38 protein-coding genes and 1 pseudogene (1 of these 39 running past the window's edge) are annotated in these 56,732 nt (G+C 63.8%); 16 read left to right on the top strand and 23 right to left on the bottom strand.

Annotated features, from left to right (window positions below):
• The first annotated feature begins 153 nt into the window (after window positions 1–153).
• The 4 genes from AADX97_RS07425 to AADX97_RS07410 all read left to right on the top strand — a co-directional run bounded on the left by AADX97_RS07425 (window position 154) and on the right by AADX97_RS07410 (window position 4,640).
• Complete coding sequence (locus tag AADX97_RS07425) at window positions 154–1,410, top strand: ABC transporter permease (RefSeq protein ID WP_374233069.1); 1,257 nt, start codon at window positions 154–156, stop codon at window positions 1,408–1,410.
• 220 nt (window positions 1,411–1,630) lie between these two features.
• Window positions 1,631–3,247 (top strand): SUMF1/EgtB/PvdO family nonheme iron enzyme, encoded by a 1,617-nt coding sequence (locus AADX97_RS07420; protein ID WP_374233071.1) that lies wholly within the window; start codon window positions 1,631–1,633, stop codon window positions 3,245–3,247.
• A gap of 115 nt (window positions 3,248–3,362) precedes the next feature.
• On the top strand, window positions 3,363–4,097 hold the full coding sequence (locus tag AADX97_RS07415; RefSeq protein WP_374233073.1) for a YMGG-like glycine zipper-containing protein: 735 nt from the start codon (window positions 3,363–3,365) through the stop codon (window positions 4,095–4,097).
• 6 nt (window positions 4,098–4,103) lie between these two features.
• Complete coding sequence (locus AADX97_RS07410) at window positions 4,104–4,640, top strand: hypothetical protein (protein ID WP_374239282.1); 537 nt, start codon at window positions 4,104–4,106, stop codon at window positions 4,638–4,640.
• A 154-nt stretch (window positions 4,641–4,794) separates the two neighbouring features.
• Here the strand turns inward: AADX97_RS07410 and AADX97_RS07405 are convergent, their stop codons facing one another.
• Both AADX97_RS07405 and AADX97_RS07400 read right to left on the bottom strand, forming a co-directional pair.
• Window positions 4,795–5,202, bottom strand: a complete 408-nt coding sequence (locus AADX97_RS07405) for a DUF1622 domain-containing protein (RefSeq protein WP_374233077.1) — start codon at window positions 5,200–5,202, stop codon at window positions 4,795–4,797.
• Between the two features lie 182 nt (window positions 5,203–5,384).
• Window positions 5,385–6,422: a folate-binding protein YgfZ gene (locus AADX97_RS07400; protein ID WP_374233079.1), complete on the bottom strand. Its 1,038-nt coding sequence runs from the start codon at window positions 6,420–6,422 to the stop codon at window positions 5,385–5,387.
• A gap of 145 nt (window positions 6,423–6,567) precedes the next feature.
• Here AADX97_RS07400 and AADX97_RS07395 point away from each other — a divergent pair, with 145 nt between their 5' ends.
• On the top strand, window positions 6,568–8,391 hold the full coding sequence (locus tag AADX97_RS07395) for an RNB domain-containing ribonuclease (protein WP_374233081.1): 1,824 nt from the start codon (window positions 6,568–6,570) through the stop codon (window positions 8,389–8,391).
• Window positions 8,392–8,484: 93 nt separating this feature from the next.
• Here AADX97_RS07395 and AADX97_RS07390 read toward each other — a convergent pair whose 3' ends face one another.
• Window positions 8,485–9,012 (bottom strand): YcbK family protein, encoded by a 528-nt coding sequence (locus AADX97_RS07390; protein ID WP_374233083.1) that lies wholly within the window; start codon window positions 9,010–9,012, stop codon window positions 8,485–8,487.
• A gap of 474 nt (window positions 9,013–9,486) precedes the next feature.
• Between AADX97_RS07390 and AADX97_RS07385 the strand changes: the two genes are divergently transcribed.
• Window positions 9,487–10,182 (top strand): transglycosylase SLT domain-containing protein, encoded by a 696-nt coding sequence (locus AADX97_RS07385; RefSeq protein ID WP_374233085.1) that lies wholly within the window; start codon window positions 9,487–9,489, stop codon window positions 10,180–10,182.
• A 168-nt stretch (window positions 10,183–10,350) separates the two neighbouring features.
• Here AADX97_RS07385 and AADX97_RS07380 read toward each other — a convergent pair whose 3' ends face one another.
• Entirely contained in the window at window positions 10,351–10,569 is a 219-nt protein-coding gene (locus AADX97_RS07380) for a hypothetical protein (protein ID WP_374233087.1), read from the bottom strand.
• 452 nt (window positions 10,570–11,021) lie between these two features.
• On the opposite strand from AADX97_RS07380, the gene sat reads away from it, so the two are divergent.
• Window positions 11,022–12,209, top strand: coding sequence for a sulfate adenylyltransferase (gene sat / locus AADX97_RS07375; RefSeq protein ID WP_374233089.1), 1,188 nt, complete (start codon window positions 11,022–11,024; stop codon window positions 12,207–12,209).
• Window positions 12,210–12,368: 159 nt separating this feature from the next.
• Window positions 12,369–14,093, top strand: a complete 1,725-nt coding sequence (locus AADX97_RS07370) for a hypothetical protein (RefSeq protein ID WP_374233091.1) — start codon at window positions 12,369–12,371, stop codon at window positions 14,091–14,093.
• A gap of 189 nt (window positions 14,094–14,282) precedes the next feature.
• On the opposite strand, the gene AADX97_RS07365 is transcribed toward AADX97_RS07370, so the two are convergent.
• The 3 genes from AADX97_RS07365 to AADX97_RS07355 are packed head-to-tail and all read right to left on the bottom strand — an operon-like array spanning window position 14,283 to window position 17,461.
• Window positions 14,283–15,290 (bottom strand): lysylphosphatidylglycerol synthase transmembrane domain-containing protein, encoded by a 1,008-nt coding sequence (locus tag AADX97_RS07365; RefSeq protein ID WP_374233093.1) that lies wholly within the window; start codon window positions 15,288–15,290, stop codon window positions 14,283–14,285.
• Window positions 15,287–16,603 carry an FAD-dependent oxidoreductase gene (locus AADX97_RS07360; RefSeq protein WP_374233095.1) on the bottom strand — a complete coding sequence of 439 codons (1,317 nt, stop codon included), beginning with the start codon at window positions 16,601–16,603 and terminating at the stop codon, window positions 15,287–15,289. Before AADX97_RS07360 ends, AADX97_RS07365 begins: the two co-directional genes overlap by 4 nt.
• A gap of 3 nt (window positions 16,604–16,606) precedes the next feature.
• Entirely contained in the window at window positions 16,607–17,461 is an 855-nt protein-coding gene (locus tag AADX97_RS07355; RefSeq protein ID WP_374233098.1) for a pentapeptide repeat-containing protein, read from the bottom strand.
• 905 nt (window positions 17,462–18,366) lie between these two features.
• On the opposite strand from AADX97_RS07355, the gene AADX97_RS07350 reads away from it, so the two are divergent.
• From AADX97_RS07350 to AADX97_RS07325, 6 genes are all read left to right on the top strand, one after another.
• On the top strand, window positions 18,367–19,644 hold the full coding sequence (locus AADX97_RS07350; protein WP_374233099.1) for an O-acetylhomoserine aminocarboxypropyltransferase/cysteine synthase family protein: 1,278 nt from the start codon (window positions 18,367–18,369) through the stop codon (window positions 19,642–19,644).
• 536 nt (window positions 19,645–20,180) lie between these two features.
• Entirely contained in the window at window positions 20,181–21,140 is a 960-nt protein-coding gene (gene msrP / locus AADX97_RS07345) for a protein-methionine-sulfoxide reductase catalytic subunit MsrP (protein ID WP_374233102.1), read from the top strand.
• A 201-nt stretch (window positions 21,141–21,341) separates the two neighbouring features.
• A complete protein-coding gene (locus AADX97_RS07340; protein WP_374233105.1) occupies window positions 21,342–21,986 on the top strand; it encodes a sulfite oxidase heme-binding subunit YedZ in 645 nt (214 codons plus the stop codon).
• A gap of 275 nt (window positions 21,987–22,261) precedes the next feature.
• Window positions 22,262–23,434 (top strand): two-component system response regulator, encoded by a 1,173-nt coding sequence (locus AADX97_RS07335; RefSeq protein WP_374233107.1) that lies wholly within the window; start codon window positions 22,262–22,264, stop codon window positions 23,432–23,434.
• A 29-nt stretch (window positions 23,435–23,463) separates the two neighbouring features.
• A complete protein-coding gene (locus AADX97_RS07330; RefSeq protein ID WP_374233109.1) occupies window positions 23,464–28,392 on the top strand; it encodes a PAS domain S-box protein in 4,929 nt (1,642 codons plus the stop codon).
• Window positions 28,385–32,269, top strand: a complete 3,885-nt coding sequence (locus AADX97_RS07325) for a CHASE domain-containing protein (RefSeq protein ID WP_374233111.1) — start codon at window positions 28,385–28,387, stop codon at window positions 32,267–32,269. The genes AADX97_RS07330 and AADX97_RS07325 overlap by 8 nt, the downstream gene beginning before the upstream one ends.
• 453 nt (window positions 32,270–32,722) lie before the next feature.
• Here the strand turns inward: AADX97_RS07325 and AADX97_RS07320 are convergent, their stop codons facing one another.
• The 13 genes and pseudogenes from AADX97_RS07320 to AADX97_RS07260 form a co-directional block, all read right to left on the bottom strand.
• Entirely contained in the window at window positions 32,723–36,160 is a 3,438-nt protein-coding gene (locus tag AADX97_RS07320; protein WP_374233113.1) for a response regulator, read from the bottom strand.
• Window positions 36,161–36,199: 39 nt separating this feature from the next.
• Window positions 36,200–37,339, bottom strand: coding sequence for an FIST signal transduction protein (locus AADX97_RS07315; protein ID WP_374233115.1), 1,140 nt, complete (start codon window positions 37,337–37,339; stop codon window positions 36,200–36,202).
• A 155-nt stretch (window positions 37,340–37,494) separates the two neighbouring features.
• Entirely contained in the window at window positions 37,495–38,724 is a 1,230-nt protein-coding gene (locus AADX97_RS07310) for a hypothetical protein (protein WP_374233117.1), read from the bottom strand.
• Window positions 38,725–38,739: 15 nt separating this feature from the next.
• Window positions 38,740–38,886, bottom strand: a complete 147-nt coding sequence (locus AADX97_RS07305; RefSeq protein ID WP_374233118.1) for a hypothetical protein — start codon at window positions 38,884–38,886, stop codon at window positions 38,740–38,742.
• A gap of 3 nt (window positions 38,887–38,889) precedes the next feature.
• Window positions 38,890–39,312 (bottom strand): PIN domain-containing protein, encoded by a 423-nt coding sequence (locus tag AADX97_RS07300; protein WP_374233120.1) that lies wholly within the window; start codon window positions 39,310–39,312, stop codon window positions 38,890–38,892.
• On the bottom strand, window positions 39,309–39,545 hold the full coding sequence (locus AADX97_RS07295; RefSeq protein ID WP_374233121.1) for an AbrB/MazE/SpoVT family DNA-binding domain-containing protein: 237 nt from the start codon (window positions 39,543–39,545) through the stop codon (window positions 39,309–39,311). Before AADX97_RS07295 ends, AADX97_RS07300 begins: the two co-directional genes overlap by 4 nt.
• Window positions 39,546–40,020: 475 nt before the next feature.
• The gene (locus AADX97_RS07290) at window positions 40,021–40,563 is read right to left on the bottom strand and encodes a restriction endonuclease subunit S (RefSeq protein ID WP_374233272.1); all 543 of its coding nucleotides are present in this window, start codon (window positions 40,561–40,563) and stop codon (window positions 40,021–40,023) included.
• Entirely contained in the window at window positions 40,560–41,006 is a 447-nt protein-coding gene (locus AADX97_RS07285; RefSeq protein ID WP_374238595.1) for a helicase-related protein, read from the bottom strand. The genes AADX97_RS07290 and AADX97_RS07285 overlap by 4 nt, the downstream gene beginning before the upstream one ends.
• 124 nt (window positions 41,007–41,130) lie before the next feature.
• Window positions 41,131–41,538 (bottom strand): annotated as a pseudogene (locus tag AADX97_RS07280) (DEAD/DEAH box helicase family protein); the annotation flags it as partial.
• Between the two features lie 104 nt (window positions 41,539–41,642).
• A complete protein-coding gene (locus AADX97_RS07275) occupies window positions 41,643–41,969 on the bottom strand; it encodes a hypothetical protein (RefSeq protein WP_374233281.1) in 327 nt (108 codons plus the stop codon).
• A 206-nt stretch (window positions 41,970–42,175) separates the two neighbouring features.
• Window positions 42,176–44,518, bottom strand: a complete 2,343-nt coding sequence (locus AADX97_RS07270) for a M12 family metallo-peptidase (RefSeq protein WP_374233122.1) — start codon at window positions 44,516–44,518, stop codon at window positions 42,176–42,178.
• Between the two features lie 608 nt (window positions 44,519–45,126).
• Window positions 45,127–47,103, bottom strand: a complete 1,977-nt coding sequence (locus AADX97_RS07265) for a hypothetical protein (protein WP_374233124.1) — start codon at window positions 47,101–47,103, stop codon at window positions 45,127–45,129.
• A 438-nt stretch (window positions 47,104–47,541) separates the two neighbouring features.
• Window positions 47,542–49,119: an FIST signal transduction protein gene (locus AADX97_RS07260; protein WP_374233125.1), complete on the bottom strand. Its 1,578-nt coding sequence runs from the start codon at window positions 49,117–49,119 to the stop codon at window positions 47,542–47,544.
• 72 nt (window positions 49,120–49,191) lie between these two features.
• Here AADX97_RS07260 and AADX97_RS07255 point away from each other — a divergent pair, with 72 nt between their 5' ends.
• Window positions 49,192–49,560, top strand: a complete 369-nt coding sequence (locus AADX97_RS07255; RefSeq protein WP_374233127.1) for a hypothetical protein — start codon at window positions 49,192–49,194, stop codon at window positions 49,558–49,560.
• A 42-nt stretch (window positions 49,561–49,602) separates the two neighbouring features.
• On the opposite strand, the gene AADX97_RS07250 is transcribed toward AADX97_RS07255, so the two are convergent.
• The 3 genes from AADX97_RS07250 to cysZ all read right to left on the bottom strand — a co-directional run bounded on the left by AADX97_RS07250 (window position 49,603) and on the right by cysZ (window position 55,338).
• Window positions 49,603–52,686, bottom strand: a complete 3,084-nt coding sequence (locus AADX97_RS07250) for an efflux RND transporter permease subunit (protein WP_374233128.1) — start codon at window positions 52,684–52,686, stop codon at window positions 49,603–49,605.
• Complete coding sequence (locus tag AADX97_RS07245; protein ID WP_374233129.1) at window positions 52,683–53,846, bottom strand: efflux RND transporter periplasmic adaptor subunit; 1,164 nt, start codon at window positions 53,844–53,846, stop codon at window positions 52,683–52,685. The genes AADX97_RS07250 and AADX97_RS07245 overlap by 4 nt, the downstream gene beginning before the upstream one ends.
• 310 nt (window positions 53,847–54,156) lie before the next feature.
• On the bottom strand, window positions 54,157–55,338 hold the full coding sequence (gene cysZ, locus AADX97_RS07240; RefSeq protein WP_374233131.1) for a sulfate transporter CysZ: 1,182 nt from the start codon (window positions 55,336–55,338) through the stop codon (window positions 54,157–54,159).
• A 387-nt stretch (window positions 55,339–55,725) separates the two neighbouring features.
• Here cysZ and AADX97_RS07235 point away from each other — a divergent pair, with 387 nt between their 5' ends.
• Window positions 55,726–56,732 carry the 5' portion of a hypothetical protein gene (locus AADX97_RS07235; RefSeq protein ID WP_374233132.1) on the top strand. 226 nt of this gene lie beyond the right edge of the window, so only the first 1,007 of its 1,233 coding nucleotides appear in the window; the start codon lies at window positions 55,726–55,728; its stop codon lies off the right edge, out of view.

Below are 56,732 nucleotides of genomic sequence, written 5' to 3'. Positions count from 1 at the left end.
TTAGCCATTCCGGTTCAATCCCCCCCCTCTCCCCAACCCCTCTCCCGCGAGGGGAGAGGGGCTAAGATGGACCACTTGTTATTGAACGGTTGCATACTCAGTCGATCTGTCCCACGGTCGTCCTCCGGCCCCGTCGCCGCCGAGGTCTGGGCCTTGGCCTGGAAGGATCTGCGCCACGATCGGCACACCACACTGGTGTTCGTGCTGACCGTCGCGGCGATCCTGGCACCCTTGCTCCTGCTGCTCGGACTCAAGAATGGTGTCGTCGAGACCCTGCGCGAGACCCTGCTCCGCGACCCGCGCAACCTGGAGGTGGTCATCTACGGCAGCGCCCGGCTGGATCGCGACTGGCTCGCCGAGATCGCGGCTCGGCCGGACGTCGCCTTCCTGATCCCCAAGACCCGGACCATCAATGCCAGTGTCGATCTGCTGGACCCGGCGCGGCGCCTGCTGCCGGCGGTCGAGGTGATCCCGACCGCGCTCGGCGATCCGCTCCTGCCGCCGGGCACCGCGCTGCCGAGCCATCCCGGCGAGGTCCTGGTGACCGCGACCTTGGCGCGTCGGCTGGGCCTGATGTCCGCCGAGCCGGTCTCTGGGGAGCCTGTTTCCGGGGCGGGGGAGGGCGAGCCGATGCAGGCCGCCCCGGCGGCCCTGGTCGCCGTCGTGAAGCGTACCCGCGACGGCGTCTCCGAGCACCTGCGGTTGCCGCTCTCGGTGATCGGCATCGTGCCCGAGGCGCGGTTCGCGCGCGATGCGCTCTTCACCAGCCTGGACCTCTTGGTTGCCGCCGAGGACTACCGCGACGGCACACTGGATCTGCTGCCCGACGGCGTCGTTCCGATCGGTTATGCGGAGCGTCAGACGCGCTTCGCCAACGCCCGGCTCTACGCGACCGGACTGGATCAAGTCGGCCCGTTGGCCGCCGCGGTCAGCGCCGAGGGGATCGAGGTTCGCACCCAGGCCGAGCGGATCGCCTCGGTGCAGGCGGTGGATCGGACCCTGTCGTTCCTGTTTCGGGTCATCGCGCTGATCGGCGGGGCGGGCTGCGCGCTGGCCTTGGGCGGTGCGCTCTGGGTGGGTGTGGAGCGCAAGCGCCGTCAGTTGGCGCTGCTGCGGCTGTTCGGATTCGAACCCGGCGCGGTCGCGGCGCTGCCGGTGATCCAAGGGTCGCTCATCGCCGGGCTCGGGCTGCTCTTCGCCGGTGCCGGCTATCTGATCGGCGCACATGCGTTCGACGCTGTCATGGGCGAGAATCTGGCCGGCGGGGGTTATTTGACCCGACTCGGCATCGCGGATCTGGGTGTGGCTGCCGGGTTGGTCATGCTGGTGGCCTTGGTCGCGTCGACGGCCGGGGCGATACGGGCCGGGCGGGTGAGTCCGGCGGAGGGTTTGCGTGAATCTATACGATGAGGCGGGGCGAATGGGTCGGGTCGGACGCGTTGGACAGACGGGGCAGGGTCGATCGGAGCTTTCGGATCTCTCACGGAGACACGGAGATCACGGAGATTCGATACGCGACCGCCTTGTGGTCCTGCTCTTGCTGCTCCTCCGTGATCTCCGTGTCTCCGTGAGAGCCCTTCTTTGCCGGGGGCAACAAAGCTCCGGTCGACGTCGAGGCCGCACGTCCGGCATGGTCCTACCGGTCGCGGTTATGCTGTGCACCTTCGCCGCTCACGGCGTCGCCGAGGTCGCGGTGACCTGGCCCGAGGCACTCTACAACCCCAAGCCTGCCCCGGAGGACGTCATCGTGCCGCTGCCGTGCGGCGGCGCCATGGCCTTCCGCCCGGTCGGCACGGCGGGCACCGATCCGCTCGCCGATACCGAGGTCGAGCTCGGCAGCGAGACCGAGACCCGGGGCTATGCCGAGCATCGCTATCTCGACCATCTCGCCGGCAGCTTCGAGGCGCCCGAGGGCGAGCGGCGCCGCCTCCTGATCGGCAAGTACGAGGTGACCGCGCTGCAGTACGACGCGGTCCTCGCCGCTGCTTCAGGCGCGGCCTGTCCGGAGCCGGGCAAGGGCGCGACGGCGCGACTGCCCAAGGGCGGTGTCGGCTGGCACGATGCGCTCGACTTTGCACACCGCTACTCGCTTTGGCTGCGCGCCCGGGCCGAGGCGATCGTGGACTGCGACGCGACCGCGACGCCCTGTCTGCCGCGCGCCGACGGTGTGCCGGCCTTCGTGCGTCTGCCGACCGAGGCGGAGTGGGAATATGCGGCGCGCGGGGGCGATCGGGTCAGCCCGGCAGTGTTCCGCGAGATGCTCTACCCGATGCCGGACGGACCCGAACGCCATGCCTGGTTCAACCAGAACGCGCAGGGTCAGGTGCGCCCCATCGGCGTGCTCGAGCCGAACCCGCTCGGCCTTCACGATGTGATGGGCAATCTCGAGGAGTATGTCCTCGACCCCTTTCGGCTGCACCGTGTGGAGCGTCGCCACGGCCAGCCCGGCGCGGCGGTGGTGCGCGGCGGCAGTCTCCATTCCAGTGCCGAGGACCTGCGCAGCTCGCTGCGGCGCGAGGTCCCCTTCTACGACGATCGCGGCGCGGTCGGGACGGCCGACACGGGTTTTCGCGTCCTCCTCGCAGCACCCGTCTTGACGTCCAATCAGCGCATCGACGCCGTGCGCGACGCCTGGGAGCGGCTCGGCAGCGATGTCGCCCGGCCGCAAGAGACGCCGCCGCCGCGTCCGGTCCTGTCCGATCGTCCCTTCGAGGATCCGGTGCTCGAGCTGACCGCACTCGCCCGGGCGAGCGGCGAGCCGGAGATGAAGCAGCGCCTGGAGCGGTTGCGCAGCGTCGTCGCCGGGACCAACCAGCGGCTTTACGAGCAGCGCGCGCGCAGTGCCCGCGAGGCCCTGCGCTTCGGTGGACTGCTGTGCGAGAAGCTCTCGGTCGAAGGCTACAACATCGACCTGCTCCGCCAGCGCTACGACCTCTGCAAAGAGAACGAGGCCGCCGTGCATCCGCGCTGCCGCCGGCTGGCCGACGATCTGGCGCGCGACGATGCGGTGCTGGATGCGAACATCGGCGTCTATGCCGACTCGATCGTCCGCACGGCGCAGACCTATCCGGACGACCTGGCCGTTCTGGACACGGAGCTGGACGGACTGCGCTCCGAGCTGACCGCGCGTGGCTACGGGGATCTGGGGATCTATCCGGAGCGCTTCCATCGGCAGGTCTTGGACTATGCGCGAACGGGCGCTGTCGCACGCGACAATTGGTTCAAAGGGTGTCGCGAGCTGCGTTGAGCCGACATTTTTCGGCGCTCGACCGCAGCGCGATCGGCTAAACTCAGACAACGGACGTGCAGGGTTGCACACCCGCGGAACCATCCGAGCGGAACCATTCACAAGGAGCATACAGATGTCGATCGCGCGTCGAACGGGCAAGAGCATCATCATTTTCGGTCTGTCCTTGGCCCTCCTTCAGGTCGGCTGCGCCACCACCTCGACAAGCAGCGGCGGTTACGGTGGGAGCGCACCCTTGACGCCTGCCGAGCAGCGCATGCGCCAGCAATCCTCCCAGCTCGACGCCAAGACCTCGCTCCAAGGCTGCGCCGCCGGCGCCGTCGCGGGGGCCTTGCTCGGGATGTTGTCCGACGGCAAACGCAGTGACAACATGATGATCGGCGCGGCCGCGGGCTGTGCGGTCGGGCTGGCCGCCAACGCCTATGTGCAATCCAAGCGTCAGCAATATCAGAACGATGAGCAGCGTATCGCGGCCATGACTGCAGACGTGCGGGCGGAGAATGCGCGTATCTCGAGTCTGATCGCGACCAGCGAGGAGGTGATCGCCGCCGACCGCAAACGTCTTGCGCAGGTCAACGCGGCCTATCGCAGCAAGGCCATCTCAAGCGAGCAGGCAAGGCGCGACCTGGCCGGTGTGAAGGCCAATCGCGATCAGATGCAGAGCACGGTCAATTCGCTCAAGACCAAGCAACAGGACTGGGTGGATATCTCCAATCTCGAGCGACAGTCGGGGACCAATACCGCGCAGTTGGACCAGGAGATCGGCTCACTGAAGAAGCGCATTTCGGGTCTGGAGCAGGAGGTCGCGCTCATGGACCAACAGATCAATGCATCCCCTGTAGCCGGGTAAGCGATGATGGATATCGAGACGATTCGAATCAACGGCGTGTCGTTTGCGCGTCCCGCCCTCATCACCTGTGCGCTCGCCCTGGCCGCGGGCATCGCCGGCTGTGCCACGACGCCGGGCGAGTGCGACCCGACCGCGCGTGATTTCTTCAAGAACACCGGATGTCTGGCGTCCGGCGCCTATGGCGAACGTCAGCGCGAGATGCAGGCGACGTTGGACCAAGAGCAGCGACTGAACGCCTCGTTCCGCTCGGTGCTCTCCGAGCTTCAGGCCGAGCAGTCCAAGCTGAAGGGCGATCTGAGCAGCCGGCAAGCCGACTATGCCCGGCTCGACGCCGCGTGGGGCGATCTGAAGCGGAGTCTCGCCGCCGAGACCAAGGCCAATCGCGAGCTCGCCGCGCGGGTGTCCGCGATCGACAGCAGCGTTCAGTCCCGCAAGGCAGCCGACGCCGGCACCGACGTTGCCGCCAAACAGGCAGCCCGCGATGACCTCAAGCTCAAGGTTTCCATGCTTGAGAAGGAGTTGGCCGCGGGGGTTTACGAATAACCTTAGACGATTTCCAGAAACCGTAATGCCAAGCTGCGCACCGGAGCGCTCCACGCCAAGCGGGCGGTCGGTTGTGCCGAGCCGTGCGAGGCACAACCAACCGGCGGTGAGTGTTGTGCTTCCTGTCGTCAGCACAACCTACGAGGTTCGTTCACTAACGACCCCGATGCTCTTCCTGCATCTCGCGCATCAGGAAATAGTTCAGCGCCGTGCGGATGACCACGATAGCGCCGAGCTTGCCGATCTGATCCCAACTCGGGGCGACTGCGGTGGACAGGATGTCGGCACCGACCTGGAACTCGAGCGCCAATGCCAGGTAGCGCGCCAGCGTGAGCCGGATCGGGTTGTAGTCCCTGATGCCGGATGAGAACAAGGCGCGGATAAATTGGTAGCTCGCCACGAGCACCCCGATGCCGATGATCAGCGCCCCCATGGCCTCCACACCCAGCTTGAGCCACAAGACCGCCGTCAGCACCCACTCCTCGACGCCGAGCGCACCCGGATCGGGAAGCCGGATGCCTGGGGCGACCGCCTCCGAGAGTCTGTTGACGCCATCGCTCATAGCTCGACTTACTCCTCATTACGAGGTCGGTTCGAGGTAGGGGCGACTTCAGTCGCCCGCACCGCCACTAGGTCGTATGGGCGACTGAAGTCGCCCCTACAGTCGCCCCTACAGTCGCATCCACAGCATGTGGACATGGGCATTGGGGATGCCGAGTCCAGGAGATCACCCTAACTCGTCGCTCATTCCTCGACCGGGAACCCGTAGGGCGGCGCCTTGAGCCGCAACAGCGGCCCGCCTTCGCTCAGTCTGACCTCGCCGGATTCGGCCGCCTGGATCTCCGCGACCGCCAGCAGCGCGTAGCGCCCGGTGTCGATCGGGCTGGCCGCGACCACTGTCCCGCTGCCTTGCTGCGAGGTGCTGTCGGGCGAGAAGAGCGCATCGCCGGGTTGCGGCGGCGTCTCGCTCTCGACCTCGCCGATGTACATGCGGCGTTTGAGCTTGCCGAGATACTGCATCCGGGCCACGATCTCTTGGCCGGTGTAACACCCCTTGTGGAAGCTGACGCCGTCGATGAGCTGCATATTGACCATCTGGGGGACGAAGGTGTCCGCCGTCGCGTTGTAGACGCTCGGGATGCCGGCGCGGATGTCGAGCAGTGTCCATGCGTCGGTGTTGGCCGGTGCGGCGTGCGCTCGCAGAGTACCCCAGTGCGCGAGAAGCGGCTCGGGCGGGCCGATGATCTCGATTCGCGGCGTGGGACCCGGCAGGCGAACGACAGCGATTCCGGCGGCGACGGCGAGGCCGTTCTCTGAGTCGGGCGCCGGGAGGCCGCAGGCGCCTACTGCGGCCACGGCACAATCACCGGCAATCGCGATGCGGACTAGGTCGTCGCTTGCATCCTCGACGCTTACGCGACTGCGCAGCACGAACATCCGCAGCCGCTTTAGGAGATCCGGGATGCGTTCCGCCGGCAGTTGGAGATAAAAGGTGTCGTCGACCCGCATCACCAGGAAGGTGGCCAGCATGCGCCCCTTCTGGCTGCAATGACTGCTCCACTGCACATGGCTCTCCGAGAGCTCGCGGACGTCGTTGCTGAGCTGGCCTTGGAGGAAGCCGACGGCGTCCTCGCCGCGCACCGCGAGAAGTCCGAATTGGGAGAGATCGAAGAGGCGACAGTCGAGGCTCGCGCCGGGGGCGGGCTCGGGGAAGCGGGGGATCCCGTTCGCGTCGATCCGAGTGGAGGTCGCGGTGAGGTGGTCTCGCCAAACTGGATGCATGCTGTTTACCTCGGGCTGGAATCCGGGAGGCCGCACGATGCTGCGTCGAGAGGCGGCCGGTTCCGGTATCATAACCAACAGGTGCCGGGAAAACCGCGCTCGAGAGGGATCGATCGCGCAATGGTGCAGGGGAGATCACAGCAGCTTGTCGACATATCAATGCAGTCCGCCGGTCAATAGCCTGGTGCTTTACAAGGTTCGCCCCGCGCGCGTGGTCAGCGTGGGGGAGAAGATCGAGATCGAGCTCGACGGCGGACACAAACGCGTTCGAGCGAAGGATGTCGCGCTTCTTCATCCAGGTCCACTGCATCGTCTTGCCGATCTCGCGCCGCAAGAGGGCGAGCTGCTCGCGGCTTGGGAGTTGCTGGAGGGATCGGAGACCAACCTCAAGGATCTCGCCGAGCTGGCGTTCGATGCCTTCACGCCGGCGACGGCCTGGGCGGCCTGGCAGTTGGTTTCCGAGGGGCTGACCTTCAGCGGGACCCCCGAGCAGATCCAGGCGCGGCCCCGCGAGGCCGTCGAGCGGGATCGTGCGGAGCGCGAGGCGAAGGCGGCGGAGGAGCGCGATTGGCACGCGTTCCTCGAACGCATGGCCGCGGCGGCGCCGGCCCCCGAGGATCGGGATCGACTCGGCGAGATCGAGCGCCTGGCCCATGGGCAGTCCGAGCACAGCCGGATCCTTGCCGCGCTCGGCCATCAGCAGACCCCCGAGAACGCCCACCGCGCGCTGGTGCAGGTCGGGCACTGGCACGCCAGCCACAACCCCTATCCCGCGCGTTGCGGGGTGCCGACCCGGGATCCCGACCTGCCGGTCCCTGCACTGGTCGAGGAGGATCGGCTCGATCTGACGCACCTTGCCGCCTACGCCATCGACGATGAAGGCAATCAGGATCCGGACGACGCCATCAGTGTGGACGGCGATCGACTTTGGGTCCACGTGGCGGACGTCGCCGCGCTGATTGATGCCGAGTCCGAGATCGAGCGCGAGGCGAGGGCGCGCGGGGCGAACCTCTATCTTCCCGAGGGAGTGGTCAACATGCTGCCGGCGACGGTGACGGATGCGCTCGGGCTCGGGCTGCAGTCGATCTCCCCGGCACTCTCTTTCGGCATGCTCTGCAACGCTGCGGGCGAGATCGAGGACATTCAGGTCCACCGCACCTGGGTGCGAGTCGAGCGCCTGAGCTACGACAGGGTCGAGGAGCGCCTCGACGAAGGTCCCTTCGCGGCGATGCGGTCCTTGGTCGAGCCCTTTCGCATCCGCCGTCATGCCGACGGTGCGACCGGCTTGGATCTGCCCGAGGTGAGTATCAGGGTCGAGGACGGGAAGGTGCGGATCCGTCCGCTCCTGCGGCTCGGCAGCCGCGCCATGGTGACGGATGCCATGCTGATGGCCGGGGTGGCCGCGGGACGGTTTTGTCTGGGACGCGGGGTTCCGATCCCTTACGCGACTCAGGCGCTACCCGATGGACTGGATACCGCCACCGATCTCGCCGCCATGTATGCGCGGCGCCGCCGCTTCAAGCCGACCCGCCTGACGGGTACGCCGGAGCTGCACGCCGGGCTCGGACTCCCGATCTATACCCGGGCGACGAGCCCGCTTCGCCGTTACTCCGATCTTTTGGTGCATCAGCAAATCAGGGCCGAGTTGACCGGCCGACCCGGCCTCTCCGAAGAGGAGGTGACGGCGCGCGTGGCGCAGGCGGAGCTTGCGGCGGCGTCGGTTCGACGCGGTGAGCGGCTTTCCAACCAGCACTGGAAACACGTCTTTCTGCGCGAGAATCAGGAGTGGCGGGGCGACGGCGTCGTCGTGGATTGCGACGAGCGAAAGGTAACTGTTGTGATTCCGGATTTGGCGCTTGAGGCGCGGGTCCGCTCGCGCGATGCGGCCGGGCTGAACGAACGACTGCGACTGACGGTGACCGAGGTCGACGTGCCGACGCTCACATCCGGCTTTCGGATTCTCGGTTGACCGAGCCTAGCCGACGTGGCTCGGTATCGTCGAAGACGCCGATTCCGCGAGCGACGACCGGCCGCTCGCGGAATCGACGCGGATCGGCCCCGTTCAGGCGCCCCAGCGCCGGACAGCACCGGTGTCGAGGTGGACGAAGTCGGAACGACGATAGTAGCCGACACCGCCGCGCCCAAGGGCGATCGCCGCGTCTCGGATCTGCCGTGTCGGAAGGTCGGGGAAGCGTACATCGATTGCCTGTCCGGTGAGGTGCAGGCTATTTTTGGCGACGCCGCCGGAGGTTTCCCGGAGCATCTGATTGGTGCGCGGCGACCGGTATCCGCTCAGCACGTCGAAGCGGGCGTCGGGGTCGCCGAGGTGGATCTTGACGTCGTACAAGATGTCGAGCAGCTGCGGGTCCATCGAGACTTGGTCACCGGTCCGGAAGTCTCGGAAGAAGTGATTGATTTCCTGTAGGGCAGTACGTTGGTAGCGGTCGCCGACCCGATAGGTCACCGCAAGGCGTTCGTCGGTGTGGAGATGATTGAAGGCTAGGATACGCGGACGATCAACTGTTTTCTTCGCTAATGCAGGTGCGGCGACAGCCGACAAGGCCGCGCCTAAAAAGTAACGTCGATTCATGTTCCCCCCGGTACATTGGGACGTTTTAGCCTGTAGGCAGGCGGAGGATATAAGAAGTGATTGCCGAAAAGCAATCGAAAATTACTCATGTTGTCGATGCGGTGTCGAACTTAAAATGCTACACAAGAGAACAATGGTAAGACACTGCTGAAAAGATTAATTTTTTGATGATCTAGGAGATGACGTGATGGCTCATGATGGGCGTTTTTCAAACGGATCCGGCCTGACTTGGACGCTATTTCGACCACCTTCAGAGCACCGATTCGAAGATTTGTATGTGCGTAGAACAGTCGCGCGCGCCCGGCGATAATTCGTCTATGCTGGTGCTGTGGAGCCATTCGGTGGGCGGATGTATTGCGAATCGGCAGGCGACGCGCTTGCCGCCGACGCGAAGGGGCTGACGCCGCCGGCCGTCTTGCTTTAGCATGCACTGCGGGAATGCACCGGGTTCGGCACCGTTCGAGGGGGGATGAGATGCGAGGACTCCTGGCGACCTTCGTGGTCTTGGCGGCGTGCGGCGTCGTGGGCGCGGCTCAGGCGGACATCTACAAGTACGTCGATGCCGCGGGCAAGGTCTATTTTACGGACGCGCCGCTGAAAGGCAGCAAATATCGGCTCGAGTGGAAGCGCGAGACGAAGAAGCTGGTCCGGGAGAGCGAAACGCGCTCTGCCGGACTCAAACAGCCCAAGCTACTCACCGGGAAGCGGGCCAAGGCGGCTGCGCCGATCACGGGGTCATTGGCGACGCGCCGTGCCGCCTATGAGACGCTGATTGCCGCCAATGCCCGCCGCTACGGGCTGTCGCCCGCGCTGATCCATGCCGTCGTGCGCGCCGAGTCTGCTTACAACCCGAAGGCCGTGTCGCGTGCCGGGGCCGAGGGGCTGATGCAGTTGATGCCCGGAACGGCGGCCCGCTACGGGGTGACGGACAGCTTCAATCCGGTCGAGAATATCCGCGGCGGAACGGCCTATCTGCGGGATCTGATGGACATGTTCGATTGGGACCTCGAGCTTGCTCTTGCCGGCTACAACGCCGGCGAGGGGGCCGTGATCAAGCACGGGCGTAAGATTCCGCCCTATGCGGAGACTCAGGCTTACGTGCGCAAGGTCCGCCAGTTTCTCTGGGCCGAGAAGGACGCCGGCAGTGGCGTGGTGATGTCGGTGCGCTGACGTGCGGGCGGGATTCATCGTCGGGCCGCTCGAGATCCACCGGGCCTGCGGGCTATTGGAGCGGTGCAGCGATTCCGAGATTGTCCGAAGGAGCATTTTCGTTGTCGTTGTCGTAATCGACCCATCGACAACGACAACGGACGGTCTCGACACACTTGCCGTGCTGTACTAGTCCTCTCCGATGACGCGATCATCGCGCGGTGTCGAGAGCAGCTTCTCCGCCTCGCCTTGTTGACGTGCGAAGACGAGACGGTACTGGATGTCGCTCCCCGTGGCTTCCTCCTCGCGGCGGCGTCGCACGAGTGCGCGGGCGTCCTGATAGCGTTCGATGGTGTCCACGTATTCCAGTTGCAGTGGCGGTGAGATCTTGTAGACGAAGTAGGGCATGGTCGGTGTGTCCTTTGCGGTGTCTGTTTTCCGGGTTCCGATCGGTTGCTCGTGGCGGAAGATGGGCCCGCCCTTGCGGTGCGCAAGTCTAGCGCACTCGTCGCCCGACAGCGCCGATACGCGAGCGATCCCATGTCAACCGAGCTCATGCCAAATGAATTTGTTCGTTGCATAAAGAGCCTCTGGGCAAAAGCTTTCATGGTCCGTGGTATGGTTTTAAAGGGTGGGCCGAGCGGTTCCGTTGGTTCCGGCAAGTGCGCCGCGAGCGGGTCGGGGTTGCCGCGCTTCGACGGCCCGCCGAATCTCGGTCATGTCCGCTGCGGTGCATGCCGCCCGCGCACGAATCCCGATGACAATGCCCGACAAGAATGCGGTTCCCTCAGTCGTTTCGTCGTCCTCCTGGATCGAATATCGAACAGGCGCGCGACGTACCCCACCACGAGAGGCAGAAGATGATCAAACCCGTCGGTTCCGAAGCTTTGCAGCCCTTGTTCGTCTACGACCCGGATTCCCACCATGCCTTGATGCGCGAGGCCGAGACCCTGCCGTCGGTCATCATCAGCTCGCAGGCGGCAGCCAATGCCGTGATGATGGGTGGCGGGTACTTCACGCCGCTGCCGGGCTTTATGAACATTGCCGACGCCGTGGGCGTGGCGGAGGGAATGCGGACTACCGACGGGCTCTTTTTCCCGGTACCGGTCCTCTGCCTGCTCGAGAGTGCCAACGGGATCGCCGGGGCCGAGCGGATTGCCTTGCGCGACCCCAATGTCGAAGGCAATCCGGTACTCGCCGTCATGGATGTCGAGGCGATCGAGCAGGTGAGCGATGCGCAGATGGCGCTCATGACGGATAAGGTCTACCGCACCTCGGATCCGGAGCACCCGGGCGTCCAGACCTTCAACAGCCAGGGTCGGTTCGCGGTCTCGGGCCCCATCCAGGTCCTGCATTTCTCCTACTTCCAGGACGATTTCCCGGACACCTTCCGCACCGCGGTGGAGATCCGCAACGAGATCGCCGAGCGCGGTTGGAAGCGCGTCGTCGCCTTCCAGACCCGCAATCCCATGCACCTCGCCCACGAGGAGCTGTGTCACATGGCCATGAAGCGGCTCGACTGCGACGGCCTGGTGATTCACATGCTGCTCGGCAAGCTCAAGCCCGGCGATATCCCGGCCCCGGTGCGGGATGCGGCGATCCGCAAGATGGTCGAGCTCTATTTCGCGCCAAACAGCGCGATGGTGACCGGCTACGGCTTCGACATGCTCTATGCCGGCCCGCGCGAGGCGGTGCTGCATGCCTACTTCAGGCAGAACATGGGTGCGACCCACTTCATCATCGGCCGCGATCATGCCGGTGTCGGCGATTATTACGGCGCCTTCGATGCCCAGACGATCTTCGATGAAGAGGTTCCTGCAGATGCCCTGCAGATCGAAATCTTCAAGGCAGACCATACCGCTTACTCGAAAAAGCTCAACCGAGTTGTGATGATGAGCGAGGCACCGGATCACAGTAAGGAAGACTTCGTTCTGCTCTCCGGGACCAAGGTCCGAGAGATGCTCGGCAACGGGATCGCCCCGCCGCCCGAGTTCTCCCGACCCGAGGTCGCGCAGATCCTGATGGATTATTATCGCTCGCTCGGTTGAACCAGGTTCTCGGCGATCCGCGTTGCCCGCAGGGTGCCCGTGTTGTACCCGCGCGGACAACGCACGTCGGCGCCGAAAGGGTTCAGGCAGCGGAATCTTCAATGATGACGAGACGGTGTCGACGCAGGAGTGGTTGATTCCTGCGAGAACGAGAGATCAATGGCTACCTCCAACCTTCCGCATGAGACAGGACCTCGCGATGCGATGTCGGGGCGCGAGTCCATCCTGACACTTGTCCTGCTGACCCTCGCGGCGCTCGGGATCGGGCTGCTCTTCGCGCTCGATCCGCGCTGGGGCTACGACGAGGCTTGGCATCTCTACGTGAGCACGGTCTCGCCCTGGACTAAGGCACTGGAAGAGGGCCTGGTCGACGCCCATCCGCCGCTGCATCATCTCCTGCTCATGCCGATGGCCCGGTTCGGCCCGGATTCCTTCTGGTTCCGGCTGCCGTCGGTATTGGCCGCCGCCGCAACCGTTCCGCTCTGGTATCTACTACTGAGGCGTCTGCGTGTCGTCCCGGAGATGGCCTTGCTCGGGGTTGTGCTGCTGGTCACAAGCTTCGCTTTCCTGGAGCTTGCGGTCTCGGTGCGCTCCTATAGCTTAGGAGTGCTGTTCTTGGTCATCGGACTGCTCGCGGCGACGACGCTCGCTCCGCGGACCGTCTCGGGCGCTACCGGTCTCGGGACTGCGCCCAAACCGCAGCCACTGATGGCCGCGCTTGGGCTCACCATCGCCTTCGCCTTCATCTACTCGGCACTCTTCGTCATCGTCGGCTTGATCCTGGCCTTGGCGTTGGTGTGGGCGGTTCGGGCCGGACGCCGCTTTGTGCGGCCGTTCACGTGGGTGCGGACTTGGCGATTGTTGGATTGGACCGCCTTTGTTGTCCTCGTGATCGGCGTCCTCTCGGTACTCTTGTGGTTTGCACTTGGGTATGGGCGCGGTCGCGGGGCAGTCGTCCCCATGCATCTGGAGTCCTTAACGCTGTACGAAGGCGATTCGATCCTCCATTTCGCCTGGTGCGGTCTGGTCGGCAACGCCGGCTGGCTGACCCCGCAGTTCTCGGCGACGGATCCGGGGCAAATACTCGCCGTGGCGCTCTTCTGGACGGCTGCCGTCCTCGTGTTGGTGGTCGGATTGTGGCGGCGGCAAAGCGCGCGGGTGCTGATGGTTCTGGCGGCGGTGATTGCCACCGCGCTGGTTTTTGCGGCCGGGGTCGCCGGCGCCTACCCGTTCGGCGGACTGATGCGGCATCAAGCGATGCTGTTGCCGCTGTATCTCGTGATCATCGTCTTGGCGATTGATCTCGTCTGGTCGCGTCTGCATTCCCGACGCGTGCAGCAGGTGTTCAGTCTTGCGGTGGTCGGCTTTGCCTTGTTCGGGCTCTTCCGTGCCCACGCGACCGACCCCGTCGGCGAGGCCCACACCGACGGCATGCGTCCGGAGATCGCGGCTGCATTCGCATGCGATGCGGCCGAGCAGGCGCTCTACATCGAGGGGCAGGTGTTCTATCCACTCTATGCCGCCGCCTATCCCAAGGGGATCGCGTTCCGCACGACCCTGAGCGAGCAAGACGGCGTGCTCGTCGAGGTTCCGTACGAAACGGGTTGGTTCAACGGCTTGATCCATCCGCGGGATTGGGACGTCTTCACGATGAAGGACGATTGCGGATCCGACCGCATTCTCATCCGAGACCGCCGACGTTGGACTTTGCCCGAGGGCCCGGACACCAGGCTCGAGTCGCAACTCGAGGCATTGAAGGCGGCGCTCGGAGTGACATCCGTGGAGTTGATCCGTCTTCCACCGGAACTTGCTGACGACGAGTCCGAACCCGGTGCGACATCGGCGGACCAGCCGCTCGGGTCACGCTGCCCGATTCGCCGATAGGGGATTTTCGGGAACCATTTTCAAGCGCGTAGGAGCGACATGTAGGGGCGACATGTAGGGGCGACTTCAGTCGCCCCTACATGTCCTTAAGACCTGGGGGACGACTGAAGTCGCCCCTACAGCCTACACCCCTCCACCCCTCCACCCCGTAGCCATGCGAAGTGTGGATCTTTGTTCCCGGTCATCGGTCTACGCCGTTTCCGCTCCCTCGCTCAGCGAGGCCGCTTCCCGCCGTATCTGACGATACGAATAATGCCGCAAGACGAAGTAGATGGCGCCGGTCAAGGTCACGGGTACCCAGTGGCCCACGAGGAAGAGGATGCTGGCGGCGAGTGCGACCTCTTGGCCGATGCCGAACGGTGTTAAGGCGAAGACGAAGGCGGCCTGCACCGGACCCACGAATCCGGGAACGCTCGGCAGCGATACGGCCGCCGCGGTGACACCGACCACCAACATCGCCACGCCGGGCGAGACGGGGGCACCGTAGCCCGCCAGACTCAGCCAGACCAGGGCCGCCGCGATAAACCAGCGCAGCAGCGACTGTGCCAGCAGCGCCGCGGCTGCCGACGGCGTGGCGAGCGCAGCCAATCCGCGCGTCAGCTCGGCGAGGTAGGTCTGCCCACGCTCGGCGAGGAGGGCGGGAAGGGACGGACTCACACGTCTCCAAAGACCCAGCGAAACCTTCGGGAAGCGTCCCAGCAGCACCAGTACCGTTATCAGGGTCAGGATCCCGGCGAGCGCGATGCTGAGACCATAGCTCCAGCCGGGCGGCAGCTCGCCGACCAAGATGGCGCCTGAGATGAAGACGAGCAGGATGCCCACCAGATCGAGCGCCCGCTCGACCACCAGCGTCATCAGGACCCCGCTGCGCGAGCAGCCCGACTCTTTCGCGAAGATGACGGTGCGGATCAGCTCGCCGATGCGCAGCGGCAGCACATTGTTGCCGGCGAATCCGATCATCATCGAGGGGGCAACCTGCCGCACCGAGAAGCGACCGAAGGGCCTGAGGATCAGTGTCCAACGCAGCGCATTGTTGAAGAAAAAGAACGCCAGCAGGATCAGGAACGGCGGGATGACCCAGAGCTCGCCTTCGAGCAGTGTGCTGCGCAGCGTGCCCAAATCGACACCGCTCAGTGCATAGACGAGCAGCCCGATCGTAACGAGGAACGGGAGCAGCAGTGCGAGGAGCCGCTTCATGCGTCGGGCCTTGCTCCGGACATGGCTCCGGGCATTGCCTCGGGCATGGCTTCGGGATAGAGGCGACGCACGGTCGCCAGCGCGGACTCCAGATCCTCGTCGACCTCGATATGACGGAACTCGGCGTTGCGCCCGACCGAATGGAGGTTCTCGTACCGATCCAGCACGGCCTCCGCGCGCGCCTTCACGGCCTCGAATCCGCGGTCGTAGACCGGATAGCCGAAGCCCTCGGGCAGGACCAGCACGTCGTCCACCGCGGCCCGGTCGACCAAGCGATAACGTTCGAGTGCGCTCAGGACATCCTCGACGGGGCGATCGGTCTCGGCGGTCACCTCTGCGCACAGCACCGTGTTGTCCACCTGCGCCTCCGGGTCATGGAAGTTGCGGAACTCCGCCATCCGGTTGATGACGACGTCGCCGTCGCCGAAATAAACCCACTGGTAGGGCATCACACGCGGTTGCTTCACATGCAGATAGACCAGCTCGATGCCGCGATACCTAAGCTTGAGCTCCTCCCCGAGCATCCGCCCGAGCAGTGTGGCGGGTAGGGTACTGAAGACATGGTCGCACTCGAAACGGTGCGACTCGCCGTGTCGGCGATACTGGATCGCGGTCACCCGGTTCTCGGTGCGTTCGAGCCCCGTCACCTTGGATTCGAGCATCACCTCACCGCGGATGTGCGCATGCATGGCCTCGGCAATCTGTCCGTAACCGCCATCGGCCGGGTAATGAAAGGTGCTGAAGAAGGTCTTGGAGCTGCGGCGGATGGTGTCGAGCAGTCCGGACGAGCGCAGTTTCTCGCGTCCCCAGGTCACCGAGATCTCGCTGGGCGGGACGCCGAACATCTTTTTCGTGTAAGGCTCGAAAAAGAAGTCGTAAAGCCCTCTCCCGTAGCGATTCAGGGCCAGCGCCTCGAAGGAGTCTTCGGGGAGATTCGGACGTGCGAGAAAGCCCAGGATCAAGCTGGCTGCGGTTTTTGGATCGAACTTCAGGATCAGCTCGATCGGGTTGATCGGGTCCGCGATCACCTTGTCCTTCATGAGGATCCGGCTGTTGCGGCGATGCTCGCGCAGCGGCACCAGTGACTCGATCATCTCGACGAGCGTGGGATCCTGCGTATAGAGCCGATGGGGCGCGATATCGCAGGGCACGCCGTGCCAGTCGAAGGTGCGCGCCAGTCCGCCGATCCGATCGGTGGACTCGAAGAGCGTAACCCGCTTACCGATCCTCGACAGCAGCCAACCCAGACTCAGCCCGGAGATCCCGGCGCCGAGGATGGCGATCCGTTCCTCACGACGTCCTTCTTGCAACATAAATTACCTAAGATTCTTCTTGTAGGAAGGATAAACGGCGTTGCGCGCCCTGGAAAAATTCGCAAACTCCATTGTAACGCTCGCCAGCTCGACACCCGAGAAATCCGTGTTGGTGACATCGGCGCGGCGCAGGATAGCCCCTCCGAGCACGGCGTTGGTCAGGTCGACGTCGGTCAAGTTGGCGTTGCGGAAATTGGTCTCCTGAGCCGACACGCTGCGCAGCTTGGATCCGCGAAGATCGGCGCCCTCGAAGTTGGCCAGGTTGATGACCGTGAAACCGCCGGGCATGGCGCTGGTGAGGTCGGCCTCGTGCATGCTGGCGCCCGCGAGATTGGCGTCGTTGAGGTGACAATCACGCAGATCCGCGCCGCAGAGATTGGCCTCGCGCAGATTGGCGCGGATAAAGAGCGCCTTGGGTGCGACCACATGACAGAGATTGCTGCCTTGAAAGTCGGTGCCGCGCATGTCTGCATGACCGAGGTTGGCGCCTTGCAGATTGGCACGCCGAACATCGGCATGACGCAGGTCGGCGCGCTCGAGCGTGGCATGCGACAGATCCGCGCCGTTGAGGGTTGCTGCGCGCGAGGGGCGCTCCGCGCCTAGATGGGCCTGCGTGAGATCCGCGGAGCTGAGGTCGGCGTCGCTCAGATCGGTCGCGACCAGGACGCTATCGACCAGCCGCGCACCGCTCAGAAGCGCGCCGACGAGGTCGCTCGACTCCAGGTTCGCGCCGGTCAGATCGGCGTTGCGCAGGTCGGCGCCGTTCAGTTGCATGTCGCGCAGGTCCGCACCCGCGAGGGTATCCGCGTCGATCCGCTCAAGGACCTGCCCAGTCTCGCGATGCTTGATCTCGACCATCTCGTCCATCCTCCGCCGTTGTTGTGTTTTTTAGTGACCGAATCGTCCCGGCCGACCCCTTAAACCGCGTCCAGAGCGACATGCGTTATTTTCATGGTGTGTCGGCCTCAAGGAGTGTTCCGACCTTTTTGGAGACGCGGTTTAAAATTTAATATTTTTTATACTTTAAACCGCGCCGACTCCAGCGTTCGTCAAAACCGCCGGGGCCGATCCCATCCGAAAACATCGCATACCGCACAGGGCGCGGTTTAAATCTACCAGAAGCCGCTGAGTCGAGGGATGACATTGATCGCCCCCGACGGCTCTTGGCTCCTTCTCCCTGTCCGTTGCTGTCGGCAGCCCGAGAGCTCAGTTTGGAAAGGCTCTCACGGAGACACGGAGACACGGAGAAAAAGAAAAGAGAAGCGAAGAAACAGGTGAGGAGGCAAGCGGAAATGTCATCTCCGTGTCTCCGTGAGAGATCCTCCAAGCGAATCGGTGCGATGATCCGGGTCCGCATCGATCGACAGCTTCGGACCTGATGGATACCATCGGCGGGTGTCACGCTGACCGCGGCAGGGCGCGCGGGGAAGGCGCCGCGTCGATCCTAAACCGCGTCCAGAGCGAGATGCTAACTTTCGAGTGAGCTCGAAGTTTGGTGAATCCACGACCCTTAGCGGGGGGCGCGGTTTAAAATTTTATATTTTTTAATACTTTAAACCGCACCGGCTCCAGCGGTTCTGAAAACCGCCGGGGCCGATCCCATCCAAAAGCATCGCATACCGCACTGGGCGCGGTTTAACTGTCCGAATCCGCGCGCCGGCACGGCATGGGATTAAAAACGCAACGAAAACAATGATTCTAGCCTAGCCGAAGGCTGCGCTCACCCAGCGGCCGTCGCAACGACACCACCATCAGGAGCGACCATGAAGATCGAGACCCTTGCGATTCACGCCGGATTTGCGCCGGACCCGACCACCAAGGCGGTCGCCACCCCCATCTACCAGACCACGAGCTATGCCTTCGACGATACCCAGCACGCCGCCGATCTGTTCGACCTGAAGGTCGCCGGCAACATCTACACCCGCATGATGAATCCCACCAGCGACGTCCTCGAGCAGCGCGTCGCTGCGATGGAGGGCGGGGTCGGCGCCCTGGCCCTCGCCTCGGGCATGGCCGCGGTGACCGATGCGATCTTCACCATCGCCCAGGCCGGAGACAACATCGTCGCGGTCTCGACCCTGTACGGCGGGAGCTACAACCTGTTCGCGCACACCTTGCCCCGACTCGGGATCCAGGTGCGCTTCGCCGCGCCCAACGACATCGACGGCATGGCCGCGCAGATCGACGACAACACTAGGGCGGTCTTCTGCGAGTCCATCGGCAACCCCGCCGGCAATGTTGCGGACCTGCGCGCGATCTCGGAGATGGCCCATGCCCACGGCGTGCCGGTCATCGTCGACAACACGGTGCCCACCCCCTATCTGTGCCGCCCGTTCGAGCACGGCTGCGACATCGTCGTTCACGCCGCGACAAAATACATGGGTGGCCATGGGACCACGCTCGGCGGCGTCCTCGTCGACTCGGGCAAGTTCCCCTGGGCCGAGCACGCGAGTCGTTTCCCGATGCTCAACGAACCGGACGTCTCCTATCATGGCGTGGTCTACACCGAGGCGCTGGGAGCCGCGGCTTACATCGGCCGCGCCCGTGTGGTGCCCCTGCGCAACATGGGTGCGGCCATCTCGCCCTTTAACAGCTTCCTGCTCCTCCAGGGCATCGAGACACTGCACGTGCGCATGGATCGGCACTGCGAGAACGCGATCGCGGTGGCCGAGTGCCTCAAGGCCAAACCCCAGGTCGAATGGGTCCGCTATGCCGGCCTTCCGGATAGCCCGGATTATCCGTTGGTTCAGAAATACATGGACGGCGCCAAGGCCAGCTCCATTCTGTCCTTTGGCATCAAGGGCGGACGCGAGGCCGGTGCGCGCTTTATCGATGCGCTCAAGCTCACCGTGCGTCTGGTCAATATCGGCGATGCCAAGACCCTGGCCTGCCATCCGGCGACCACCACGCATCGCCAGTTGTCCCCGGAAGAACTGGCGCGCGCCGGCGTCTCCGAGGACCTGATCCGCCTCTCGATCGGCATCGAGCATATCGACGACATCATCGCCGATCTGGAGCATGCGCTGGCAGCGGCAGGGTAGGCAACGCTTCGAAAACAACCGGAACGTAGGATGGGTAGAGCGCAGCGAAACCCATCCTCCCCGCTCCGACGCCCCGGCTCCGGCACCGGTAGAGCGCAGCGAAACCCATCCAGCCCGCGCCATGGGCATCAGCCCGGAACCGGGCAACTTGGAGGTTTGGAGGATGGGTTTCCCTGCGCTCTACCCATCCTACGACGCTCCTTTTCTCTTTCTCCGCGTCTCCGTGTCTCCGTGAGAGATTCCGAAAAACCCGATCGGTCCAGATGCGGCTCGTAGCGAGGCCGATATGACGCGCATCACAACATGGTTCCCGCTCTGGGCCCTCTCGGGCGCGCTCTTCGCTTACCTCTTCCCAGAGTGGCTCGTTCTGTAATTAAGGGATGCGATCTCAATCTTCATAATCGCCGAGTGCTCGCGAACCGGCCGGTTCCGTCCCCATCTAACCGGCATGAAAGAGTCCGGCGCGTTGCCGGGTCTCTCGAACGTGCGCTCCGATGCCGAACGGCAAGGACGCGTCCTCAAGCACCGGAGACGATATGCTGATCAAGAAACCCGCCGATATCCTACCCTCCGAGATCACGCCGCCACAGATCTGGCAGCGTCGACGGGAGTTTCTGAAGGCGTCAGCATCCGGAATCGGTCTCGCTGCGCTTGGCCTAGCGGGCGCCGTGCCGACTCGGGTGCTTGCGGGGGAAGCGATCCCGAATATTCAACCGAGTCCCTTCAGCACGGACGAGCCGCCGACCAGCCTCGACGACATCACCAGCTACAACAATTTCACCGAGCTAGGCACTGACAAGACCGATCCGCAGGCCAACGCGAGGTTTCTCAAGCCACGACCCTGGACGGTTACCGTCGACGGCGAATGTGCCAAGCCCGGCGAGATCGGGATCGAGGACATCCTGTCGTCCTTCACGCAGGAGGAACGCATCTATCGGCTGCGCTGTGTTGAGGCTTGGGCCATGGTGGTGCCTTGGGTCGGGTTCCCGCTCGGCGATCTGCTCAAGCGCTTCGAGCCGACCTCCAAGGCCAAGTATGTCGCCTTCGAGACGCTTTATGACCCGGCGCAGATGCCTGGTCAGAAACGCAAGGTGCTCGACTGGCCCTATCGCGAAGGGCTGCGTATGGACGAGGCAATGCACCCGCTGACGATCCTTTCCACAGGTCTCTACGGCGAGCTGCTGCCGAATCAGAACGGCGCGCCTTTGCGTCTGGTCGTCCCTTGGAAGTACGGGTTCAAGAGTATCAAGTCGATCGTGCGGATCAGCTTCACCACGAAGGAGCCGCCGGCTACCTGGAACCGCCTGCAGGCGAACGAGTACGGGTTCTATGCCAACGTGAATCCGGCCGTGAACCATCCACGCTGGAGCCAGAGGACCCATCGCATGATCGGCGACGGCTGGCTGGCGAAGAAGCGCGAGACACTGCCGTTCAACGGCTACGGCGATCAGGTAGCCGAGCTGTACGCCGGGATGGATCTGAAGCGGTTCTACTGATGTCCGACTCGCCCCGGAATCATCGTGTGTGTATTGATCCGTGGGGAACCGCCGGCAAGCTGACGCGCGTCCGTTCGATCCGCGCCACCGACACTGTCTCTCACGGAGACACGGAGATCACGGAGAAACGCGGTTCTTCGTGTTGCCTTACGTGTCTCCGCGAGCGATTTGATCGATGCGACAGGTGGCGAGGTCTTCGACATGACCCGAGTTGAGATGCTTGTCCGCTACGGCAAGCCGTTGGTTTTCCTGCTCTGCTTGGTGCCGCTCGGGGTCTTGATCGCGCGGGGAACGAGCGGTGCGCTCGGGCCGAATCCGGTCGAGGCGATCACGCATTTCACGGGTGATTGGACCTTGCGGCTTCTCCTGGTGACGCTCGCCGTCACGCCGTTGCGACGTCTGACCGGGCAAGCCTGGCTTGTCCGGTATCGGCGCATGCTGGGCCTCTTCGCCTTCTTCTATGCGGTCCTGCACGTCCTGACCTACCTTTGGCTGGATCGGTTCTTCGACCTGGGGACGATCGCCGAGGATGTGCTGAAACGGCCCTACATCACGGTCGGATTCGCGGCCTTCGTCTTGATGGTGCCCTTGGCGATCACCTCGACCCAAGGCTGGATCCGGCGTCTCGGGCGGCGTTGGAAGAGGCTGCATCGGGCCGTCTACGCCATCGGCGTGCTCGGCGTGCTGCACTATCTCTGGCTGGTGAAGGCGGATCTATTGGAGCCCGCGATCTACGGGGGCATCCTCGCGGTCTTGCTCGGCATGCGCGTCCCCTGGCGTGATCTCGCTACCCGGCTCCGTTCGACAAGGCGTCGGCGCCCCTGTATGGCTCCGGAACGTCGCTAAACCGCGTCCAGAGCGAGATGCACATTTTCGAGTAAGCTCGTCGTTTGGTGCATCCACGACCCTTAGCGGGGACTCGGTTTAAAATGATATATTTTTTAATAACCTAAACCGCGCCTGCTCCAGCGGTCGTCAAGTCTGCCGGGGTCGATCCCATCCAAAAACACCGCATACCGCGCCGGGCGCGGTTTAGCACGCAAAAATGCAACACGGCCGTCGGCGAAGGATTCGGAACGATCTACAATAAATAGATAGCCAAGCCGAAGGAGTCGGCCCTTATGTTGACTGATACCCGCCCGGTTCTGCCAACGATCCTCGTTGTCGATGACACGGTCGAGAATCTGGCCGTTCTGACCGATCTCTTGAGTCCTGCCTATTCTGTCCGTGCGGTTCGCTCCGGCCGCAGAGCGCTGCAGGCGCTTGCCGAGCCGCGTCCCGATCTGATCCTGCTCGACGTCATGATGCCGGAGATGGATGGCTACGAGGTGATGAGCCGCTTGCATGCCGATCCGGCCACCGCGGACATCCCGGTGATCTTCGTCACGGCATTGGACGCCGCGATGGACGAGGAGCGCGGCCTTGCGCTCGGTGCGGTGGACTACATCACCAAGCCGATCAAGCCGGCGATCGTTCTCGCGCGGATCAAAACACAGCTGGAGCTAAAGGCCGCTCGGGATCGTCTGCGCAACGAGAACCTGCTGCTCGAGGCCGAGGTGTCGCGTCGCATGCAGGAGAACCTCCTGATCCAGGGCGCGAGCATTCGGGCCCTCGCGCATCTGGCGGAGATCCGAGATCCCGAGACCGGCAATCATCTGCGGCGCACCCAAGGCTATGTCGGACTGCTCGCCGACGCCTTGCGCACCCACCCGCGTTTTGCGCCTTTCCTCACCGAGCAGACCATCGATCTTCTGGTCAAATCCGCACCTCTGCACGACATCGGCAAGGTCGGCGTGCCGGACTACATCCTGCTCAAACCCGGCAAGCTCACGCCCGAGGAGTGGGAGATCATGAAGACGCATAGCCGTCTGGGACGCGAGGCGATCGAGCTGGCCGAGCGCGATACGGAGCGCCCGCTTGCATTTCTGGCGATCGCCAAGGATATCGCGCACTATCATCATGAGAAATGGGATGGCTCCGGGTATCCCGAGGGGCTCAAGGGCGACGCGATCCCGATCGCCGCCCGGTTGATGGCGCTGGCGGACGTCTTCGACGCACTCATGTGCCAGCGTGTCTACAAGCTTGCCTGCTCGTTTGAAGAGACCGTGACCATCATCGAGCAAGGCCGCGGCACCCATTTCGATCCGGATGTGGTCGACGCCTTTATGCTGCGGCGCGAGGCGTTCCAGAGCATTGCCGTACGCTTTGCCGACAGCGACTCGCGCCGCTTCGAGCAGGTCGAACGGCTGCGCGAATCACTCGCGCCCGTGCCTGCCTGCCCGGGATCGCCCTGACCCACACGCAAGGCTCAAGGAGTTCTGCGATGTCGGATGCCATCGAGCTGACGCTCGCCGATATTATGTCGCAGGCGCTGCAGTGCGTTGCGCCGGACAGTCCGCTCGGGGATGTCGTCCGGACCATGGCCCGGGAACGGCTCTCATGCATCCTCGTGCTCGACGAGGGGCAGCCCGTCGGCATCCTCACCGAGCGTGATCTGCTGCGACTGCTGGATCGGGAGGTCGATCTTGACCGGCCGGTTGCCGAGGTGATGAGCAGCCCGGTGCTCGTCATGTCCCGGGAGACCGATTTCGCTTCCGCCTACATCCATGCCCTCGATCACCAGGTTCGCCACTTGGTCGCGGTCGATCCGAGCGGCAGGGCGGTCGGGGTCGCGAGCGAGACCGACTTCCGTCGCTATCTGACCCTGCGTCTGCTCAAGCAGCTCGATGACCTGACCGCCGTGATGGATCGCGATCTGCCGCTCCTGCCGCCGGACGCGTCGATCGCGCAGGCGCGCCGGCTGATGCTGAAATACCGTGCCTCGTATGTGCTGATCGTGGATGGACGTCGCCCGCTGGGCATCCTCACCGAGCGCGACATTCCGGGTCTCCTGGCAGAGCTGGGCGCACAGGCCCAGGGCTTGATCGTGCGCGATGTGATGCGATCGCCCGTGCGGATGATCCGCGACGACACACCCGTCTCGGATGCCGCGTGTCTGATGCAGAACGAGGTTCTACGCCATCTCGCGGTTGTGAATGCCAACGGACTGGTTATGGGGATGTTGACGCTGCACAACCTGATGGAGCGGATCGGTTTCAACCTCCTGCACGACGACACCCAGCGTCGAACCGAGCGCTTGTTGGGGGCGCAAGCGCACGCCGAGCAGCGGCTGCGGATGGCCGTCGAAGCGTCCGGTATCGGTTTCTGGGAACTCGACCTGGCTGCGGATCGACTCGATTACGACGAGACGCTGCGGAACCTGCTGGGCCTTCGGGACTGCGCGACCCCGCTTGATCAGGCCGCCTGGCTGGAGTCCGTGCATCCGGATGACCGGGGCGCCGCGATCCGTGCTTTCCGGGCGGCCTTTGCGTCGGGTGATCCACCGATCGAATGCGAGTACCGGACCCGGCACGGAGACGGCGGTTGGGTATGGCTCCAGACCCGCGGGTGTGTGGTACGCCGAGACCCCCGCGGACACGCCCTTCTTGCGGTCGGAACCGCAATGGACATCACCCGGCGCCGGCAGTCCGAGCAACGCAGTCAGCGCCTGAGCCGGCTCCACGCGGCGCTCGCCCACTGTAGCCAGGCGATCATGCGTTGCAGCCTGGAGTCCGATCTGTTTCGCGAGATCTGCAAGGCGGTCGTCGAGCTCGGTGGCCTGGCAGTCGCCTGGATCGGACTCATCGACCCGGTCAGCAGCCAGTTGCGCTGGGTCGCCGGTACCGGACGCGGGGCCGATGGTCCGGGCGCTATTTCGATCGGGATCGATGCCGATGCGCCGCTGGGGCGAAACCCGGTCAGCCTTGCGATCCACGCCGACCAGCCTTTTTGGTCGCAAGATCTGGCGGAGGATCCCGACGCGGCGCTTTGGCATCATCTCGGTGCCCGTTTCGACTGGGGCTGCGCGGCAGCCTTGCCCCTACATCGCGACGGCGGTGTCGTGGGCATCTTGTGTGTCGCTGCGCACGCGCCCGGGTACTTCGACGAGGACGTCCGTCACATCTTCGAGACCATGGCCGCGGACATCTCGCACGCACTCGACCACGCGGCACTCGATGCCGAGCACGGACGACAGTCCGCACAGATGCAGGCGGCGACGGAGCGACTGCAAGCCATCATGGACACCATTCCGGATCTCCTCTGGCTCAAGGACATGGACGGGCGTTATCTGACCTGCAACCCTGCCTTCGAGCGGTTCTTCGGAGCATCCCGGCACGCGATCGCCGGAAAGCTCGACCTCGATTTTGTCGACCCGGTGCTCGCGGAGACCTTTCGTGCCAACGACATCTGCGCCTTGGAATCAGGAGGTCCGACGCTCAACGAGGAGTGGCTGACCTTCGCATCCGACGGCTATCGCGGACTGTTCGAAACCGTCAAGACCCCGGTGCGCGATGCGGCGGGAGCCCCGATCGGCGTCCTCGGCGTCGCCCGCGACATCACTAAGCTGCGCGAGGCCCAGGATGCCCTGCACGAGCGCGAGGAGGTCTATCGCGCCATCTTCGCTCAGGCGGGCGACGGCATTATTCTGTCCGACGCCGAGACAGCCCGTTTCGTCGAATTCAACGACGCCGCCTGCGAGGCGCTCGGCTACAGCCGCGAGGAATTCGCCCGGCTCGGGATCGCTGATATCCAGGCCGAGCGTGATCTTGCCGGGGTGAGGGATGGCCTGCGCATGATCCTGAGGGATGGCCGGGGCGATTTCGACACGCTTCATCGTCACAAGGAGGGCAGCATCCGGCATGTGCGAGTGGGCAATCGCGCGATCGAGATCAAGGGACATCCCTATGTCGTTGCGATCGTGACGGATATGACCGAGCGCACCCTCGCCCAAGCCGAGCTGGATCTGCACCGGAATCATCTGCGGACGCTCGTCGATGCCAGAACCGCCGAGCTGGATGCGGCCAACCGCGATCTCATGCGCAGCGACCGGCGTCTGAAGGCGCTGTTCGATTTGAGTCAGGCCGCACCGACCTTGAGCGAGCCCGAGCTCCTCCAGGCGGGCATCGACACCGCGGTCAACCTGACCGACAGCCTTATCGGCTACCTGCATTTCGTCGAAGGGGACCAAGAGACCATACAACTTTGCACCTGGTCCCGCGGGACGCTGGCCTACTGCGCGGCCACGCACGACTCGCACTATCCGATCTCCAAGGCCGGCGTCTGGGCGGATTCCCTGCGTACCGGGCAAGCCGTCGTCCACAACGATTTTCAGGCTGTCCCCGGACGCCGCGGCTACCCGGAGGGGCATGCCGTGCTCATGCGTCATCTCGGCGTGCCGATCAAGGAGGGCATGCAGGTCCGCATGCTCATCGGCGTGGGCAATAAGCCGAGCGACTACGATGAATCCGACCGCCAGCAGCTTCAGTTGGTCGGCGAAGATCTGTGGCGGATCGTCATGCGCAGGCGCACCGAGCTCGCGCTGGCGGAGGCCAAGGAGAGCGCCGAGTCGGCCAACCGCTCCAAGAGCGCCTTCCTGGCCAACATGAGTCACGAGATTCGCACCCCGATGAATGCCATCATCGGTCTCGGCCACCTGTTGGAGCGCGAGTTGACCGACCCCAAGCCGCGCGCTCAGGTCGCGAAGATCATGGATGCGGCCCGGCATCTCTTGTCGATCATCAACGACATCCTCGATCTCTCCAAGATCGAGGCCGGTCAGCTCACGCTTGAGGAGACCGCCTTCTCGCCCGTTGCATTGATTCAGCATGCCTTCAGCATCCTCGGCGAGCGTGCGTCCGGGAAGGGGCTGACCCTCGAGCAGTCGATCGATCCGCGCATCCCGGCCGTGCTTTACGGCGATTCCCATCGGCTCGGCCAGATCCTGCTGAACTACCTCGGCAATGCGATCAAATTTTCCGAGCGCGGGACGATTCGGGTCAGCGCCCGGGCCCGCGAAGCGGAGGGTCGTCGACTCCTGCTCTGTCTTGAGGTTTCCGACGAGGGCATCGGTCTGACCCCAGGCCAATGCGAGCGACTCTTCAAGCCCTTTACGCAAGCAGACGATTCCACCACGCGTCGCTACGGCGGCACAGGTCTCGGCCTGGTCATCTGCAAGCGGTTGGCCGAGCTCATGGGCGGCGAGGTCGGCGTTGCGAGCGTGCCGGGAGAGGGCAGTCGATTTCGGGTCGAGGTGCCGCTGCGCTACGAGAAGGGGTCCATCCCGGGGGATATCGATCGTGCCGACCCTCGGCCCTCCGGAGACTTGGAGTCACGTCTGGCGCGCCTCTATCGCGGCGTTCGACTGCTCGTGGCCGAGGACGATCCGCTCAATGCCGAGGTCGCCTGCGAGCTGCTTCGCGGTCTCGGGTTGGTCGTGGACATCGCCGCGAACGGACAGGAGGCGGTGGACATGGTCCGCGAGCGCGACTATGCGCTGGTGCTGATGGATGTGCAGATGCCGATGATGGATGGTCTGTCCGCGACCAGGACGATTCGTCGCCTGCCCGGTCGCGAGACACTGCCGATCCTGGCCATGACCGCCAATGCATTCGAGGAAGACCGTCATGCCTGCCTGGACGCCGGGATGAACGACCACATCGGCAAACCGGTGCAACCCGAACGTCTCTACAGCGCACTCCTGCGCTGGCTTCCACCGATGCCGGGGGAGCCGGGGGCGAGCGAGGATTCGAACGCGAGCCGCCTTGACGAGGTCGCATTGACCGGAGAACTGGCGACGATTCCCGGTCTGGACGTCGCTGCCGGCCTGCGTGCCGTCGGCTCAGATCATGCCGGTTATCGGCGCGTGCTCGACTTGTTTGCCCGGGCGCACGGCGACGTCGCGGCGGTGTTGCGCCGACGCTTGGCGGCGGGCGATCTGAGCGAGGTCGAGCGTCTGGCCCGAACGCTGAAGCGACTCTCGACGACGCTGGGTGCGACAGCCTTGGGTGCTCGGGCGTCCGAGCTTGCGGAGCGTGTCGAGAGCGGGGCGTCGACGTCGAGCTTGGAGGCCGGCATTGCCGCCCTGGAGGCTGTCCTGAATCCGCTTCTCGAGGGAATCCGCGCGGTGTCGAGCCCGGGGCCGAGCGCGACCCCCGATCTGGATTGGTCACAGGCGCCGATCGTCCTTGCCCGGCTCGAGACGCTCTTGGCCGAGGACAACACACGTGCCAAAGACCTCTTGCTTGAGTCCGCACCATTGATCGAGGCGATTCTGGGGACACATGCCACCCGATTCCGGTCCCAGGTCGAGAATTTCGACTTCGAGCAGGCGCTGAACACGCTGCGTCTGTTCATCGACACGCGAAATGTCTGATTTGATTCACAACCTGAGACGTTCGACCTGGCCGGTCTGGATGACGCTGCTCGCGGGACTGTTCTTTACATCGCTTCTCACCCTCGCTGTCCGAGACCAAGTTGCCACCCTTGCCAGGCATGAACTGGACTTCGTGTCGAGTGAGATCGCCGATCGCATCCAAACGCGGCTCGCCGCGCATGCGCAGCTCCTACGCAGTGGTGCGGCCCTGTTCGAGGCATCCGATGCGGTGACGCGTGAGGAGTGGCGGCTGTTTGTCGACCGTCAGCGGCTCGAGGATCAACTGCCGGGAATCCAGGGCTTCGGATTTGCCCTGCTGATCCGGCCCGAGCAGTTGCAGGCGTATGTGGATTCGGTGCGTCGAGAGGGGTTTCCCGACTACCGTGTCTGGCCCGAGGGCGAGCGCTCCCTGTACTCCTCGATCCTCTATTTGGAGCCCTTCAGCGGCCGTAATCTGCGCGCGTTCGGGTATGACATGTTGTCCGAGCCGGTGCGACGGGCCGCTATGGAGGATGCACGCGATCGAGACATCCCGGCGCTGTCGGGACGGGTCCGTCTGGTCCAGGAGACCGACGAGGACGTCCAGCCCGGTGCGCTGATGTACGTGCCGGTCTATCGTGCCGGTCTGCCGGTGCAGACCCTTGAGCAGCGTCGGGCCGCGCTGGTGGGCTGGGTCTACAGCCCTTACCGGATGACCGACCTGATGCGCGGCATTCTGGGCGGTTGGGAGCAGCCGGATCATCCGCCGATCCGACTCGCCGTCTACGACGGGGATGCGGTTTCGCCCCAAGCCTTGCTCTATGACAGTCAGCCCTCCGCACCTGTTGCCGAGTCACCCGGGGCAACCGGCGTCTTAAGCATTCCGCTTGATTTCAACGGCCACCGTTGGACTCTGGTGTTCTCTACTCAGGCGTCTGGCGGGTCATCTCCCGGGGCCGTGGAGATCTGGTCGATTGCAGCTGTTGGGATCCTGATCAGTCTGCTCCTCGCCGGGCTTGTCCATGCGATCGCCAAATCGCGCGCTCAGACCGGGCGTTTGGCCGCGGAGCTCGAAGCGCACAGACGCACGGAGCAGTCGCTCGATATCGCGCTGACCAAGTACCGAACCCTGTTCGACAGTTTTCCGCTTGGGATCACGGTCGCCGGCGAAGACGGCGCGATCGTCGAGGCGAATCTCATCGCCGAGACGATCCTCGGGATTTCACGCGAAGAGCAGTTGCGACGCACGCTCGGCAGCGCCGTGTGGGACCTCATCCATCCGGATGGGACCCTCATGCCCCCATCGGAATACCCCAGCATTCTGGCTTTGCAGGCCCGACACGGATTGCATCGCGCCGACATGGGGATCCGCAAGCCGGATGGTCGGGTTACCTGGCTCAGTGTGGTCGCAACCCATTTGCCCTTGCCCGGGTACGGCGTCGTCGTGACCTACGCCGACATCACCGAGCGGGTCAGGGAGCAGCAGGCGCGCGAGACACTCAGCGCCGCGGCCCGCTTGGCGGTTTCCTCGGACAACGCGGCGGAGTTCTGCCGAGCCCTCGCCGAGCTGCTGTCGGCACGCCTTGGGTGTCCCCAAGTCGCCATCGAAACCTACGACCGCGAATCCGCGGAGATGGTCTTCCTCGGTGCCGTCGGGGTTCCGGGGTCGCCGGACGGGCCGTTGCGCGTGCCGGTCGATCAGACTCTATCCGGCTGGGTCGCGATGCACGGCGAGGCATTGGTGGAGCTTGATGCGGAAAGGCGACCCGAGTACGCCTTGCCGGCACTGCGGGCACTCGGCGCCGTAAGCTTCGTCTGCATCCCCCTCAAGATCGGGGAGCGCGTGTTGGGAGCCATCTCGCTCGGCGACGTGCGGCGACGCCCGGATGCGTCCGAATGGGTGGGCATGCTGCAAACCATCGCGGATACCGCCGCCGATTCCATGGTGCGCCTGGACGCACAGGCGGCCTTACGCGAGAGCGAGCGCGACTACCGCGTTCTGGTCGACAATCTCTGTGCCGGTTTGGTCGCCCATGGCCCCGACACCCGGGTTCTTTACGCTAATCCGATGGCGTCTCACCTCCTGGGTCTGACGACCGAGCAGATGCAGGGTCTTGTCGCCGCCGACCCGAGCTGGCACTTTATTCGCGAGAACGGCACCCGGATGCCGGTGGACGCGTATCCGGTCAAGCGTGTCGCCGAGACCGGACAGGCCATCCAGGGCCTGACACTGGGGATCGTCAGACCCGATCGCACGGATCCCGTATGGGTGCAATGCGAGGCCCATCCGCTGCACGACGCGCAGGGCCGGATGCAGAGGATCGTCGTGACCTTCTTCGATATTTCCGGGCGCAAGGCGGCCGAGACCGAGCTCGAGCAGTATCGTCATCACCTCGAGGATCTGGTTGCCGAGCGGACCTCGCAGCTCGCCGAGGCACGGGACACGGCGGAGGCCGCGAACCGGGCCAAGACGCGATTCCTGGCCAACATGACTCACGAGATTCGCACCCCGATGAACGCCATTCTCGGGCTCAATCATCTGCTCCTGAAGCAGGTGACCGCACCCGAAGCGCGAGCCAGGCTGCGCAAGCTCGGCGATGCTGCGTCTCATCTGCTGCTCATCATCGACGATATCCTCGATCTGTCGAAGATCGAGTCCGGTCGTCTCGTCCTGGAGGAGACGCCGTTCTCGCCGGCGACGGCGATCGAGCGGGGTGTCGGCCTGCTCGGCGAGCGCGCGACCGACAAGGGTCTTCGGCTCCTGACGACGCTCGATCCGCGCCTGCCGGCGCGGGTGATCGGGGACCCGCTGCGTTTGGAGCAGATCCTGGTCAACTTTCTCGGCAACGCGATCAAGTTCTCCGAGCAAGGCGAGATCCGGGTGCGGGGGATTCTGGCCGAGGAGACCGCGCAAGGCATTCTCTTGCGTCTGGAGGTGGAGGACCAAGGGATTGGATTGACCCCGGACCAGCAGGGACGTCTGTTCCGGCCCTTCACCCAGGCCGACGACTCGACGACGCGTCGCCATGGCGGCACCGGACTCGGTCTCGCGATCGTCAAGCGACTGGCGACCCTCATGGGGGGCGAGGTCGGTGTGACCAGCACTCCGGGGCAAGGCAGTCTCTTCTGGATGACCGCGCGCCTGCGCTGGGACGATCCGGAACCATCGACGCCGGCCTCTGCATCCTTGTCGACAACGACGCCTTTTGCCCTCCCGGAGCAGCTGATCGCTCGGCGTCATTCCGGCACGCCGATTCTCTTGGTCGAGGACGACCCGATCAATCGAGAGGTCGCACTCGATCTGCTCGAGGCGACGGGGCTGCTCGTGGATCTGGCCGAAGACGGCTCAGCTGCCGTCGATCGGGTGCGCGAGCGCGACTATGCCTTGGTCGTCATGGATGTGCAGCTGCCCCGGATGGATGGATTGGCGGCAACCCGCGCTATACGGGCGCTCCCCGGCCGAGCGGAATTGCCCATCCTGGCCATGACGGCGGGGACCTTCGAGGACGATCGTGCATGTTGCTTGGATGCCGGTATGAACGACTTCATCGGCAAGCCCGTCGAGCCGGCGCGTTTGTACACCGCCCTGCTGCGCTGGTTGCCTGCCGCGCCCCCGGAGCCTCCGGAGCCCTTCGGCGCGGACAGCAAGGCGACGGCCGAGCCGACGGAGTCTGCGGTCGCGACCTCGAACGCGGATCCGGCCATCGCGCAGGTCCTCCTGGCCCAATTGGAGTTCCTGCTCTCCGAAGGCGACCCACGGGCTCTGCAGGTCTTGGCCGATCTGGGGACACTGGTCGCTCCCATCCTCGAAGAGGATGCCCCGGGGGTCCGCGAGGATATCGCGCGCGGGGCTTATGCCCGGGCGTTGGAGACCTTGCGTCGCGCCCGATGCGAGTGAGTCACGGTGGCTGGACTTTGGTCATCCGTTCGGCCAGGGCTTTCGGGTTTCCCAGCCTGGGTACGCCGACTTTAGTCGGCCCCCCGGAGACGGGCGACCTCCGTTGTCGGAGCGTGCCCGCGGCGGACTGAAGTCCGCCTCCCAGGGGTGCCGACTGAAGTCGGCGTACCCACTGCTGATGCGGCCGAAACGGTGATCGGTGCTCGGTGGCTGTGCTTCGGCGATTCCCGCCGGGCGTGCGCCGGGATCCGGCTCGGTGTCTTGATGGTCCGATGCTGGTGCGGCGAGAGCGGGAGGTCCAAGGTCGGTACGACAACGACAACGACAACGATAACGTCGCTCCGGACGCGGTTTAGGTCGAGGACTCCAATGCGCGCAGCGCCGACGGTTGGTTGTGCCTCGCACGGCTCGGCACAACCTACGCCCTTGGCATGAAGGTTTCCGGAATTCGCCTTAGGTCGATGACTCCAATGCGCGCAGACGGCGGAGGTCATCGCTCGCCCTTTGTTGCGCACATTGCGTCTGCTCGAGCAAGCGCGCGAGATCGCGGAAGTCACTCTCGCTGCCCTTCTGCTCCAGGCGCCCGGCCAATTCGCAGAGCCGGCTTGCACCGAGAGTGCCTGCGCTGCCTTTGAGCGCGTGTGCGGCCGTTGCCAGTGTCGCGGTGTCGCCGCCATCGGCCGCTTCGCGCAAGGTCTTCATCAGATCCTCGGTCTTCCCGAGGACGAGGTCCAGAAAGCGCGGGTAGTCGTCGCCCAGCAGGTGCTTGAGATTGTCCATGGCGTCCGGGTCCACCGCGAGTTGGAGCGCATCGGGATCCGCTATGCTTGCGGCATCGGCAAGCTGCTCGGACGCCGCCCGCCCGGTCTGTAGCCAGTGCCCGAGGACATGCCTGAGTCGCTCCAGTCTGAGCGGTTTCGGGATGTAGTCGTCCATACCTGCCGCAAAACAGCGCTCCCGATCGCCCTGCATCGCGTTCGCGGTCAAGGCGATGACGGGGGTCCGCCCACAGGCGTCCTGCTCCTCGCGTCGGCGCAGCTCCGCACTGGCCTCGAACCCGTCCATGTTCGGCATCTGGCAGTCCATCAGGATCAGGTCATAGCGCGCTTGGGCAACGGCCGTCAGCGCCTTGAGTCCGTCTTCGGCGACATCCGCCGTCAAGCCGAGTCGTCCCAGCATCGACAAGGCCACCCGTTGGTTAATCACGTTGTCCTCGACCAGCAGGACATGACCACGCAGGTGGATCTCGGACTCCGACGGCTGCGTTGCGTCCGGCGCATCCCGCGCGGCGATCGGCCGGTCAGCGCCGCGGGCCGGATGATGAGTGATTTGCGCGAGCGCGTCGTGCAGATGCGACTGACGAATGGGCTTGGACAGGCTGTAACGGATTCCAAGCGCGTCGAGCGCCTCCACGCTCTGCCCGGCCGAGCTGATCATCAGCATCTGCGTCTCGGCGATCGTGGGGTCGGCGCGGACAAGTCGCGCCAGTGTGATACCGTCCAGTTGCGGCATCTGCATGTCGAGGATCGCAACCTCGAAGGGGCGGGCGGCTTCGACCGCCTCCCGCAAGAGCTTGAGGGCTTGAAACCCGTCTGCGGCCAGCTCGCAACGCACCCCCCAGCTATTCAGGTAATGGCCGATGATCGTTCGATTGGTCTGGTTGTCGTCAACCGCCAGAACGCGCAGACCGGACAGTCCATCCCGCGCGGTCGCCTCGGCATCATGGGCTTGGCGCTCGAACGGGATGGTCAACCAAAAGGTCGAGCCCCGGCCGTGGACGCTCTCGGCGCCGATCTCGCCGCCCATCAGCTCGACCAGTTGCTTGGAGATCGCCAGACCGAGTCCCGTGCCGCCGAAACGGCGCGTCATGGATTCGTCGGCCTGGACAAACGGCAGAAACAATCGGGCGCGCTGCTCCTCGGTCATCCCGATCCCCGTATCGACCACCTCGAAGCGAAGCACCTGCTTCCCGGCGCCGGTCTCCGTCCCGAGGCCATCCACCGCGTGTACGCGTAGCACGACCTCGCCCTCCTCGGTGAACTTGATCGCATTGCCTATGAGGTTATTCAAGACCTGGCGGAGTCGGGTCGGGTCACCGACGACGCGCGTAGCCAGATCCACCGGGATATAGCAGGCCAGCTCAAGGCGGCTGGACTGGTTGCGCGAGCTGAACAGGGTTGCGACATCCTCCGCCAACGGACGCACGTCGAATGGGACCCGCTCCAGATCGAGCTTGCCGGCCTCGATCTTGGAGAAGTCGAGGATGTCGTTGATGACCGTCAGCAAGGCGTCGGCCGAACCCAGCGCGGTCTCGACATAGCCCAGTTGATCGCCGTCGAGCCGGGTCTGCGAGAGCATCTCCAGCATCCCGAGGACACCGTTCATCGGGGTTCTGATCTCATGGCTCATGTTGGCCAGGAAACGGGACTTCGCCTCCACCGATTCGAGGGCCGCGAGCCGCGCCCGCTCGGTTTCGGTGCGCGCCTGATCATCGGCGATTGCGACCCCGATCATTCCAGCCACGAGTAACAGCAACCCCAACTCGACGCCATCGAGGTCCGGCGTCTGCTCGACCCCGAGCCACGCACAGCCGAGCCTGGAACCCCCTTGAGCGATCGGCAGCAGGATCCCGTTCATCGCGTCGACATCGACCGGTTCCAGCTCACCGCTTAGAGGCCGACGCAAGGCATCGAACACCGCATCCGGTGGCGAGCCTCGCTGCAGCCGGATCAGCGGCTCGCCTTCCTCTTGGTAGGCAACAATGACGGCGGCGCTGCTCAGCTGCAGGGTCTTCAAGGCTGCAAGCGCATCGAGCGCAGCGGCCAGGCGCTGCTCGAGGCGTCCGGTTCCCTGCAGACGCTCGGCCACCCGTGCGCGCGCCTCCGCCACCGCGACCTCCCGTTCGCGGCGCACCTCCTCCGCCACCTCGCGTGTGATATCCCGCTGGACCGCAACGAAGCCGACGACTGTGCCGCCGTCATCCGCAAAGGGGGCGATCGTGATCTGTGCCCAATAGGGCTGGAAGCCGCCGTCCGGCGTCCGCCGCCGATTCACGAGACGCCCGGACCAGACCTCGCCGCGGTTGATGGTGTCCCAAAGCTCCCGATAGTGTTCGCGAGGGGTCAGCCCGCTCGACAGAATGGAGGGGCGCGCACCGATGGCCTGCTCGGCCTCGATTCCCGTAATGCGAACGAAAGCCGGGTTGATGTACTCGATGACACCGGAGAGGTCCGTCACGTAAATGGCGTCGGCGCTCGCCTCGACGGCCTTGGCGAGTCGCAGACGCGCTGCCTCCGCCGCGAGCACGCGCGACATGTCGCGGATGCTGAGCGCGCAGCCGGTCATGACACCGCCCTGGACGATCGGATAAACGAGGACCGAGACCGGGGTGGTGCCCCCGAGGGCATCGACCAAGACCGCCTTGTCGTCGCGATAGCTGCGCGCACCCTGAACACGCGCCAGGATGGCATCCGCCGACGGGGGTGCCGGCGTGTCCTCGCGCCGCGAGAACCTGAAGCGCTCGAGAATCGGCTCTCCGATCAGTGCCTCGCGCTCCCCGAGCAGATTCTCGGCCGCAGGGTTCACCCCGACGAGGCGCCCATGCGGGTCGAGCGAGCAGAAGCCGTCGCGGAATCCGCCGATGATGGCGGCCAGCTTGTCGCGCTCCGCGGCCACCTCCGATGCAGAGGATTGCCGCAGCTCGTCGTAGAGCGCCTGCATCTCGCGCGAAGAGACCTCAAGCGAGCGCTCGAGCAGGTAGCGGTCCCGGCCCTGCTCCTCGTAGGAGCGGTCGACCCGATCCAGAAAGCCCTGCCAAGCCGCCAGATCATTCGGCAGGGCATCGTTCGAGAGGTTGGCGCGCCGCAACTGGCGTTGAATCAGCTTGTCCATCCTCGTCCCCGTGCCATGGAGTCTCCGGCCGTCGCGGACCTAGACCTCATGGATCGTCGTCAGGGTCATGGTCTGGTTGTGCAAGTCGCACGCGCCGGAGGCGTAAGGCGCGATCTCGCCGTACGAGTAGAAGCCGACCTGGCGCGTGCCGGGCGGCAATGCCTCGAGCGTGGCCTCGACCTCCTCGTCCGCGCGCTCGCCGAGTACCATTCGGCGCCCAACGCAGCTTATCGCAATCGCCAATGTCCGTTCACCGTTCGAGCCGCTGTTGCGTGTCATCAAGGCGGCATCCTCGGCGCCGTCCACCAAATGGTCGAGGTTTGTCCGCATCAGTTGCGCAAGAGAGCCTTCCGGAATGTCCCCCGCGAAGGTCATGGAGCCGTCTTCCTCGTCGACGGCGAGAATGGTGCGCACCAAGCGCTTCTCGTCCCCGGCATCGGCACGCAAGGCGAGCGGAAACCTCAATGCTGTCGCCGGCAGACCCGATGCCAACTCGCCCAGGTATTCCTTGTAGAGTTGCAGTGCGGGGCGACCATCCAGCTCGAAGAGCTGATTGCCCGCGGCGCGCGTCACGCGACGCTCCGGGCCGAAGATGTCCCAACCGCCCCTGGAGCCATGCCCGATCCGCACCCGCTCGCCGTAAAGGCCCAGGGCCGCCACGGTCAGCTCAACGGGACGGTCTTGATCCAGCACCCAGGTCCGCTGAAACCGGTCGCCATCCCCGGCGAGGCCGCCGGTGACGATCACCGAGCCCTTCAGCACCGCGTTGAGCCCGTCGACCAGTTGGCTACCATTGACGTGCAATCCATCGGAGAGCACCAGGATACCCTTGAGGTCCGGCGCGGCGAGCTGTTCGGCGAGAGCGATGCCGGTCTCCCTCGAGCGATTGCTCAAGCCCGCCGGGACCACAGCTGTCTCAAGGCGTGTGTCCTCGAAGCGCGCCACGGCCACGACCAGGGTCCCGTCCTGGACCTGCGTGTCCCTGATCTCGCCGGCGGTCGAGCAGCCCATCAAGCGCGCCTTCGGATAGGCGGACCGCAAGGCTGCAAAGGGCGCCGGGTCGTCCAGAAAGGCGCTGTCGCCGAAGGCAAGGACCAAGGTCTGCTCGGAATCCATCGCCGGAAACGTCTCGATGCCCCATCCATCCGCCGGGCGATAGTCGAACATCTCAATCTGCATCTTCCGTTCCTCCATCGCTAATGGCCTTAGTGTAGTGCCGCTCTCGACCATTCGCCTCCGACGCTGCAGATCGAAGAGCGGCCTTGATCGTCTGTCCGGGATGCGTCACGCGCGCGTCGGGCCATGGCGCGCCGATCGATCTTAGCGGCCGTCCCCTAAAGTCGGAAGCACAACCTCGTCTCGGCGCCAACGCACGCTTGCGAGGCGAGCCTTGCGGGGTATCTTATGACGAGGTGCGCATGGAGATCGTGCGGAAAGCGGCGTAGGATGCGCCGGCTGGTTTCAACGGTTGCTGCGACACAGGCGTGCGCGGTCGCCTGCGTGACATACCAACCAGGCAAGGCGATCACGGGCCGCGCAGAGACTGGGAGTCCGGCGGAATCGGTCGGTCGCCGCTCCGATAGCCAGCATCCTTGGGTGCGTGCCTCGGGGGTACGATTGTCACGGTCCGATCGAGCACGCGGGTTGACGGCCTTGAGATCGAAGACGGCCGCGTCGATCGCATCTGCCTTGGCCTTGGCCTGGGCCTCGCGCTCGGCAGCCGCGAGTCGGTTCAGGATTGGCTCGATCGTTTTGCTTGGCGCCTTGGCTCGCCGCAACACGGCAAGCTCGCTCCGAATGGTGATGGCGAGTGCCTTCTGGCGTGCGGCCTCCTTGAGGTGCGGCGTCATCTCCTCGCGCGCCTTCTCGCGTCGGGCCGCGATGTCGAGCGTCCAGGACAAGGGGCTCTCGCTGTCCGCCGTTCCGCGTGAAGCGAGCAGCCGTGCAAAGGTTGGGAAGGGCTGGCTCTGTGCCGCGTCGGCCGCCGTCATCGACGTTGTGTCGATCGCTTCGCTTTCCTCTGTCGATTCGGCCACGCCCTCCGCCGGAAGCCGGAGCACACTGTCGGGAAGCTGGTCGTCGTCGAGCACCTCGCGCGGGGTGAAGAACTGACCGCCGTCCGAGTTCTTCTCGCCCATCTTCAGCAGTAGATCCTCGTAGACCTGCGACAGCGTGAAGAAGTGCGTATCGTCAATGTGACCGATGCTCAGACGATGTACCCGGTCGAGGATATCGGCGAGGTTGGTCTCGGAGTCCACCCGCACGCGCTCGACCGCGGTCATGATGCGTCCCAGGATCCGCTGCTTCCGGCTTGCGGACGGGTTCGGGGTGCCGTCCAAACTGAGATCGAGTCGATGCAGATGGGGCAGCAGGGATTTGTTGATGAAGTTGATCAGACGTCCGTCGCCGAGTGCGATAAGCTCCCGACGCTTCCAACCCTGCGGACGCCCGTCCGAGGTGAGCGGATGATCCGGCGCGTCCGAGTAGGGCGCCGCCCAGTCTTGCCAGCGATACGGCGAGACCAGCGCAGGGGTGAAATCCCGGCCCGGGATCTCGGCGGCCATCCGCTCGCACTCCTCCTACGCGTCGAGGATGCGCAGAAAGAGGATCCAGGTCAGCTCCGGGACGTACTGCAACGCGCTCGCGCAATTGGAGCGTCGCATGACATCGCAGACGCCTTTAACGAAGGCGGACAGCGAGCCCAGTGATTGGATGGATCGAGGCACGGCTTAGGCACGCCCCGGGCTGGTGACGAAAGGGTCGGTGACGCGCAGCCGTCCGTCGAGGGTCTGGCCGTCCTGGAAATCCTCCGACCAGAGGGTCGTGCAGCCGCAATCCAGGGCGCTGGCGGCGATCATGGCATCATAGATCGGGAGACCGTAGCGCTCGGCAAGCCGCAGACCCAGATCATGGACCTCGATCGTCAAAGGCTGCACCGGGCACAGGGCGCGGATGGTTTCGAGGATGTCACCAACCTCCGCCCAATCGCATCCGAGCTTGCGGCGGGCCACGCTGACAAATTCATTCAAGACCTGCACGCTGATCGTCCCACCGGCCGCGAGGAGGGCCTCGGCCCGGTTCGCCTTGATCTCGTCCTCGCTCAGCAGAGAGAGAACGACATGGGTGTAGAAAAAATCGGTTTCCGCAGTCACCCGCGGTCCTCGTGGCTCTCCAGCCGATCGAAGCGAAAGTCGGTCGGGAGTCGCCCGCGATAGGCCCGCAAGCGCTCGAGCAGCTCGGGTCGGGTCGGCTTGCGTCGGACCTCGAAACGGCGCTCGTCGGCAACGACGATTTCGATGTCGTCGCCCTCCTTGAGCGCCAGGGCCTCGATCACCGCCGCGGGCAGACGCACGGCGAGACTGTTGCCCCATTTGGAGATTTGCATGGACGTCGAGACCTTGCTTGGATATACAGGGCTTGACGGTATATCAAGCATCGCGAGGGGGCAAACGGGAGGGCATTTAAGGCGATTTCCGAGTAATTCCATACCTGTAGGTTGTGCTGACGATAGGATGCACAACTTCCTCCGGCGGTTGGTTGTGCCTCGCACGGCTCGGCACAACCTACGGCCGGCTTGGCGTGGAGCGCTCCGGTGCGCAGCTTGGCATAGCCGTTTCCGGAATTCGCCTAAGATCTCTCACGGAGACACGGAGACACGGAGACACGGAGACACGGAGACACGGAGAACACGACGGAAAGATCTCGAAATCTCCGTGCACTCCGTGTCTCCGTGAGAGGCATCTCGAGCGGTGCCGGCGTCAACTGCTCAGTGCCCTGCGACAGGCTCGACCGGAGTCATCGGATCAGGCCGCTCGCTGGCCTTCCCCGAAAGCCGTCGGCAGGATGCGCTCCGGCAGGCGCTAGATTTCCTTGAGCTGGGCCTCGGCGGCGACACGGGCGTCCTCAGCGGCGGTGAGTTGTGTCTTGAGCCGTTTGACGATCCGCCGCTGGTCTTCCAACGAAATATCCGGAACCAAGACATTCAGCAGCCGAGTGAGTGGCAAATGAGCGATTGTCGTCTTCGCGTTTTGGTGCTCGAAAGCGCCGGTCGCCGCCTGGTGACGGAGGCAATACATGAGGAATTCCGTGTCGATCTGGCCAGCGTTCGGCCTGATGCGATGCAGAGCCTTTTGGAAGTAACAGCGCTCGATCTCACCATGCCAGACCGCACAACGGCCTGGTTCACCGCCTTCGCACACGAGTAGATCACCGGGACGCAGCTCAAACTTAGCCCGCTCCTTGTCGGAGAAGTCCATTGTTGGGAGACCCGTTACGTTGATCCGCCTCCATTGCACGTCTTGGTTACGCAGGTAAGAAAACGGCGACGTGCCCGTCTTGGACTTCGGGGAGAGCATCTTCCCGAGTTGTACGTCGGCAAGCGTTCCGAGCGGGACCATCTTCATACCGAAAACAGCCTCCCCTCCGCCTCGCGCATCACCTCCACCGGCGGTCGGTCGAGCCGACACAGATCGGTGCCGAAGAGGCTGGTTACGCCGGTGTAGTCGTAGAGCCAGAACTTGTACTTTGCGGTGTTCTTGTGGATGCGGGTGCCGCGGCCGACCATCTGATTGAAGAGGATGGCCGAGTCGAGATAGCGGAAGAAGCAGACGGCATTGAGGCGCTTGATATCGACACCCGTGGCGAGCAGATCGACGGTGCAGGCGATGAAACAGCGCTGACCCGAGCCGCGGAAGGTCTCGATCAGCTCGGACCCGCCTTGCTCGGTGCATTTGATGGCATAGCGGTCCTTGGGGGTCTGTTCGTGCGCCTTGCACCACTCGGCATAGCGGTTGTTGAGTTGCATGGCGACGCGGTCGGCGTGCAGGTCGCGGGTGCAGAAGACGATAACCTTCTGCTCCGGACCACCGTTCGCGCAAAGCTGCTTGATCCTCGCGGCGTTGGCGCTTGGGCTCGCGCAACTGGCGCGGGGTGGCGGTGAGCCCGATCTGGATGGCGTCCGGGTTGCGTTCCAGGACCACGCGCCAGCGGTTCCAAGCGGAGCGATGACATTCGTCGATGATGATGACGCTGAAGCTGTTGGGCTCCGGATAGTGTCGGGTCAGGAATCTGGCGACATCCTTGGCGTCGTCGTCGAACCCGAGCGTCTGATAGGTCGCGATCTGGATCCGGGCGTTGCGGGCGCTGTTCTCGCCGCGATCGGAGGTGACGATCCGCGCGGCGTCCTTGAAGACATTGCGCAGCTTGCCGAGGGCCTGCTGGCGGAGCTCGTCGCGATCGCAGAGAAAGAGCGCTGGCTTGGTGAGGCGCCCGGCCTGATTTAGACGGTACAGCAGATTGGCGGCGACAACGGTCTTGCCGGATCCGGTGGCCAGCACCAAGAGGACGCGTGCGGGGAGGCCATCGCGCTCGCAGTGCAGGATCTTGGCGATGACGGCGCGGATGGCGGCGCTCTGATAGTGACGGGGGGTCTCGGCGTATGCCGGGCTGTCGGACGTGAAGAGGAGGTTTGCCGCGGGCTCGCTCAGGTCGATGCCGGTGTCGCGGGCATAGCGCTCGACCAGCTCGGCGTGGGTAGGGAAGAGATCGAAGTCATGCGGGCCAGTCGTGAGGCCGCTGATCTTGTCGAACTCGCCGTAACGGTGGCCGTTGGTGGGAGAATGTAGTGGATGCTGAAGCGGCGGCAGTCCCCGTAACCCTTGCCTTGCTCCATACCGCTCAGCGGGTCGGCTGTTTCCGGCTTGGCCTCGATCAGTCCGACCGGGAGCGGCGCGGGCATGGCGCCGATTGCGATGCAGATCAGATTGAGCGGCTTGGCCATGGTGGTGTTGACGTCGTCGAGAAAGTCCATGATCCGGGTAAGTCAATCAGGTCGAGAGGTAGCGTTGCCGCAGCGGATGACCTATCCGGCGAGGATCCCGAACCAGACCTCGATCCGGGGCATCCAGGCGGCCTGCGCGGGGTGAAGTCATTCAGAAACGATCGCACCCGGGCTGACGGGCGCAATCCCGTCAGCCCGGGCTGATCGCGGTGGTCGTTGCCTTCCCGGAAATCGCCTCAGCGCGCGAGGCTTCCCCAGTCCATCGAGAGGAAGTGTTCCAAGTCCGCCGCCAGCTCGGGGCTCGCACCCCTCTGCAGGGCGCGGGCAAAGTCACGGATCGCCGCCGACTCACGGACGTTGAGCTGCGGCTTGCGACCGGCCACCGCTTGCTCGAAATCGGGGCGCAGCATGCGTACGAGCTCAAGCGCCCTTAGCCCCAGCCGTGGCTCCGCGGCTAAGCGGGCGCTGACCTCGCGGGCGTGCTTGTAGTAAACCTCGGTGAGCCATTGCCCATCCGGCGAGGCCGCTAGAACCTCATCACGAACCTGGTAGAGTAAATCGAGCATCCGGCTGCGATCGGGTTGCCGCGCAAGGGCTGTCTGACCCGGGCATGAGCTGAAGTTCGCGGTGACCGTCTTGTTGACGGTCATCGACACCGTGCAATTGGTCCCGGAGGTGGAGTTGCAACCGCTCCAACTGTTGAAGGTAGCGCTGCCCGCCGTGCTCGGGACGGTCAGCAAGATCGAGGTGCCCGATGCGATACCGCTCTTGGTGTAGTTGGTGGTGCCGCCGTAGGTGCTCGGATTGGCGCTGATGGGTACGTTCGAGGCCCCGGAGGAGTTGACGGTCAAGGCGTAGCCGGGCGGCGGGTTGTTGAAGTTAGCGGTCACCGTCTTATTGGCCGTCATCGACACCGTGCAACTGGTTCCGGAGGTCGAGTTGCAGCCGCTCCAACTGCTGAAATTGGCGCTGCCCGCCGTGCTCGGGGCGGTCAGCACGATCGAGGTGCCCGAGGCGATACCGGTCTTGGTGTAGTTGGTGGTGCCGGCGTAGGTGCTCGGTTCGGCGCTGATGGCGACCCCGGAGGTGCCACTTGAGTTGACGCTGAGGGTGAAGTTGGTCGAAATGTTGACAACGGGGATACAGGCTGGGTTTGCCGAAGCCACCGCTGCGACACTCGAGGCCATCATGTTGGGGACGCGAGCTGCATTCACTCCGAAGAGGTGTCCGAGCCCGAGAGTGCCGGCGATGTTGGCAATTCCCCCAGATTGCTGATGACAGTAGCTCATGATTGTGCCGTTCCGTCCGCTCGCTGTACCACCGCTCAGCGCGTTGACGCCGGGAAGACCTGTGGCTCCTGCCCAGCAACCGGCTCCCGACTCTTGGTTCCAACAAGCATCTACCGGGTTGGAGCTTCCGCCGATGTTGCGGTAGCAGTGCGTATGAGGTGAGCTGAAGTTATGGCCCAACTCGTGGGCGACGACGACTGCGTCCCAAGCCGGTGCGCCAGGCGTACCGATGGTTCCGTTAAGGTTTGCACTGACTCCGAAGCCGCCGTAGACGAGATCGCTTCCGACGGTCGCGCAACCGGTCGATTGGGTGGTGCTGCGGGCTGGCTGACACAGCTGATCCAGCCAAGCAACTCCGCCGCCAAGTGCACGTCCGCTCAGAAAGTGCGCGAGCGTGCGAGGAACACTCGCGCGGTTGTTACGCCAATACCGCCCGAATTCGTACAACCGACATGTCGTACTACCTGTTTCCACCCAGGGATCAGCCGAAGTTGTCCACAGGTAGACATTGCCTAGCCCGAGGCGTGTTTGTAACTCGACCTCGTAAATTCCGCTGATGTAGTTGAATAAGTTACCGATATAATTTGTCGTTGCCGATGTACTGCCGAATCGCTCATACAGCTCATAATCCGTTTCAATGGAGATGGTCGCTTGATAGAGTTGATCGGCAGGGAGCGCCTCGATGTCGGGTAAGCCACTTAATGGAAGATGCTCAAAAGCCCCCGGAACCTCTGGAAGCTTCTCTTGACCACAAACGAATGGTTTGTCGAGACCACCTGTGTCGGCATCGATCGCCGACGTCTCAAGCGGCGAGTCGGTCGATGGTCGTTTGATCTCCCATACGGCGCTCCCGTCCGTCATCAATCCGCTGAGGTTGCCATCCTCGGCCTGCATTAGCGCCACGATGGATCCCGGTAATCCGTCGATCTCCCCGCGCAGAAAACGAGCTCCGGGTGGATCTTGAATGGTTTCGCCGATTCCATCGTTGATAATAATTTTGGCGTCTGCTGCGAAGACCTCGACTTGCTCAAGTCGAAGGTCGGCAAGACCTAGCCCGTCAACCTCGACCCCCCGGATCATCCAGTGGGCGCCAGCCTGTTTCGCCATGTCGGTCAATTCGACAGGGTGATTCATGACCTCGATGGCATCTTCGACATCGTCCCCTGCTATCCCGAAACCAAAGGTTGCAAGAAGACATACAAAAAACGTGCTGAAAATAATGTTTGGTTTCATGATGACGCGCACTCCGTTGGAGGGATCGGAACCTGTCGTCACGCGATCGCGCTTCATCAAGGCTTCTCCCGTTCTTGTTGTCGACACAGGACGGGGAAGGCGCACACATCGGAAACGGCCTCACCGAGTCTGGCTAAAACCCTGGAAGTTTAGTGCCTCGCCGACCGGTTGCGAAGAACTTTTTTGAGTCGGATTCAAACTGCTGTTTTCGCGATGGAAGCGTCTTCGGTGCGACGTGCTGCAAGCCGTCATTCGGAGCGGCGTGTCACTTGGCGATCCCCCCGGGCGCGGCCCGGCGCGAGGACCACTGCTCACGCCGGGTGATCGAAAACGAGAGCGTCAACACCCTTGAGGACCCAGGCGATCACTTCCAAACATTAGGCCACCAACGGCTTTCTTGATCGGTCCACTTGAGCGGCTTGGCCATGGCGGCGTTGACGTCGTCGATGAAGTCCATGCTCCGTGTGCGTGAATCCACCTGATAGGTGAAGTTGCCGCGGCGGATGACCTTTCCGGCGAGGATCCCGAGTCAGATCTCGATCCGGGGCATCCAGGTGGCGTGGCGCGGGGTGAAGTCATTCAGAAACGATCGGACCCGGGGCTGACGGGCGCAATCCCGTCAGCCCGGGCTGATCACGGTGGTCGTTGTCGTCCCGGAAATCGCCTCAGCGCGCGAGGCTTCCCCAGTCCATCGAGAGGAAGTGTTCCAAGTCCGCCGCCAGCTCGGGGCTTGCACCCCTCTGCAGGGCGCGGGCAAAGTCACGGATCGCCGCCGACTCACGGACGTTGAGCTGCGGCTTGCGACCGGCCACCGCTTGCTCAAGTGCTGGGCGGAGCGTGCGAACCACCCCGAGCGCCTGTAACCCCAGCCTCGGTTCTGCGACCAACCGTGCGCTGACCTCGCTGGAATGCTTGTAGTAGGCATCCGTAAGCCATTGCCCATCCGGCGAGGCTGCTAGAACCGTATCACGAACCTGGTAGAGTAAATCCAGCATCCCGCTGCGATCGGGTTGCCGGGCAAGGGCTGTCTGAGCCGAGCAATCGGAATCGGAATAGCTGGCCGTGATCGTTTTGTTGGACGTCATCGACACCGTGCAACTGGTTCCGGAGGTGGAGTTACAGCCGCTCCAACTGCTGAAGGTGGCGCTGCCTGCCGTGCCCGGAGCGGTCAGCACGATCGAGGTGCCCGAGGCGATGTTGCTCTTGGTGTAGTTGGTGGTGCCGGCGTAGGTGCTTGGGTTGGCGCTGATGGGTACGTTCGAGGCCCCGGAGGAATTGACGGTCAAGGTGTAGTTGTCGGGCGGCGTCCAAGACACCCAGCTCTCGATCAGTGCTTGGTTGTGACTTCCTAAGCGAGGCCCGGCGTTGGTCGTCGTCCCGCCGCAGCAGTGAATTGCCACGACGTAACGATTGCCCCCACTGAAAATCCAAACCGGTCCGCCCGAGTTGCCCCCACTGCTGTCCATGAGGTAGCGAGCAACGGTCGTGGTGGTCTGCGAGGAGCTGGTGTCAGCGTCGAACCATTGATCTAAAGTCGAAACCCCTTGTGCCGTGCCCGGATATCCAGCCAGATTAAGCGTGGTGGTGTTGTTGTCGATATCCCAGCCGGAGAAGACGACCGGCATGAAGGTTCCGATTCCTGCAAAGGATGATGTAATACGGACTGTGGCATAGTCGTACTGTGCATCCGTGGAGCCGCCAGTGTATCCGGTATTGGTGGCTAATTGGTAGGCGGCGCGGGAGCCATAGGGCCGAACGACGCTACCACCGCTCTCATATTGTCCGGCATAGATGACCATGTCGGTCGACCAGGAGCCGGATGCCTGATCCCAAACGACATGACCATTGGTCAAAGCCGCCCATGGGCTGACCAAGAAAGCGGTCGCTCGATAACCCGAGCCCGCTTGTTTGAAGGAGGCATAGCTGATCGTGTTCCAGGGGTAGCTTGTGGCACCACTACCAACCCGTTGGCGATCGTCGGTCCCGATGACGGTCTCCGGCGTTTCGGCTGCCAGGGTGCAATCCTCCCACGATAGCTCTACATTTGAACTATCGTTGACGGGAGAGCTGACACCCTGGTGGGGTTTGCCATCATCATCCGACTCCAGGTCACTTGGCGTGACGATGGGCTGGGGAATCGGCGGCAAACACAGGGTAGGATCCCATGGATCGACCGGACGGGTATCCAACTCGACGGCGGTATCCATGGCACTCAGTCCGGCGCGTGAAGCGCTAAAGAGGATCTCCGTCTCGTTGAGAGTTAAGATTTTCTCGCTCGGCTGCTCCATGACGACACAGGTCTTTCCGCTCGCAAGGTCGTATTCCTTCCATTTATAGTACGTGAAGGCAATCCACTGCAGCACCACACGATCGGGGGTTACACTATCGTCAGCATAATGCGCCGGACATTCATCGATATTCAGGGTGTCGGCTAAGACCAAAAGCCCTTGCGAAAGTACGTGGTTCCCGAGATCGGACCATGGAATTGAACCCGGCATGTCGATCTGACCGGGCGAGACCAATCTCTGATCTCCCGATGATCGATCGGCATGATTCCAGTCTGACACACCAATGCCGACAAAGCAAAAAACAATAAGGAGGAAAACTCGCAAGTTCGATTTAAAGCGTCCGGTCTTATTCATACTCGATCCTCGGTAGAATTTAATGATGGCGGTGCATGGATGCTTCAGTCGATAGTGCCCTGATTCGCAGGATGGATCTGACGTAAGACTTTGATGAAAAAATCAAATGTCTACTCCATCCTGTGGGTTAGGGCACGACCGGCTTCAGTCTAAGCTCTCGGGGTTCGCGCCGACTTTTTCATCGCAAAAAAAATTCCAGCCAAGGGTTCGCCAATAACCATGGCGCAAATCCATGAATTTTCTTTTTTATTAAGGTTTTTTTATCATGGGATATCGCGAATGAGTCTCCTGGCCGCGAGTGTTTTCGGGCAGGGCAATCGCATCAACCGCGACTAATATTCGGATGAATCGATGGAATCTTCTGGCCTGCGGTTTGTGGCCGCTTAAACAGGGGCTTCTCCAAGTACTGCTCGTCCCAACCGACCTTTGCCGGCTTGCTCAGTCTCCGGTGTTCTCGACGGGACTCAAGAGTCGGGCTAGATGCGCAATCGACAACGGAAACGGCTCCTCGTAACGGCGTCGATGCTGCGCGTCGATCAGCCGTGCCAGCCCGCTTCTGTTGAGACGCGGTCGACTCCCCTTGAATGCGAGGCGTCGGACGTCCTCGAAGCGGGTGTCCAACAACTGACACAGCAGATCCAACGCCCGCGCCCTGTAGAATAGGCTTTGCTCGGTTCGACAATGGGTGTCGAGACGCTCCAAGACGTGACAGTCATCCAGGGCGGCGAGGGTGCGCTCCAAGCGCGCATCGGTCGCCTTGAGGGTTTCGGTGAGGCGCTTGTTCTCCTGCAGCAGGTTCGCCTCCGAAATGGCTTCTTGAGACGCGAACACGCCCTTAGACGGCCGTGGTTCTTCGCCGAGCAAGAGGATCATCAGACTACAGTTGTGATAAGCAGGCTCGCAACAGGGTCCCGCGGGTGCGATCTCGCCATACGTATAAAAACCTGCGATCGCAAGGCTCGGAGTGAGCAGTTCGGTCGCTTTGCGATACTCGCTTTCCGGATGTTGTTTCAAGACGAGAGCGCGACTTGCGGAAGAAAACCAAAGCGCACCGGCCGGCGAAGCGAGATCGGGGTATCGCGTCAGCGCTTGTTGAAGATTTCGACGCGCGGCGAGCAGGATGGCGTCCGGATCAGGTTGTGTGAATTGAATCTGACAGGTCGAGGGCAAGCCCTGGAGTGATTCGAGTGAACCGCATTTGTCGTCGTAACGAATCACGTCCCGTAGGCTGTGCTGCTCGCTCTGAGGGTCCGGATAGACCGCGACCGGATGGATGAGCGACCAATAGCCGTGATCCAGTGGATAGCGGGAGGACAGATACCCGAACGCGGTCTCGCGCTCGATCGTCTTGATGCGGTTGCCGTCGCAGGTGGCGTCCAGGCGCGCACTGACCGGGCGCCAACCCGCGGACAAGCCTTCGGTGACAGCCCAACTGTAGCGAAGCGGGCCGGAGAAGAGGATGTAGGGGACCGAGCGCTGCAAGATCTCGCGTTCGAAGAACTGGCAGGTGCCATTCAGGCGAAAGTTCTCGGCGGTCGCGCCGCCGAAGAGGCTGGTCCGTGGAAGCAGGCTCCCGAACACCCGGACGACGGCATCGCCGTCCAGGCTCATTCCGTCGGGAAACAGAAGGCATAGGCAGGGTGGATCGGGGGTATTGCGCACCGCTTCCAGTTCTCGAGCGGCAATCAGGAAGTTGGCCGCCTCATCCTCGGCCGTGAGATCACGCACGACGCCGGACCGGATCGCTACGGTGTCGCTGGCGAACAGGATCAAGAGGGACGAACCCAGTCGATATCCCGCATCGCGCGAAGTCTCGCCGTAAGAGCTTCCTCCCAGGAGCGAACAACCCGGCAAGCGATCCGCGAGTCCGGCGAGCAGCTCGGCATGATCGAGACCGAAGGTGGAGAAGACGAGTCCGGCCTGCGGGGAGTGCCCGTCTAGGTCGGCCAATGCTTGGTCGGCGAGCGATGCGGCGGCGACGGACATGTCGGTATCGAGACTGTGGGCACAGGACATCTTAAACATCGTTCTCCCTCGTTTCGGTATTCCCTATCCGGATCAGTCTTTGTAAAGCCGATGCGGCAGATCGTGTGCAAAACCCAAGCGGGTGTCAACGCCGCGCACCGACAGGTCGCCATCGTGGCCGTCTATGCGAAATTGCAGGGAGTCGAATGGGCCACCGCCCGGGCGTTGGTGGGCGACAGCGCGGGAGGCGCGGGAGGTGATCCTCGCCATGACGGGAGCGCGGCCGTCTCTACTGCCCTGGCATCGCTGAAATACCCGAATGGCAACTGCTCGGCCGGCGGCGAGCATCGCCTGAAACCAGTGCGCAAAACGGTCGCGGGTCCCTTGCTCGGTGCATCGCTGGTGGTTGTCGAGCCGAAACCGGAGATTGCCGCTGCGGTCGTTATCCGCGCCGATGGTCATCCCAAGGGCGCGCGCGCTTGGGCGAGGTGATCGACGGCGTCGAAGCGCATGATGTCCGGCTGAAGGGAGTCTCTACGACCGGGACTCGGCCGCATCGATCTCGGGACGGACGACGCCGAGGGTCCGATGCCGATCCGGCGAGAGCAGCATATAGAAGGCCGGCACCACGAAGAGTGTGAAGAGCGTGCCGATGCCCAGCCCCGTGACGATCACCAACCCGATGTCGAAGCGGCTGACCGCTCCGGGACCGGTCGCGGTGAGGAGCGGGATCATGGCGACCAGCATGGCGACCGTGGTCATTAGGATCGGGCGCAGCCGGATCGCCGAGGCCTGCTCGACCGCGTCGCGTTTGGAAAGACCCTCGCGCATGCGCAACTGGTTGGAGAACTCCACGATCAGGATGCCGTTCTTGGCGATCAGACCGATGAGTGTGATGAGCCCGACCTGGGTATAGATGTTGACGCTCGCGAAGCCGAGAAAGAGGAAAGCGAGGGCGCCGGCGATGGTGAGCGGCACCGACATAAGGATGATAAAGGGGTCGCGCCAGCTCTCGAACTGGGCGGCCAGCACCAGATAGATGATCAGGAGCGAGAGGAAGAAGGTGACCTCGAGTGCGGCGCCCTCGGTCTTGAACTGGCGCGACTCGCCCTTGTAGTCCCAGCGCACGCCGCGCGGGAAGAGTGCGGATGCCTCTTGCTCCAGATAGGCAAGGGCGGCACCCAAGGGCACGCCGGGCGTCATGACGCCCGAGAGCGTGATGGCGTTGAGCTGCTGGAACTGGACGCGTTTGGAGGGCTCGACCTCGTTGCGGATCTCGACCAGCGCCGAAAGCGGGATCAGGTCGCCCGCGGCGTTGCGCACATAGAAATCCTGCAACTCGCCGATATCGTTGCGGAAACGCTGTGCGACCTGAGGAATCACCTGATAGCTGCGGCCTTCCAGGCTGAACCAGTTCACATAGTCCTCATTCAGCATCACCGAGAGGCTGCGGCCGAGATCGGCCATGCTGATCCCTAAATCACCGGCGAGGTCGCGATCGATCTCCAAGACGGTGCGTGGTCGCTCGTACTTGATGTCCTTGCTCAGAAACATGAAGTTGCCGCTGGCCATCGCCTTGCCGAGCAGTTGATCCGCGAGGCCGTCGAGCTCGGCGACGGGGCGATCCGACAACACGACGAACTCGACCGGAATCCCGTTGCCCGGTGTCGGCAGACTTGGCCGCGGGAAGACGACGGTCTGCATCCCGGTGATCTCGCCGAGCATGCCTTGGAGCTGCGGCTGGAGCTCCATCTGGCCACGCTCGCGCTCCGAGGGCGGTGACATCTTGAAGCCGCCGAAGGTCATGCTCTGGTCCCCGCCCATGCCGGCGATGATGAAGCTCTCCTTGTATTCGGGAAAGGATTCGAAGATCGGCAGCATCTCGTCGATATAACGCAGATTGAGATCGACGGTCGCGGTCTGGGGCGTGGTGCCCATAAAGAAGAGGATGCTCTGGTCCTCGGTCGGGGCCAGCTCCTTTTTGGTCATCGAGTACATTCCGTAGATGGCGCCCAAGATAACGACGGCGACCAACAGCGTGACGCCCGGATACTCAAGCCAGCGGTGCAGTAGGCGCCGATAACCCTGTGCAAGATTGGTAAAAGCATGCTCCACGCCTTGCTCGAAACGGCCTTGCTCGCTGCCCGCGTGCAGGACACGCCCGGCGAGCATCGGCGAGAGTGTGAGGGCCACGACGCCCGAGACCACCACGGCGCCGGCGAGTGTGAAGGCGAACTCGGTGAAGAGGGAGCCGACCAGCCCGCCCATGAATCCGATGGGTGCATAGACGGCAGCCAGCGTCAGGGTCATGGCAATGATGGGCATCGCCAGCTCGCGCGCGCCGTCGATGGCCGCCTGGGTTCCGCTTTTGCCCATCTCGATGTGTCGGTGCACGTTCTCCACCACGATGATGGCGTCGTCGACGACAATCCCGATGGCCAAAATCATCGCCAGCAATGTTAATAGGTTGATCGAGAAACCCAGGAGCAGCATAAGGAACCCGGCCCCGACGATCGAGAGCGGAACGGCGACCGAGGGGACGAGGGCGGCACGGACCGAGCCGAGCGACAGAAAGATGACGAGCAGCACGATCAGCACGGCTTCGGCGAGCGTCTTGAAGACCTCCGTGATGGAGTCCTGGATGAACTCGCTGGCGTCGTAGGGCACGAACGCCTTCAGCCCTTCCGGGAACTGGGTCTCGAGCTCGGGCATCAGGTCTTGCACCCGAGCGGCGACGTCGAGCGGATTGGAGCCTGGTGCGGGCTCGATGCCGATGAAGATGGCCGGGATGCCCTTGTAAAGCGTAGCGGAATCATAGGTCTTGGCACCCATCTCGACCTCGGCGATGTCGTCGAGACGGATCAGGGTGTCGTCTTGGGCGCGCACGACCAGGCGTTGGAAGTCCTCGACGCGACTGACGTCGGTGGTGGCCGACACATCGATCTGGACCTGATCCCCGCGCAGCCGCCCGATGCCGGCGAGATAGTTGTTCTCGGCGAGCACACGGGCGACCTCGTCGCCGCTGACACCCAGCGAGGCCATGCGTGCGGGGTCGAGCCAGATCCGCATCGCAAAGGTCTGGTCGCCGAAGATCTCGGCCTTGGCGATGCCTTCGAGCGCCTGCAGCTGAGGCTGCACGACCCGGATCAGGTAGTCCGTGATCTGCGGCAGCGTCATCTCCTCGCTGTAGAAGGCGAGATACATGAGTGCGGTCGAGTCGCCGGTCGTGGAGTCGATCACCGGGTTCTGCGCGGCTTCGGGCAGGACGTTCAAACGGCTGGCGACCTTCGCCTGGATCTCGGCGACGGCCGCGTTGGGGTTATAGTTGAGGCGCATGTTTGCCTCGATGACCGACACCCCTGCCGTGCTGGTGCCGACCAGATACTCGATCCCGTTGGCTTCGGCCACCGCCTGCTGCAGCGGCGTGGTGATGAAGCCCTGCACAAGGTCGCTGCTGGCGCCCGGGTAGGCCGTGGTGATGGTGACGACGGTGTTTTGGGTTGCCGGGTACTGACGGATCTCCAGGTCGAGGAAGGCGCGAATGCCGAGGATGAAGATCAAGAGGCTGACGACGGTGGCCAGGACCGGGCGGTGGACGAAGATGTCGGTGAACTTCATGTCGCCGTGTCCTCGGGATCCCGATCGGATTCGGGCGGCTCGGATTCAGGCGCGGGCTCGAGCTCGGATGTCCCGGCCGCGGGCGCCTCGCCCACTGCATCGACGATCCGGACCTCTTGAGCGTTGTTGAGTTTGACTTGGCCGGACAAGACGACACGGTCGCCCTCGGCAAGTCCATCCAGCACCGCGATCTCGTTTCCGCGTACCGCGCCGGTGCGCACTTGGCGGCGCTCGACGAGCGTCTTGCCGTCCTCCTCCCGGATGACGAAGACCGCGTCGCCGTATGTATTGAAGGCGATGGCTTCACGCGGGATGGTCAGCACGGCGTCCTCGCGCGGCAAGAGTGTCGCCGCCCGTGCAAACATGCCGGGGCGGAGCGCCAGGTCCGGATTGCTCAGGCCCGCACGGACCCGGACGTTGCGCGTGCCCTGGTCGATTCCCGGGCTGATGACCTGGATGATCCCGTCGAAGATCCGGTCCGGGTGCGCGGAGACGCGCACCTGCACCTGTTGCCCGACCTGCAGAAGCCCCAGGTGACGTTCGGGCAGGGCGTAGTCGACATACACGGGATCCAGGGTCTGAAGCGGGACGATCGAGGAACCTTCGGCAAGGAACTGCCCGAGGTCGATCCGACGGATGCCCAGTTGTCCGTCGAATGGCGCGCGGATCGTCTTCTTCTCGATCGTCGCCTGTTTAGCCTTCACCTGCGCGCGGGCCTGATCGAGCTGCGCGCTGATCTCGTCGAAGTCGCCTTGGGCGACGGCACGGTCCTTGAGCAGCGAGCGATTGCGGTCGACCTTGATCTGCGCGAGGCGCTCCGCGGCCTGCAATCCCTCCAGGTCGGCGCGATCGACCTCATCGGCCAGCCTGACGAGGATGTCCCCTTTCTTGACCATCGCGCCCGATTCGAACGCGATCGCCGTCACCTGTCCGGCGACCTCGTTGTTCACCTCCACGCCCTGGATCGCCTGCAGGGTGCCGACCGCCTCCAGGGTCGGCTCCCAGGCCGTCGTCTCGACCGTCACGGCGGTCACCGTCGGTGCCGGCATGGGTTGCGAGAACATCGCACTCTCGGACTGGATCTGGCGATATTTCATGTAGGCGAGGGCGCCGATCACTGCGGCCAGCACCATCAACACAAGCAGGATTCGGACGAACATGGGCGAGCTGTGCCTCTAGCAGTGGAAACGCCGTTGACGTGGCTTCGGGTCGTTGGTACACCGGATCCGGGGTCCGGCAAAACACCCGATCCGAAGCACTCGACGATGGGGTTAGGTAATTTCCGGGAATGCATCGACCAACATGTAGGGGCGACTTTAGTCGCCCGGTAACCATTGGAGGCATGCACGGCCGGGATGCTCATTCCCGGAAATCGCCTTAAACCGCGCCCAGCGCGGTATGCGATGTTTTTTGATCGGGTCGGATCGGATCGGCCTCGGCCGACTTGACGACTGTTGGAGTCGGTGCGGTTTAATCCAACAGGACCTGTTTCGCCTCATTGATCTTGGAGGCCAGATAGTCCGAGCCGCCCCGGTCAGGATGCAGTCGCTGGATCAGGCGCCGGTGCGCGTCGCGAACCTCCTGCGGATCGGCGTCCGGGCCGATCCCGAGGATGGCGCGGGCCTCCTCCGGTGGCATGCGCTCGATCGGTGCGCGCGGCGCCTCGGCGTGTCGTCGGTGCGGTGCCTCCGGGGTCTTGCGTCCGCGCTCGCGATCGAGGTAAACCTCAAGCGCCTCGGCCGACTCGGGGTCGCTCGCGTAGCAGCCATTGAGCATCTCGACGAGATCCTCCGTCGGCACCTGATCGAGGGATCTCCCTGCATATGGTCCGGCCAGCACTTCGCCGCCGATCCGGCCCGAGAGGTGGTCGATCTCGAGCAGGACGCAGCGTGTCGCAACGCGGGACTGGGTCGCACCTTGGTAACGGCTCGCGCCCTTCAGCTCGCGAACCCACATGGCGGTGGCGCCCGCAACGGCGCTCGGCATCAGGATGAAATTGACCAAGGGCACCATGCTCAGCATGGCCGCGGAAGCCCCGAAACCAAGGCTCATCCCGCGGTGGCGACCGAGACGCCGACGCATCTCCCGAAACTTCATCCCGTGGTTTCCCATTGGATAATCCGAATACTGAACAGCGAGGATCCAGGCAACGTAGAGAAGCCAGAGAAATTGTCCGACGACGGGGACGAGCAGCAGAAGCAAAAAAGGAATTGCGAGGATGAGGGCATAAATGATTTTTTTCATCTCGTCGATGAGTGTCGGCACGGTGTCCGCGATGACGCTCATGAGCGTGCTGCCCTGATCGAGCGGGCGTCCGGTGAGCATCCGCTCGACCTTTTCGGCCAAGAGGCTGTTGAAAGGCGACGCTATCAGGTTGGCCACCAAGGCAAAGAGGTTGAAGACCACGGCGAGCAGGACCAGGACAAACAAGGGCCAAAGGATCCAATCCAGCCAGCCGAGCCAGCTCGGAAGACGCACGTCGAGGGCGGCGAGGAGTTGCTCGAACATCCGCACACCCTGTGCGATGGCCGCCGAGAAGATCAGGATATTCACCGCCAGCGGGATCACGACGAATCGCCGCAACCCGGGCCGGGCGATCAGCCGGATGCCTTCGAGCAGGTATCCGGCACCTAAGAGAGGGTTGGTTGCCATAGGGATCACGGGTGGCCGCAGCCTTCATTGATTTGGTGTGAGCTTGAGACCGGGTCACCGATCTTCGGATCCGGCGCGTGAGCCGGTGCGGGTGTCCTGGCGGGACGGCATCATCCGCAGCAGTATACCGGGGGCGCCCGGCCTGCGGCAGTCGAGCTCGGCGTCGCGTGCGGCGATCGACTGCAGGAAAGGGCCGCTGCGTCGCTGGTGGATCAAAGTCCTCGAACGCGCGACCTTCGCTCGGCGATTGGCCGGACGACATCGCCGACAAGCGAGGAATCGCCGCTCGATTGTGGTTGTCCCTTGAACCCGCGCGTCTATTCAGGCAGCCTAAGCAGGTTTTATGACCAAATCCATTTTTAACCGTCCCACACGAGGATCAACCTGATGAAAGAGGTCGTGGCCACGCTCGCACAAGCACGAGCAAAACTGGCGACTATCGATATCGGTAAGACGTCCGTCTGGACCGTGGCCGTCGTGACTGTTGTCGGAACCCTGTACGTCACGCTTGCAGACCCTTTCGAGGAACCCGCGCCGCTTTCCCCCGTTCAAGTGGCATCCAATATTGCCCCGATCGGGACCGTGGCCCTGACGGCATCGCCGCCGTCGGCAGCCGAGCCTGCCCCCGCGGTGAGCGCCGCCGAGCCTGCAACTGCGCCCGAGCCGGCAGAACCCGTTCCTGCTGAGGAGGCGGCCCCGGAGCCCGAGATCGCTCGGTCGGAGGCAGTCGGCGCCAGCCATTTTGCGCCTTTGCCGGTAGCCCCTGCGTCGGCGCCCGAATCCGTACCGGAGGTGGACTCCGGTGCGGTCGAGCCGGCTTCCGAACCCGAGGTCGAGGTCGCAACAGTCCTTGAGGTCGAGGCCGAAGAGTCTACGCCCGTTGCCGAGCCGGTTGCCGAGGGCTCCGCAGAGCCGGCCCAGGTGACGCCCGCGCCTCCGGCGGTCCGCCCGCAGCAAGAGTACCGGATGCCGCATTTCGCGCCCCTCCCGGGTTCGAAGACGACGGCTCCGCCGAGCCCTGCGGCAGCGCCTTCCCTAGCGCATCCGACGCTCCCGGCACTTCCCGATGCGCCTGCTCCGGTCGTCTCGGGCCCGCCAACAGCTGCGCCCGTGGAGGAGTCTGCCGTCGCGGAGAGCATGCCCGAGGAGCCGGCTGCGCCTGCGGATCCCGTGCCTACGACCCCGGACTCCCTCATCGAGGTGCCGGTGGCCGTCATGCCGATGGCCGCGGAGCCCGTTTCCGAGCCTCCGGCGACGGATCCGGCATCGGCCGAAGCGCACATGATCGAGGCGGAGGTCGTCGAGGCGCCGCCGGCCGCGACGTCTGGGTCCTCCGATTCGGCGTCGGTGCCGAGCGATCCGCCCGTCACGTCGGCACCACCGCCCGTTCCGAC

The organism is Thiocapsa sp. C2-2m, assembly GCF_041903745.1.
Lineage (GTDB): Bacteria > Pseudomonadota > Gammaproteobacteria > Chromatiales > Chromatiaceae > Thiocapsa > Thiocapsa roseilacustris.
Note: the sequence above shows the minus strand (reverse complement) of the source record. Positions and strands in the feature narration are given on the sequence as shown.

Bases quoted from the DNA above. Each gene is read 5' to 3' on its own strand.
- AADX97_RS07420 (WP_374233071.1), top strand. From the start codon at position 1,631: ATGGTCCTACCGGTCGCGGTTATGCTGTGCACCTTCGCCGCTCACGGC.
- AADX97_RS07415 (WP_374233073.1), top strand. From the start codon at position 3,363: ATGTCGATCGCGCGTCGAACGGGCAAGAGCATCATCATTTTCGGTCTG.
- AADX97_RS07410 (WP_374239282.1), top strand. From the start codon at position 4,104: ATGGATATCGAGACGATTCGAATCAACGGCGTGTCGTTTGCGCGTCCC.
- AADX97_RS07405 (WP_374233077.1), bottom strand. From the start codon at position 5,202: ATGAGCGATGGCGTCAACAGACTCTCGGAGGCGGTCGCCCCAGGCATC.
- AADX97_RS07400 (WP_374233079.1), bottom strand. From the start codon at position 6,422: ATGCATCCAGTTTGGCGAGACCACCTCACCGCGACCTCCACTCGGATC.
- AADX97_RS07390 (WP_374233083.1), bottom strand. From the start codon at position 9,012: ATGAATCGACGTTACTTTTTAGGCGCGGCCTTGTCGGCTGTCGCCGCA.
- AADX97_RS07385 (WP_374233085.1), top strand. From the start codon at position 9,487: ATGCGAGGACTCCTGGCGACCTTCGTGGTCTTGGCGGCGTGCGGCGTC.
- AADX97_RS07380 (WP_374233087.1), bottom strand. From the start codon at position 10,569: ATGCCCTACTTCGTCTACAAGATCTCACCGCCACTGCAACTGGAATAC.
- sat (WP_374233089.1), top strand. From the start codon at position 11,022: ATGATCAAACCCGTCGGTTCCGAAGCTTTGCAGCCCTTGTTCGTCTAC.
- AADX97_RS07370 (WP_374233091.1), top strand. From the start codon at position 12,369: ATGGCTACCTCCAACCTTCCGCATGAGACAGGACCTCGCGATGCGATG.
- AADX97_RS07365 (WP_374233093.1), bottom strand. From the start codon at position 15,290: ATGAAGCGGCTCCTCGCACTGCTGCTCCCGTTCCTCGTTACGATCGGG.
- AADX97_RS07360 (WP_374233095.1), bottom strand. From the start codon at position 16,603: ATGTTGCAAGAAGGACGTCGTGAGGAACGGATCGCCATCCTCGGCGCC.
- AADX97_RS07355 (WP_374233098.1), bottom strand. From the start codon at position 17,461: ATGGTCGAGATCAAGCATCGCGAGACTGGGCAGGTCCTTGAGCGGATC.
- AADX97_RS07350 (WP_374233099.1), top strand. From the start codon at position 18,367: ATGAAGATCGAGACCCTTGCGATTCACGCCGGATTTGCGCCGGACCCG.
- msrP (WP_374233102.1), top strand. From the start codon at position 20,181: ATGCTGATCAAGAAACCCGCCGATATCCTACCCTCCGAGATCACGCCG.
- AADX97_RS07340 (WP_374233105.1), top strand. From the start codon at position 21,342: ATGACCCGAGTTGAGATGCTTGTCCGCTACGGCAAGCCGTTGGTTTTC.
- AADX97_RS07335 (WP_374233107.1), top strand. From the start codon at position 22,262: ATGTTGACTGATACCCGCCCGGTTCTGCCAACGATCCTCGTTGTCGAT.
- AADX97_RS07330 (WP_374233109.1), top strand. From the start codon at position 23,464: ATGTCGGATGCCATCGAGCTGACGCTCGCCGATATTATGTCGCAGGCG.
- AADX97_RS07325 (WP_374233111.1), top strand. From the start codon at position 28,385: ATGTCTGATTTGATTCACAACCTGAGACGTTCGACCTGGCCGGTCTGG.
- AADX97_RS07320 (WP_374233113.1), bottom strand. From the start codon at position 36,160: ATGGACAAGCTGATTCAACGCCAGTTGCGGCGCGCCAACCTCTCGAAC.
- AADX97_RS07315 (WP_374233115.1), bottom strand. From the start codon at position 37,339: ATGCAGATTGAGATGTTCGACTATCGCCCGGCGGATGGATGGGGCATC.
- AADX97_RS07310 (WP_374233117.1), bottom strand. From the start codon at position 38,724: ATGGCCGCCGAGATCCCGGGCCGGGATTTCACCCCTGCGCTGGTCTCG.
- AADX97_RS07295 (WP_374233121.1), bottom strand. From the start codon at position 39,545: ATGCAAATCTCCAAATGGGGCAACAGTCTCGCCGTGCGTCTGCCCGCG.
- AADX97_RS07290 (WP_374233272.1), bottom strand. From the start codon at position 40,563: ATGAAGATGGTCCCGCTCGGAACGCTTGCCGACGTACAACTCGGGAAG.
- AADX97_RS07275 (WP_374233281.1), bottom strand. From the start codon at position 41,969: ATGGACTTTCTCGACGACGTCAACACCACCATGGCCAAGCCGCTCAAT.
- AADX97_RS07270 (WP_374233122.1), bottom strand. From the start codon at position 44,518: ATGAAGCGCGATCGCGTGACGACAGGTTCCGATCCCTCCAACGGAGTG.
- AADX97_RS07265 (WP_374233124.1), bottom strand. From the start codon at position 47,103: ATGAATAAGACCGGACGCTTTAAATCGAACTTGCGAGTTTTCCTCCTT.
- AADX97_RS07260 (WP_374233125.1), bottom strand. From the start codon at position 49,119: ATGTCCTGTGCCCACAGTCTCGATACCGACATGTCCGTCGCCGCCGCA.
- AADX97_RS07250 (WP_374233128.1), bottom strand. From the start codon at position 52,686: ATGAAGTTCACCGACATCTTCGTCCACCGCCCGGTCCTGGCCACCGTC.
- AADX97_RS07245 (WP_374233129.1), bottom strand. From the start codon at position 53,846: ATGTTCGTCCGAATCCTGCTTGTGTTGATGGTGCTGGCCGCAGTGATC.
- cysZ (WP_374233131.1), bottom strand. From the start codon at position 55,338: ATGGCAACCAACCCTCTCTTAGGTGCCGGATACCTGCTCGAAGGCATC.